Consider the following 55837-nt stretch of genomic DNA (forward strand, 5'->3'; position numbering starts at 1 on the left):
ATGCGCTCCTACCCCGGCGTCACCGCGCGCTTCTTCGACGCCATCGCGGGCTCCGGCACGAACGTCGAGATGATCTCCACCTCGGAGATCCGCATCTCGGTCATCGTCGAGGAGGACCAGGTCGACGAGGCCGTGCGCGCGGCCCACAGTGAGTTCCGGCTCGACGCAGACCAGGTCGAGGCCGTCGTCTACGGAGGTACCGGCCGATGAGCACCCGTCTTCCCACCCTCGCCATCGTCGGCGCCACCGGTGCCGTCGGCACCGTGATGCTCGGCATCCTGTCGGAGCGGGAGAACGTCTGGGGCGAGATCCGCCTGGTCGCCTCCCCGCGCAGCGCGGGCAAGGTCCTCCAGGTCCGCGGCGAGGACGTCGTGGTCCAGGCACTGGCCCCCGAGGTCTTCGACGGCGTCGACGTCGCCATGTTCGACGTCCCCGACGAGGTGTCCAAGGAGTGGGCGCCGATCGCCGCCGCCCGCGGCGCGGTCGCCGTCGACAACTCCGGCGCGTTCCGCATGGACCCCGACGTCCCGCTCGTGGTTCCCGAGGTCAACGCGGACCAGGTCCGCAACCGTCCGCGCGGCATCATCAGCAACCCCAACTGCACCACGCTGTCGATGATCGTGGCCATCGGCGCCCTGCACCGCGCCTTCCAGGTCTCCAGCCTGGTCGTGTCCTCCTACCAGGCCGCCTCCGGCGCGGGCCAGGAGGGCATCGACACCCTGCGCGACCAGATGGCGAAGGCCGGGGCCGACCGCAGCCTCGGTGACGAGGCGGGCGACGTCCGCGCCGCCGTCGGCGAGCTCGGCCCGTTCCCGGCTCCCCTGGCCTACAACGTCGTGCCGTGGGCGGGTTCGCTCAAGGACGGCGGCTGGTCCTCGGAGGAGCTGAAGGTCCGCAACGAGTCCCGCAAGATCCTGGGGCTCCAGGACCTCCGGGTCTCCGCGACCTGTGTGCGCGTCCCCGTGATCACCACCCACTCGCTGGTCGTGCACGCGACCTTCGAGAACGAGGTGACCGCCGACGCAGCCCGCGAGCTGCTCGGCTCCGCCGAGGGCGTCGCGGTCCTGGACGACCCGGCCCGGGGCGAGTTCCCGACCCCGGCCGACGTCGTGGGCACCGACCCCACCTGGGTCGGCCGGATCCGCCAGTCCCTGGACGACCCGAAGTCGCTGGAGCTGTTCCTGTGCGGGGACAACCTGCGCAAGGGCGCCGCTCTGAACACCGCGCAGATCGCCGAGGTCGTCGCCCGGGAGTTCACCTCCTGAGGGACAACGCCTCGGGGCGGTGGCCGCTCCCCTCCACGGAGGGGAGGGGGGCCCCACCCCCGCCGGGGGGGGCCGCCCCCCCCGCCCTTCTGCGTACCGGGACCGGTGCGCGGTTCAGCGCCGCCGGGGGTCCCCCGGCCGGCGCGGCCGGGCCAGTGTCAGTTTGTAGAGGAGTCGACACTGCTCGGCCGAACCGATGAGGTCGGAGGTCTCCACGGGCCGGTTGGCGCTGAAGTGGGTGCGCTCCACCACCAGAACGGGTATCCCGGGGGCCGACCCGAGGAGGGTGGCCTCGGAGTCGCGCAGGGAGCGCACGCCCACCTCCTCGACCACGCGGTCGACCGGGTGGCCCGCGGCGCTGAGCCGGTCCAGCAGGGCGATCTCGGAGGCCGCGTCGAAGGGTGTGCGCAGTGTGCCCGCGGTGAGTGCCGCCGGTTCCCACGACTGGTGGAGGGTGATGGGCAGATCCGATGCCAGCCCGCGCGAGGTCGTGCGGTAGACGGGGTCGCCGTCGCGCAGCCGGAGCCGTGAGCTCAGCGGGGCGGAGCTCGGCTCCTGTTCGGTGCCGATCTCCTCACGGAGGAGTCTGCCCAGGCCGGAACCTGAGGAGGAGTCGGTCCGGCACAGCCGGAAGAGTTCGGGGACGGTGCGCACGAAGTATCCCGAACCGGGCCTCGCCTCGACCAGGCCCTCGGTGACCAGGAGCCGGAGCGCCGTACGGGAGATCTGCTCGCTGACCCTGTAGGAGCGTGCCAACCGGGTCCGGGAGGGGAGCCGGGTGCCCGGAGGCATCTCCCCGCGCAGGATCGGTGCGCGGAGCTGTTCGGCCAGCCACAGGTAGCGCGGTTGCCTCACCACGTCATGAGGCCCGTGACGAGGGGCCTCCCGTGGACGACGTGCCTCTGTACCGGTGCGGGGTGACGGGGGTACGTCCGAGTTGGTGGTGGTCGCGGGTGCCGGTGCCGCCACCGTTGCCGGTGGGGACTCCGGTTCGGAGGAGGGGAGTGAACCTGCAAGATCGCCGAAGCTCGCCCATGCTTCTCAGTAAAGCAGTGGAAAGGCCTGGTGGGGGGCGGTACTCGAAAGTCTTCGGTGCGATCGGGAGGGGACCGCAGAATCGGAACCCGGACTCCGCGGTCGGGAAACGCCCGAAAACCACGAAATGCTCTTGAGTGGACACGACGAAAGACTACTCTGCGTGACAATTGGACTACGTCATGCTTGGGGGAGTCATGATCACGAGCCTTGCCGACAGCAGGGACACCGCCATCACCTGGATGAGCGGTATCACCGGGCTGATCTTCCTGCTCATCGCCCTGGCCCTCGTGGTGCTGGTGATCGCCGCCGTCATCTCGGCGCTGTTCGACGGCGACACCACCGGGGGCGGCAAGCTGCTGTGGATCATCTTCGTCATCTGGTTCCCGCTGTTCGGCGCCATCGCCTGGTTCGTGGTCGGGAAGAAGGGCCACCTCAACCGCTTCCTCGGCATCGACAAGGGGAGGGCCCGCCACACGGTCCCGTCCAGCGTCGGCCAGCACAGCAACGTCCCCAACGGCAGGAACGGGGGGCCGGGCGGCGCCCAGGCCTACCAGGGGGACGTCCAGGCCCACCCGGGTGACGACCGGCCCTACCAGGGCGACGACCGGCCCGGAGCGGGCGACGACCGGCCCGGAGCGGGCGACGACCGGCCCGGAGCGGGCGACGACCGCCCCTACCCCGGTGACGACCGCCCCTACCCCGGCGACGACCGGCTCGGGATGCGTGAGAACCGGTCCGGGGTGGGCTACCGCCGGACCGGTCTGGGTCACGTCTGACCCGGCGACCCCTGGCCTCGACGGAACCCCGGGCGGGAGGACTCCCGCCCGGGGTTCCGCGCGTCGGACTGTCCACAGGCTGTGGACAGAAACCGCCGGCGCGCCCGTCGGCCGGGCCGCGCCGCCGACCCACGCGAAAGCCCCGGCCGGGACGGCCGGGGCTTCCGTGTTCGGGTACTGCCGGGTGCTACAGGATGATCCGCATCGGCTCCTCGAGGATCTCCGCGAGGTCCTTCAGGAAGGCGGCGCCGACGGCGCCGTCCACCGCGCGGTGGTCCACCGACAGCTCCAGGGAGATCCGGTTGCGCACGACGACCTCGCCGTCCACGACCACCGGCTCCTGGCGCATCGCGCCGACCGCGAGGATCGCCGCCTCCGGCGGGTTGATGACCGCCGAGAAGCTGTCCACGCCGAACATGCCCAGGTTGGACACGCTGAACGTGCCGCCGCTCATCTCCTGCGGCTTCAGCTTGCCGTCACGGGCCTTGCCCGCCAGCCCGCGCGTGCGCGTCGAGATCTCCGACAGCGTCGCCTTGTCGGTGTCGTGCAGCACCGGGACCACCAGTCCGGCGTCCACGGCGACGGCCACGCCGACGTTGATCCGGTGGTGCTGGAGCAGCTTGTCGTCCACCCACGAGGAGTTGACGGCCGGGTGCAGCTTCAGCGCGGTCGCGCACGCCTTCACGATCAGGTCGTTGAAGCTGATCTTCGCGCCCGTGGACGCCAGCTGCTCGTTGATCTGGCCCCGGAAGCCCTTGAGGGCCTCGGCGTCGATCGTGCGCCGCAGGTAGAAGTGCGGCACCGTCTGCTTGCTCTCGCTCAGGCGGCGCGCGATCACCTTGCGCACGTTGCTGACCTTGAGCTCCTCGGAGTCACGTCCGTCGTCGAAGGCCGGGGCCGCCTGGGCCGCGGCCGGGGCGGGCCGCTCCTCCTTCGCCGCCGGAGCGGACTCGCGGGCGCCGCCGTCCTTGGCCGCGGCCTCGATGTCGGCGCGCACGATCCGGCCCTTGGGGCCCGACCCCTGGATGCTGTTGATGTCCAGGCCGTACTCCCGGGCCAGCCGGCGGGCCAGGGGGGAGGTGCGCGGTCGCGGACCGTCCTCCCCGCCGCCCGTGGACGGGGCGGGCGCCTCCGCGGGGGCGGACTCCTCGGCGGCCGGGGCGGTCTCCTCCGCCTCGGCGTCGTCCGCGGACTCCTGGGCGGGCTCGGACCCGGCGGAGCCGGAGTCGTCCGGCACCGCGTCCGGGGAGTCCCCGATGATGCCGATGACTGCACCGATCGGCACCGTGTCGCCCTCGGACACGGACTGCTTGACCAGGTAGCCGTCCTCGTAGGCCTCGTACTCCATGACGGCCTTGTCGGTCTCGATCTCGACCAGGACGTCACCGGAGGCGACCTTGTCGCCCACCGCCTTGACCCACGTACTGATGACGCCTTCCTCCATGGTGTCGGAGAGGCGCGGCATCTGGATCTCGCTCATGCTTGGAATCTCCCTCTACCCGACCCGTTTGCCGACGGCGCTCAGGGTCTCCTTGATGGCGGTGCTGATCGACTCGACCGACGGCAGAGCGGCCGTCTCCAGCGGCTTGGCGTAGGGCATCGGGACCTCAGCCATCGCGACCCGGCGGACCGGGGCGTCCAGGTAGTCGAAGGCGCCCTCCTGGATCGACGCGGCGATCTCCGCGCCGATGCCGTAGGTCAGCCAGTCGTCCTCGCAGATCACTGCGGCACCGGTCTTCTTGACCGAGTCGACGAAGGTCTGGCGGTCGAGGGGCCGGAGGCTGCACAGGTCGACCACCTCGACGCTGATGTCCTCCTCCGCCAGCTTCTCGGCGACCTGGGTGGCGACCATCGCCATCCGGGAGTAGCCGATGAGGGTGATGTCGGAGCCCTCGCGGGTGACCTTGGCCCGGCCGATCGTGGCGACGGTGTCGTTCGACGGCTGGGCGTAGTCGTCGGGGACCTCGCCCTTGGAGTTGTACAGGCCCAGGTTCTCCAGGAACAGGACCGGGTCGTCGTCGCGGATGGCCGCCCGCAGCATGGCGGAGGCCTCGGCCGGGGTACTGGGAGCGAGCACCTTCAGGCCGGGGATGAACGAGTAGAACAGCTCGATGTTCTGCGAGTGCGTGGCACCGAGCTGCTGGCCGCCGCCACCGGGGGTGCGGATGACCAGCGGCACGCTGGTCTGGCCGCCGAACATCCCGTAGATCTTGGCGGCGTGGTTGATGATCTGGTCGATGGCGATCAGCGAGAAGTTGATGGTCATCAGCTCGACGACCGGGCGCAGGCCGAGCATGGCCGCTCCGATCGAGGCGCCGACGAACCCCTCCTCGGCGATCGGGGTGTCCTTGACCCTCCGGGGGCCGAACTCCTTGAGGAGGCCCTCGGTGATCTTGTAGGAGCCCTCGAAGACGCCGATCTCCTCGCCCATGACGAGGACGTTCTCGTCGCGGACCATCTCCGCGCGGAGCGTGTCGCGCAGAGCCTGACGGTAAGTGATCACAGACATGTGCTCGTTCCCTCTCTACTCTGCGAACACCGGGTCGGCGGGCATGCGGCGCGACTCGTTGGGGACGGGCGTGGCGTACGTGTAGTCGAAGAGCGTGGACACGTCCGGGTGCGGGCTGTTCTCGGCGAAGTCGGCGGCCTCGGCCACCTCCGCCTTGACGGAGGCGGCGAGCTCGTCGCGCAGCTCGTCGGTGAGGATGCCCGCCTCGGAGAGCCGGGCGCCGAAGAGGGCGATCGGGTCGTTCTCCTCGGACCTGGCCTCGTCCTTCTGCTCGTCGGTGCGGTACTTGGCCGGGTCGACCACGGAGTGGCCCTTCATCCGGTAGCTCCACGCCTCCAGCAGGAACGGCGTCTGCTCCTCGCGGGCGCGCTCGACCAGGCGGGCCGCGGTGTCGCGGACCGCGAGCACGTCACGGCCGTCCACCCGCTCGCCCTCGATGCGGAAGGCGGAGCCGCGCTTGTACAGCTCGGGCTCGGCGGAGGACATGTCGACCGTGGTGCCCATGCCGGTGAAGTTGTTGATCACCACGAACACGACGGGCAGGTTCCACAGCTTGGCGATGTTGAGGGACTCGTGCCAGGCGCCGATGTTGGTGGTGCCGTCGCCCATCTGACACATGACGACCTCGTCGCCGCCCCGGTAGGAGATGGCCAGCGCGGCACCGGTGGCCAGCGGAAGCTGGCCGCCGACGATGCCGTAGCCGCCGAGCATGCGGGTCTCGGTGTCGTACATGTGCATGGAGCCGCCCCAGCCCTTGGACACGCCGTCGGAGCGCCCGTAGAGCTCGGCCATGACCTGCTTGGGGTCCATGCCCTTGCCGATCGCGTACCCGTGGTCACGGTAGTTCGTGAACAGGTAGTCGCGCTGCTGGAGGGCGGTCATCAGGCCGACGACGGTGGCTTCCTCGCCCAGGTTGAGGTGGCAGTAGCCGCCGATCCGGGCCTGGGTGTAGGCCTGCGCGGTGCGCTCCTCGAACCGCCGGATGAACAGCATCTGGCGGTAGTAGTCGAGGAGGACCTCGGGGGTCTCGCCGGCGAGGCCGGCGGAGGTGTCCTTGCGACCGCGCCGCCGGATCCCTGAGGACCGGGCGGTGCCGGTCTTCGGCTTGGCCGTGTCAGCCATGGTGTGCCTTTCTACGTACGAGAAGGCCTGTCGCCCCGGCCTGTGGGCCGGGGTGCCAGGCCCGCCGCGGTCCCGCTGTCGGGCGCGACCTCGGCGTGCGCCGCCGCCGGGCTCATTCGGCTGCGGTGCTCTGTGGCTGTTGCGGGGCGCGTCGCGGGAAGCGTGGCTCGTCCTTCCCGGACGCGAAGCGCGCGTGGGGTCTCGTGTGCAGTTGTCCCCCGGACCCTTGACCGCATTGCTTCCCGGTCCCCACTGCCCTATGCATCCGTGGCTCGGCGTGGCAGTGTCGGTCGCGAGGGTTCGTCCACCGGCCGGATGAACGACTCCGCGCACCCGAGGGGGTCGCGCGCGTACGTGTGACGTGCGTCGCGCACACTCTACGGTCTGATCGATGATCGATCAATACGACTTTACGGCAGATAACCGTGGTTTGGTGCAACGGGGCAGGTCAAGGCCGGAAGGGAGTATCGGCAGACATCGGAGCGACGACGGACCGCAGCACCGCGGTCGCCCGTGAGGGCGGGATTCCGGCCGTCCTCCGCGCCTGCGGCGGCACGCACCGGAGCACGGTGCACCCGCCCGTCACCGCCGAAGGCGCGGTCGCGACGGTGACCGGCCGGGTGCGGGGGAGAGACCGTTCCCGCGTGGGCCCGCACCAGCGGAACGCCGGGCGCGCGGACCGGGAACCGGGGCCGGCGCCCGTGGCGGCACGCGACCCGAACCCGCCCGGATCCGACTCAGCGCACGCTCTCGTGGGACTTCAGCGCGGCCTCGACGTAGTTGAGCACGTGCTCGCTGACCATGTCCCCGACGGAGGGGTCGCCCGCCCGGAAGGCACGGGTGATCTGGTCGTGGTCGGCCGCCTTGGCGTGCAGCTCCATGTTCAGCCAGCGCACCGACAGCGCGGTCCACACCTCGACGCCCAGCGACTCCCAGGTGTGCATCAGCACGCTGTTGTCGGCGGCGCGCACGATCTCCCGGTGGAACTCCACACTGTGCTTGATCTGCTCGGACACGTCCCCCTCGGCGGTCGCCCGCTTGAGCGCCTCCACCTCGCGCTCCAGCGCGGAGGGGTCGGCGGCCAGCCGGGGCGCGGCCAACCGCGCGGCGACCAGCTCCAGGCCGGCGCGGACCGGGTAGATCTCGGCCATGTCCTGGACCCCGAAGTCCCGCACGCGGGCGCCCTTGTTGGGCACGGTCTCGATCAGGCGGAGGGTCTCCAGTTCGCGGAGGGCCTCGCGGACCGGCGCCTGGCTCACCTTCAGCTCGGTGGCGACGCGGCGCTCGACGATCCGCTCGCCGGGCTGCCAGCGTCCGGACAACAGGCCCTCGACCAGTACCTGCCGGATCTGCTCCCTCAGCGGCTCGCGGGCGAGCTTCGAGGGATCATCCGGCAACTGGGGCAGGTCGACCATCCAGGGCCCTTCCGTTCCACGGCCCGCGCACACCGTGTGCCCGGGCCGGTTCGCTCAGCTTCGTACAAGCTCTTTGAAGGGTGCCACACACTGGCGGGTCGGCCGGACAGCAGGCCTCGAAACGCTAACGGATCGCTCACGAACGGGTCGCGCCGCGGTGAACCGCCGGGGAGCGTTGCCGGGGGTCGCGGCAAAGCCCGAGGCAGCGGGGTCACGCTCGACCCGGCACGCCGCCGATCCGGCGGAGGGTCCGGGTAGGCTCATCTGTTGGCAACACTCACCCACTGCCGTACGTGGTGTAGGGCACGTCACGGCAACTACTTCGATACACGCGCCTCGACCTGCGCGGACAATGGCTGGGCAGTGCCCAGCGCAACACAGTCAGCACTGGTGAGCCCCGTGTGCCCCAGGCACCGGACCTGCTCGGCGGCGGTCACGAATCAGTGAACCAGTCCCGTGGTTCGGCCGTCGAACGGGGTGAGCGGGGTAGATCTACCCCGGCGCCTGTCCCAACCCCGAGTCGACCCTGAGGACGTCAGGATCAGTTTTAGCAACCACGGCTAGCCCGTCCCCCACGCTTCCCAGGTGCCACAGGCAAGCCCACGACGTGTGAGACAGCACTGAGCACATGACGCACTCTTCGAGGACCCGACATCCACGGTCCAGGCAGTTGAACCAACCACACGACAGGGAAGAGCGTACGACCCCGGAACCGGGGCCGTACAGCGGTCCCATCCCCGTGGTGCGTACCACCGAGTACGCCCCCGGTCCCCCGGTCGTGCGCGCGGTCCGGTGGCCGAGCGTGAGCGAGATCGCATGGGGAGTGGCCTCCGACCGTGTGGCCATCATGCTCGCCGTGGGCCTGATCACCATGACGATGCTCGCGGCGGGGCCCCTGCATCCGGTGGACAACTTCCTGAACGAGCTGCCCAGGCCCTTCTGGGACGTGCTCCGCGAACCGATGATCCTCTGGCCTGACACGGTCGCCTCCCGTGCGGTGGCGCTGCCCGTCCTGGGCGTCACGGTGTTGCAGCTCGCCTACTGGCACCGGAGCTGGCGCCCGATCGTGCTGGGCGCGGTCGGGGTCGTGGGGATGATGTCGCTGGTGTCGGTGATGAAGCTGGGCACCAACCGGGGCCACGCCAAGCACTTCGACCCGGACTTCTTCATGGGGCCCGGCAACGTGGCCTTCCCGTCGGGTCACGGGGCGAACGCGATCCTGATCTACGGGCTGGTGCTGTTCCTGATCATCAGGTTCGGCGCGGCGCGGCCGCACATCATCCGGCGCCTGGCGTACTGCATCGTGGGCATCGCCCTGTTGCAGTCGACCGTCTCCATCTACCTGCACTTCCACTGGTTCACGGACCTGGTGGCGGGGATGTTCGCCGGGGGCTTCGCGCTGAGGGTGACGATCCGGCTGGACCGGATGATCCCGCACGGCCGCACGGTCGAGTGGTGGCCCTGGTACGGCCGCAAGGAGGGCCCGCTCGCGGCGAAGGAGTGAGTGCCCCGGTGGGCGGTGCGGACACGGAGCCGCGTCGCCACCGGGCTGCCGATCCACGGGGACGGCGCCCGCCGGACACGGGTCCGGCGGGCGCCGTCCGCCGTTTCCCGCCACGGACGGCCCCTCGCGGCGGGCCCTCGACGCATCGGCCGGTCAGGGGCGTTCGGCTTCCTCCACCAGGTCCCTCATCAGGGCCAGGCGCCGCAGGAACATCCGGTTCATCACGAACCTCAGGACGGTCCGGTCGAGGAGGACGCCGAACCGGCTCGCGAACTCCACCCGGTCGGTGTAGGCGGTTCCGGCCCCGTCCGGAGCGACGGTATGGGTGTGCCGGAAGTACCGGAAGAGCCCGCGCAATTGCAGGTCGGTGAAGTGCTCCCCGTCCTCGAAGGAGTCGATGACACCGACCCAGCGCACCGGTACCACCCCGGCGATCCGCCAGCGCAGCACCATCGTCTCGCCCTCGGCGAACCCGTCCGCGGGCCAGTGCAGGACCCTCACCCCGCCGGGCATCGACCGCTCCAGCCCCGACCTGGTCGTGCAGAAGGCGAAGACCCGGTCGGGCGGGGCGTCGAAGTGCGCGCCGTACACGGCGGTGCTCGTGGCCCGGGGGCGCTCCGCAGTGTGCGGTCCGCTCAGGAACCCGCGTTCGTCGGTCCTTCGGTCGGTCATGGCTCTCCCGTGTCGGTTCCGCCCTGGCCCTACCCCGAAAAGGGGGGCCCGAAGAAGGGGGGCGGGCGCGTCCGCGCGGGACGGTCCCGCTGCGGGTCGGCGGGCTCACGGGGGCGACCGGAGGGGAGGGCGGGCGCGAGGGCACGCGCCCACCGGTCGGAGGACGGGGCCACGCCGGGAGGGCGTTTCCGGGGCGGTCGCCGACCGGGGCCCGGCCCGTGTCGGCGAAGGGCGAAGCGACTCCCCGGGCGATGCCGATCCCGCTCTCCCGGGGGAACGGCGGGGATTCCCGTCGGCGCTCCGCGGTCACGCGATTCCGTGCGCCTGCGGCCTCGACCCGGCCGAAGACGTCCCCGCGATCGTGAGTGGCGGCGCCGGACCCGGGAACATCTAGAAGGTCGTGGAGTCCTTCCGGTAGCGGGAGGGACACCGCGCGAGGCCACCGTCCCGATCGGATACGGGACGGTGGCCGCCCTGTGCGCGGCAGCCCCTCCCGGGAGGGCGGAGGCCCGTGGGTCCCCGGAGAGGAGGAGGCCCCGGTCCAGGGGAGCGCCTCGTGGTGTCGTCGCTGTTCGGAGGCTGTGCGGCTCCGGTCCCGCGGGGGTTTCACGTGAAACATCGCGGGAGTCCCGCAGGCCTCCGGGGGCGACCGTCACATGGACTGCCGGGCGTACTCGTGCAGCGAGTCGCGGACGAACGCGGCGCCCTCCGGGCTCCCGTAGGTGGTGGAGAAGGCCGGGTCCTCGACGTACATGGTGCCGAGGCAGCGCACGAGTTCGACGGAACGGTCGCGGTCGCCCTCGGCCACCGGGGTCCCGGGGATCGCCCGGAGCCACTCCACGTGGCGGGCGGCCAGCGCCTGCGCGCGGTCCGAGGTGGTCGAGGCGCCGTCCTTCCAGGCCTCGGCCCACGCACCGACGAGGTCGTCGGTGTCCCGCTTCCACGCGATCTGCTGCCGTACCGTCTTCCCGTGCCACCAGTCGTTGCTCTCCTGGAAGACGCGCTCCCCCCAGCGTTCGACGACCTCGTCCCGATAGGGGTCGTTGAAGCCGTCCAACATCATCCCCATGGTGGGGTCGGAACCCGAGCGCCGGGCGTCCAGGGTGTGCTGGACGGCCTTGATCCGCTGGTCGAGGCGGCTGCGTTCGGCTTCGAGGAGGCCGATGTGGTCGCCGAGGGCCCTCACCTCCTCTTCCCCCTGCCGGTCCAGGACGTCCGCGATCACGGGCAGGCCCAGACCGAGGTCCCGCAGCAGGAGGATGCGCTGGAGACGGGCCACCGCGTCCATGTCGTAGTAGCGGTAGCCGTTGTCACCGACCCGGGAGGGGTGCAGGAGGCCGATGTCGTCGTAGTGGCGCAGGGTCCGGCTCGTCACGCCGGCGCGGGCCGCGACCTGCTGGATGGTCCACTCCACGCGTCCCCCTCCCCGGGCGTCGTGACGCCCTACCCCTCGGCGATGAAGTCGCCTCTCGTGACAGTGTCCCTGATCCACTGCTTGGCGTCGTCCGCCTCCTCCTCGCGGTAGGCCGTGAGGATCACCCGGTTGCCGTCCGGGTCGTCGACGGTCAGGTCGGAGGTGAACCAGGGGGTGTCCGAGGGGCCGTCGACGGCGGCGCCCCGGGGCAGGTCGGCCCGGAGGGCCTCCGCCAGTGCGGTGAGGTCCTGCCCGCCCGCGGAGAAGCTGGCGGTGGCGCTGCCGCGCTCCGGCTTGCCGGGGGTGAGCAGGATGTCCTGGTACTTCATCCTCCGCAGGTGGATCACGGAGGGGGGCCTGTCCGGGGCCCCGAGGACGGCCAGGGAGATGAAGCCGACGGAGTTGTAGAACGCCTCGGCGGCGGCGATGTCGGAGACCTGGAAGGTCACGAACATGGGCATGGGGTAGATGGTCCGGTCGATGACGGACGCGGTGTTCTCGCTCATGACGCCGACCCTAGAAGTTGACGTAGCGAGAAGGTCAAGCCCGCCGCAGGTCCTCGCGGGCCGCCCCGGCCCGGCGCCCGCGGCCTCCGCCCCGAACGGGTGCGGGGCCCGCCCCGGAGGGGTCGGGCCCGCGCGGTGTTCAGGTGTGGAGGGCCGCTCCGACCTGCTCCTGGGGCGCCGGCGCCGACACCGGAACCGGCACCTGGTGGTCCAGGCAGGCGGTCATCGCCCGGTGCCAGCGGTTACCCCTCAACCGCGGTTCCAGTACGGTCACCGTCGCCCCGTACTTGCTGAAACCGACCTCCCGGAAACCGTGCTGGTGCAGGCGGCGCTCGGTGGAGGTGAGCCCGCCGCGCGTCTTGACCTCCAGCAGCACCGTGTCCGGGCGCATTCCGACGGACCAGCCGTTCCGGTACCCGACCAGGTCCGTGTCCACGGTCACCCGCTCCTCGCCGGAGAACGACACGACGGTGGTGCGCCGGTAGTCGGTCACCGCGCTCGCCGTGAGCACGTCCGGAGGGTCCATCCCGTACCCGCGCAGGGTGTCGTCCAGGAATCTGCGGGTGACGGGGGTGAGCCGGTCGGGCGGGCCCTCGTACTCGATCCGCGTCTTGTCGGTGATGCCCCGGGCGCCCTTCAGCTTCACCTCGAACATGCGCGTCCCGGTGTCCACGTAGGTGCGTACGCGGGCCTTGAACCGCACCCGGCGCCCTCCCCGGTGGGCGTGGAAGGTCCGCAGGTCGGGGGTGTCCAGGTAGGTGGACGAGTACTGGAACACCTGGCGCCCGCCGATCGTCAGCACCCCGAACCGCTCCTCCGCCCCGGCGAACAGCGAGTCCACGAAGGTGACGGGCACCAGGTACTTGCGGCAGGTGCGGGTGACCAGGGCGGCGCGCGCGTTGATCTCGTCCAGCGTCATCGGGCGCAGCGAGGCAAGCCCCTCCGAGAGTGCCGGGGCGGAGGCGTCGGTGGTCATCGGCCACCGAGCCAGGCCGGGAGGGGGACGGTGGTCCGCTCGGGAGCGGAGGGGGCCGCGGCGGTCTTCGGCGCGAGGTAGCGGACGTCCACGATCATCATGTCCCGCACGTAGTCGACCTCGGTCACGTCCACCCGCTTCACGCGGCCCCGCAGTCGCGCCTCCAGGTCCTGCCGCAGCGCCACGGGGTCCTCGTGCACCACGTCCAGGGTCATCACCCGGCGCAGGTGCCGGGCGAGCAGACGCGGGTGGTCCGCCGCCCACAGCCCGGTGAGCAGGAGCACGTTGAGGCCCAGGAGCATCCAGGGCGTCTGGACCGCGACCGCGTTCACCAGGCCGAGGGTGATCGCCGTGAAGTAGTAGCCGATCTCCCCCTGGCTGATGAGGTCGGACCGCAGCCGCAGGATCGACAGCACGCCGAACAGCCCGAAGCCGACGGCGAGCCCCACCTCCTGGTTGGTCAGCATGGACACCACGGCGAAGATGCCCGTGTTGAGGGCCACGTAGGCCAACAGCAGGTCCCGCCGCCCGTGCCGGCGGAAGTAGAGGGCGTACGACAGGACGGTGATCGCGGTCAGGTCGACCGCCAGTGCGAACCAGAACATGGTGATCATCCTCTGGACGGGGGGTGAGGTGTCCATGAGGGACACATGAGGGAATCCTCATCCGGTCACCCGCAGGACACGGGTTCGGGGTCGTTCCGCACGAAAAGGGGGCGGAGGCGTCATCGACGCCCCCGCCCCGCACGCTCCCGGTGTCACCGGTCCGTCCCTGCCGCCCGTCCGCCCGGTCCGGGCGGCGCGGTTCGGCCGGGCGCCGCACCGCTCACCCGGTCAACCGGTAGCCCATGCCGCGCACGGTGATGATCCGCTCCGCTCCGACCTTCCGTCGCAGGGCCCGCACGAAGACGTCCACCACGTTCGACCCCGGGTCGTAGTCGTAGCCCCACACGTGCGACAGCATCTGCTGCCGGGTCAGCACCTGCCCCGGGTGCCGCATCAGCAGTTCCATCAGCCCGAACTCCCGGGCGGTGAGGTCCACCGCGTCGCCGTCCACCGCCACCCGGCGGGTGCGCAGGTCCAGGGCCAGCCCGCCCGCCCGCAGCACCGTCAGGTCGGCGGGGCGTTCGTTGCGCATCCGCAGCCGCACCCGGGCCAGCAGCTCCTCGAACCGGAAGGGCTTGGTGACGTAGTCGTCCGCCCCGATCTCCAGACCGGTCACCGTGTCACGCACGCCGTCGCGCGCGGTCAGGATCACCACGGGGATGTCCACGCCCAGCGACCGCACGCGTCTCAGCACGTCGAACCCGTCGGTGTCCGGAAGCCCCAGGTCCAGCAGCATCAGGTCGAAACCGCCGGTCACCGCGTAGTCCACGGCCTCCGCCCCGGTGCCGACCACGGTGGTGGTGAACCCGCTGGCGTCCAGGCCCTTGCGGACGAACGAGGCGATGCGCTCCTCGTCCTCGACGATGAGGATGCGGCTCACACGTGCTCCTTACCTGCGGTGGTGGGGATGACCAGGGTGAAAGTGGACCCGGCGCCCGGCGCGGATCTCAGGTCCACGCGGCCGTGGTGGGTTTCTGCGATGGCTCTGACGATGGCCAGGCCCAGCCCCGCGCCCCGGTCGCCCCGGGCGGCGCCGCCGCCGCGGGAGAAGCGCTCGAAGATGCGGCCGTGCTCCTCGGCCGGGATGCCGGGCCCCTCGTCGGTGACCCAGAACAGCACGTCGGAGCCGCTGAGTGTGGAGCCGACCCGCAGGGTGGAGCCGGGGGCGGTGTGGCGGACGGCGTTGGCGGCCAGCTGCACCACGGCCTGGGTGACACGCTGCGGGTCGAGTCGGGAGACCCCCTCGGCCACGGACTCCAGCCGCCAGTCCCGGTCGCCGAGCCTGCGCACCTTGGCATCGATGTCGCTGGTCAGCTCGGCCAGGGACACCTCCTCGGGGCGCAGGAAGTCGGGCTGCTGGGACTTGGCGAGCAGCAGCAGGTCCTCGACGATCCGGGCCATGCGGTCGAGTTCGTCGGTGACCAGGCGCACGACCTCGCGCCGCTCCTCGGGGTCGTCCCCCATCAGCTCCAGGTGGCCGCGCACGATGGTGATGGGGGTGCGCAGTTCGTGCCCGGCGTCGTCGACGAACCGCCGCTGCGAGGTGAAGGCGCCCTCCAGGCGGTCCAGCATGCTGTTGAACTGCTCGGCGAGGGCGGCGATGTCGTCCCGCCCGGACACGTCGATGCGCCGGGTGAGGTCCTCCTCGGTGATGTACGCGGCGGTCTGCCGGATCAGCCGCACGGGTGCGAGGATGCGGCCCGCCACCCACCAGGCCGCGGTGCTCGCGACGAGCAGGCCGATCAGGCTGACCAGGGCGATCGTCTGCATGGTGGAGGTGACGGTGTCCTCGTCCGCCTCGGTGAAGTAGCCGATGACGAACCACCCGGAGGCGCCCTCCCCGCCGGGGGCCAGGACGCGGATCTTCTCCCACTGGACGGGGCCGGCGGGTGTGTCCGCGGTGCCCCGGGCGTTGGGGTCCTCCAGGATCGCGGTGACCGCCTCGGGGTCGGCGGACAGGTCGAACGGGGGCTCCTGGCCCTGGCGGATGCGTCCGGCCGGGGTCTCGGCGCCGCCGGGCGCGCCGCCCGCGCCCCCGCCCGCGGTCGTGGTCCCCTCCACCCAGCCGAACAGGATCTCGGCCTCGTCGGGGTACTGGCGTTCCAGGTGGACCCGGACGAGGGTGGACACGTCCGTGAACGGCTCCCCGGTGCCGGGGTCCACACCGATCGCCGCGAACTCCTGGAACTCGCCGATCTCCTGGGTGAGGGCGCCGTCGACGCGTTCGGCGTTCCTGGTGGTGAGCGCGCTCCAGGTGACCACGTTGACCAGGATCAGGACGGCCGCCATGAGCAGCGCGACCCAGGCCATGATGAGCAGCCGTGCGGGAATCCTCCGCCGCTGCCGGACCTCGGGCTGCGGGCCCTCGAAGACCATGGTCGGGTACACGGAGGTGTCCTCGGACCCGTTCCAGGCGCCCCTGCCCGGCACGCCGGTCAGGTCCTCCGTCGGTGAGTCGGCGCCGAAGTGACCCTCAGTCGTCATCGTCGTCGCCCCAGTCGTCGTCGTCACAGTCGTCGTCATCATCATCCCCGCAGACGGCGGAGGGTGTCGGGTCCGGTTCACCGCTCGGCGTCGCGGAGGGCGACTCACGGGGCGGCTCCGTCCCGGGGTGGTCGGGGTCCTCCGCGTCGGGGGTCCCGTCGCCGTCGTGGTCGGTGACCGGAGGCGGAGGGGCGACGATGCCCTCGTCCCCCTGTTCCACGGGTTCGGCGCCGGGGGACTCCCCGACGACCACCTCGTGCGGGGGGCCGGCGTCCGACCCGCCGCCGGGTAGGGCCCACACCAGGACAGCGCTCGCGACCAGGACGGCCGCGACGGCTGCGACCAGTAGTGGCACCAACGGTGATCTCATAGTCCGAGAGCATCCCTGGCTTGGGCGAATTCGAGATGAAACGGACATGAGGATCCCTTCATCCTGGCAGGTGGCGCGAGGGGGTTCCGCCTGTCCGGCCGAGGTCGCGGCCGTCCCGCGACGGGCCCGACCGCCCCATTGACCTCAACTTGAGTTGAGGTCCTAGGGTTTCCCCGTTCGGATGGAGACCGCCGCGACGGGGACACGGAGCGCGGCGGTCCGGAGAGAGGACGACATCCATGGGCTCCACGACCGGGGACACGGGAACCCGCACAGCGGTCACCGTGATCGGACTGGGGGAGATGGGTACCGCGCTCGCGGGCGCGTTCGTGGAGGCGGGGCATCCCACCACCGTGTGGAACCGCAGCAGGGAGAAGGCCGCGCCACTGGTGGAGAAGGGGGCGAGACCCGCGGCCGACGTCCGCGAGGCGGTCGCCGCCGGCCCGCTCGTGGTCGTCAGCGTGAAGGGCAACCACACGGCGCGGGAGGTACTGGGAGCGGCCGGTGACGCCCTCGCCGGGCGTTCGGTGGTCAACCTGACGGACGGGACGTCGGCCGAGGCCAGGGAGACGGCGGCCTGGGTGCGCGAGCGGGGCGCCGGCTACCTCCACGGGCAGATCATGACGATCGCCCCGGCCGTGGGGTCCCCGGACGCCGTCGTCTTCTACGGAGGGGACGAGGCCGTGTACGACCGCCACCGGGAGGAACTCCGGCTGGTCGGCGGGCGGGGGAGCCGCATCGCGGACGACGCCGGACTGCCGACCCTGTACGGGATGGCGGTCCACGGCACCATGTGGGGTGTGCTCAACGGGTTCCTGCACGCGGCCGCGCTGCTCACGGACGCGGGCGTCGACGTGACGCGCTTCCTGGAGCAGGCCGGGCCGTCCGTCTCCGCTGTGACGTCGATCCTGCCGTCGATCGCCGACGAGGTCGACCGGGGTGCGTACGCGCTGGAGTTCGGTGCGCTCCAGCACCACCTGCCGTCGGTCGAGGACCTCGTCCGGGAGAGCCGGGACCGGGGCATCGACGCCTCGTTCCCCGGCTACACCCTGGACCTCGTGGCCAGGGCGGTCGCCGACGGTCACGCGGACGACAGCTACTCGCGCCTGGTGGAGCACTTCCGGGGCCGCTGAGAACCGTGGCCGGGACGCGCCGCACGCGTCCCGGCGCGTCCCGGTGCTCCCCGCCCATGCCGACCAGGGGTGCGGCGGCATGCCCCGCCCGGTTCCCCGGGCGGGGCCCGCGTGTTCCCGGGGGGCGGTCCGTCGGCCCCCGCCGGGACCGCCCGGTCAGCCCGCGCCGAGGGACTCGGTCGGGTGCTGGGCCGCGGCGCGCAGCGCGGGCACCAGCCCCGCGACGGCGCCGATGACCACCGTCGCCGCCATCGCGCCGGCCCCGGCCCACCAGGGCACCACGACCGGCCACCCCCGCAGCAGCGCGTAGGCCAGGGTCGCCAGCGATCCCAGGCCCGCCCCGGCCACGCCGCCGAGCGCGGACAGCACCATCGCCTCCACCAGGAACTGCGACCGGATCGCGCCCCTGGTCGCGCCGAGGGCCCTGCGCAGGCCGATCTCCCCGCGGCGCTCCAGGACCGAGATGACCATGGTGTTGGCCACCCCCACGCCGCCGACCAGCAACGCGACCCCGCCCAGTCCCAGCAGCAGGCCGTTGAAGGTCTGGTCGGCGGCCTGCCCCGCCTCCAGGGCGTCCGAGGGGCGCGACACCTCCACCTCGTTCGGGCGCTCCGGGTTGGCGTTGCGGCCGATGAGCTCCCGCGCCTGCGCCACCCGGTCCGGGGCCACCCGCACGTAGACGGTGGACGGGTCCCCCTCGGCGCCCAGCAGGTCCGCCGCCACCCCGTGGCCGACCAGTGCCGAGTTGTCGAGCTCGGGGGCCAGTTCCGCCGGCTCCAGCACCCCGACCACGGAGAAGTACGTGCCGCCGATGAGCACCAGCGTGTCCGGGGTGATCCGGGTGACGCCGAGCCGTGCGGCCGCGGAGCTGCCCAGCACGACGACCGGATGGTCCGAAGTGGCGGGGTTCAGCCACGTGCCCTGCGCCACGTCGACCCGGATGGTCTCCAGCAGCCCCAGGTCGGCGCCGTACACGCCGATCCCGCCCGACTCGCCTTCGGGGACGAGGTCGCTGCGGTACACGTTGACCCCGTCCACGAACTCCACCTGCGACGTGTGCTCCACCTCGGGCATGCGGCCGATCCGGCCGGGCGCCTCCTCCGGGAGGGTCGCGTCCCCGCCGAACAGGGTGCTGCCCGGCGAGACCGTCACCAGGTTGGTGCCCAGGCGGGTGAGCCGGGCCTCCAACTCGGCCTGGCCGGAGACGGAGATCCCCACCACCGCGACCATCGCGGCGATCCCGATCGCGATGCCCAGCGCGGACAGCACCACGCGGGTCGGACGGGCGCGCAGCCCGCTGCCCCCGGTGCGCAGGCGGTCCGCCGGCGACAGCCTCGCGGGTCGGGGCAGCGCACGCCGTCGCCGCCACCGTGCGGCCAGGCGGTTCACCGCGCCACCTCCCTTCCGGCGGTCGCTCCCGTGGCGGGATCCGCGCCCGGACCCGTACGGGCAGGGGTGTGCGGACCCGGGCCCGTCGGCGCGCCGGAATCGGCGACGACGCGACCGTCCCGCACCTCCACCCGCCGGGGCAGCCCCTCGGCCAGCTCACGGTCGTGGGTGATCACGATGACCGTCACACCTTCCCGGTGCAGTTCCCTGAGCACCTCCAGCACCGCGACCCCCGACGCCGTGTCCAGGGCCCCGGTCGGCTCGTCGGCCAGGAGGAGCGCCGGGGCGCCGACGACGGCGCGGGCGATCGCGACCCGCTGCTTCTGCCCGCCGGACAGCTCGTGCGGGCGGTGACCGGCCCGGTCGGCCAGGCCGACCCGCTCCAGCGCCTCGGCCGCCCGTGCTCTGCGCACCCGCAGCGGGACCCCCGAGTAGAGGAGCCCCTCCGCCACGTTGTCCACGGCCCTCACGTTGGGCGCCAGATGGAACTGCTGGAACACGAACCCGATGGAGCGTGCGCGCAGGGCGGACAGCTGGTCGTCCCCCAGCGCCCCGACGTCGTGCCCGAACACGCGGACCGCCCCCTCGGTGGGGGCGTCCAGGGTGCCGACCAGGTTGAGCATGGTCGACTTCCCGGACCCCGACGGCCCGACGATCGCCACCATCTCCCCGCGCTCCACGCGCAGGTCCACCCCGTCCAGGGCGCGGACGCCGCCCGGGTAGCGGCGGCCGACGCCGTCGAACTCGACCGCCGGGGCCTGGGCGTCCTCCCCCGTGCCCGCGGACTCGCCCACGCTCCCGTCCGGACCGCCCCTCCGGCGCGTGCGCTGCCGGGCATCGCCGCGCGCGGTCCCACGGCCGCTCATTCGGGCACCACGACCTCGGTGCCCTCGTCGATCCCGTCCCCGGAGACCTCCACCAGCCCGTCCGTGAACCACCCCGTCTCCACCGGCACCTCGCGCACGGTGCCGTCGCCGTCCACCACGGACAGCCCGTACCCTCCGCCGGAGAGCGCGAGGAGCGCGCCCACGGGGGCGGTGAGGACGTCCTCGCGGGACTCGCCGCGCACCTCCACGGTGACCGGGGCCCGGTCCAGGAAGTCCACGTTGTCCCCGGTCAGCTCCACCACCACCTCCACCGTGGGGTCGGACTCCGTGCCCGTGCCCCCGTCGTCCTCGCCGGCCTCCGCGACGGTTCCCACCGAGACGACCTCGCCCGTGGACGACTCCCCGCCGGGGAACCGCACGGTCACCTCGTCCTCCTCGGTCACCAGGCCGCGGTCACCGACCTCCAGGTCGATCCGGACGACCTGGCGTGTGGAACTCGTGCCGAGCAGCACCGTCCCGGGCGCTGCGCTTCCTCCGACCGCCGCCTCGTGGCCGGTCACGCGCACGGGCCCGGACACGTACCAGATCCTGGCCGGGTCCACCGTCCCGGTGACCTCCATTCCCGCGGTGTCCCTCTGCCAGCGCCTGACCGCCTCGGCCGTGAGCAGCGTGTACTCGCCGTCCACGGTGAAACCTCCGTACCCCAGCTCGGCGAGGGCCTGCTCGAACCGGCGCACGTCCTCCCCCCGGCTCCCGGGTTCCAGGAGACGGTACGCGGGCTTGTCACCGCGCAGCAGCACGGTCGGCACCCCGTCGATCTCCCAGGCCCTGTCACCGGCGGAGAGTTCGGCGCCCACCTCGGGCAGCCAGGTGACCACGCCCTCGGACCGGGCGAAGAACGAGCCGCTTCCCGCGTAGCCGAGGGTGCCGTCCAGCTCCTCCTCGCGTTCGAGCGTCGTGCGCTCGACAGGGGCCGTGGCCTCCGGCCGCGGTTCCTCCCCGCCCGCGGGCGGCGACGGCTCACCCCAGACGACCACCGCCGCCGCCACGCACAGGGACAGGAAGGAGACCAGGGCGGGGACCAGCCATCCGAGCCGCCGCCACCAGCGGCGACGCGTCGGAGCCTCCACGAGTTCGTCCCCGGGGGCGAGCGCCGTGTCCGCGCTCACGAACCGTCCCCGTCCCGGGCCGTCTCCTCCGCGTCGAGCGCACCGGTCTCGGCCGCGCAGCGCGTCATGACCTCCATGTCCTCGTCCTCGTGTTCGGTCGTGATGGCGAGCCCCTGACCGGGCTCGGGGTCGGGGACGTCGAGCCCGTTCTCCCGCATGCACTCGGTCATCCTCAGGGCGTACTCGAAGGCCTCCTCCTCGGACGGGGCGTTCTCGTCGACGGGCAGGAGGCCCTCGCACTCCTCCAGCGCGGCCGCCATCTCCTCGTCCTCGGGATCAACGGCGGGCAGCGCGGTCATGCCGCCGCCCTCCGGGTCGGGCATGTCCACACCGTTGTCGCGCATGCAGGCGGCGTAGTCGAGCATCGCCTCCTCCATGCTCGGCTCACCGGACGCCCCGGCGCCGGCTCCGCCGCCCTCGTCCCCGCCTCCTCCGAGGACTCCGCAGCCGGTCACCAGCAGGCCGGTCAGTACCGCTCCCAGGGCGGGAAGGGTCAGTGCGCGCATGTCGTCCACTCCTCGTCGGGGGCGCCGGGCTCATCCGGCGCCGCACTTCGTGTGTTGCGGACACATGCCACAGGGTTCGCGGTTAGTCGCCGGTTAGGCCGGAAACGCGTGCCTCTGCGTACGTCCGGGGGGTAACCCCGCCTTAACCGTCCGGGTGATACTGCTGTTCATCGCTGTGCCTGCCGGTCGACCGAGGAGGGAGGGACCCATGCGGGTCCTGGTGGTGGAGGACGAACCGTCGTTGGCGGAGACCGTGGCGGAGGGGCTGCGCGGTGAGGGCATGGCCGTCGACGTCTGCCATGACGGGGACACGGGGCTGGAGATGGCGACCGTGCACGACTACGACGTGATCGTGCTCGACCGCGACCTCCCCGTGCTGCACGGCGACCAGGTGTGCCGGAGGTTGGCCGAGGACGCGGACGTCGAGGCGCGTGTGCTCATGCTCACGGCCGCCGCCGGGCTGGACGACCGCGTCGAGGGGCTCGAACTCGGCGCCGACGACTACCTCGCCAAGCCTTTCGCGTACGTGGAACTGCGGGCCCGTGTCCGTGCGCTGGGGCGCCGGTCCAGGCCGGCGGCGCGTCCCCGGCTGAGCCGGGCCGGGCTCGTGGTGGACACCAACCGGCGGACCGCGTTCCGGGACGGCCGGGAGCTGGCGCTCTCGCCCAAGGAGCTGGGCGTGCTGGAGGAACTGCTGCGCGCCGACGGGGCGCCGGTCACCGCCACCCACCTCATCGAGAAGGTGTGGGACGCGCACCTCGACCCCTTCAGCGGGGTGCTGAAGGTGGTGGTGCACGGGCTGCGCCGCAAGCTCGGCGCACCACCGGTCATCGAGACCGTTCCCGGCCACGGCTACCGGGTCTGACGTGGCGACCGGGAAGGGGCGCCGACGGAACGCGCTGCCCCGCCTCCCCCTGCCCACGGGTCTCACGCTGCGCACCAGGCTCACCCTCGTCTACACGGGGGTCTTCCTCCTCGGCGGCGCGGCGCTGCTGGTGGTCAACTACGGCCTCGTCGGTGCCAGCCTCGAACAACGGAGCGCGGACTTCGCGACGACGGTGGGGGGTGTCGTGTCCCTCAGAGTCGACGAATCCTCCCCGGTGGACATGCAGCCGGCGCAGCCGACGGTGCCGTCGCAGGGCGGTCCGGCGATGCCCGCGTCCGGGACGGCGCTCCTGGACGTGGTGGACGACTACCGGGACGCCGTGCTCTCGGACATGCTGCTGAACTCCGTGCTCGTCCTGGCGGGCATCACCGCGCTCGCCGCCCTGGCCGGGTGGCTGATCGCGGGACGGCCGATGCGGCGCCTGCACCGGGTCACCGAGACCGCGCGGACCCTCTCCGAACGCGACCTGCACAGCAGGCTGGCGCTGACCGGGCCCGACGACGAGTTCCGCGAGCTCGGCGACACCTTCGACGGCATGCTCGCCCGCCTGGAGGGGGCGTTCGAGAGCCAGCGGAGGTTCGTCGCCAACGCGTCGCACGAGCTGCGCACACCGCTGGCCGTCCAGCGTGCCGCGCTGGAGGTCCCCCTGGCCCAGGACCGGGTGCCCGAGGACCTGCGTCCCGCGTTCACCCGCGTCCTCGACTCGGTCGGCCGCAGCGAGGAGCTGATCACCGGCCTGCTCCTGCTGGCCCGTTCGGACCGGGGCCTGACCCGCACCGAGCCGGTGGACCTGGCGGAGGCGGCCCGCGACGCCGTCGGCCTCCTGGGGGAGGCGGCTGACACGGAGGGGGTCGAACTGCATGTGGACGCCGAGCCCGCCGAGGTCGCGGGCGACCCGGTCCTCCTGGCGCACCTGGCCCGCAACCTGGTGGACAACGCCGTCCGGTACAACGCCCCCGGCGGGTGGGTGCGGGTGCGGGTGCGCACGGCGGCCGGCCGCACGGTGCTGCGGGTGACGAACACCGGACCGGAGGTGGGTGACGCGGACGTGCTGTTCGAGCCGTTCCACCGGGGGGACTCGGCGAGGCTGCACAGGGAGCGCTCCGGCAGCGGACTGGGGCTGTCCATCGTCCGGTCGATCGCCTCGGCGCACGGGGCGACGGCGACGGCGCTGCCGCGCCCCGGCGGCGGCCTCGTGGTCACGGTCGGCTTCTCGCCGGGGTAGACGGGGCCGGGGCCGCCCGGCCGGGCGGCGCGGCTCCGTGCGGCCCGCGTCGGGCGGCGCGTTCCCGTGTGACGAAATGACGCAACGAAATCGCGAGGCGCGACGGGAACCGTTTCGTCACCGGGGCGCCGTCGCGACACGCCGGAGAGCGGGACCAACGGAACTCCCCGCCGACCACGGCGGGCGGCCCGGGGGAGCGGACCGGCCGAGGAGCGCGGCGCCGGAGCGGGGCACGTGCCCGGACGCCCGCACGGGCCCCCGGCACGGCGGCCCCCTCCGGGGCGCACCGCGGGGAGGGGCGCCTCAGGACGCCGGTGCGGACTCCCGCTCGGGCGTCCCGTTCTGCGGGACGGTGAGCAGCCTGATCCCGTAGGCCGCGAGCACGGCGCCCACCACGGCCACCGCTCCCCCGATCCACCCTCCCGCGTACGTCTCGCCCATGAACGCCACTCCCACGACGGTCGCGGCGAGCGGGTTGGTGAAGGTGGTGATGCCCAGCGGGGCCCCCAGGTCCATGCCCTGGTAGGCGGCCTGCGCCAGGAACAGCCCCAGCACGGCGATCACCGGTGTGGCCAGGGAGGAGGAGTGCAGGAGACCGACGGCGCCGACCTCGCCGATGACGGCGACGGCGGTCTTGACCGTGGCGGAGGAGACCCCGAACGCCACCCCGGCGGCGCCCGCCAGGAGGTAGCTGCGCCACGCCCTGGACGGGACGCGTCCCGCCAGCCACGCGGTGGCCAGCAGCAGGGCCGTGGTGCCCAGGCCCACCACCGCGGAACCCGTGTCGTCCAGGACCCCGCCCTGCCCGCCGGTCACCGTCACCGAGAGCAGTGCGACCAGCGCGACCACGGTGAACGCCGCCCCGCGCCACTCCTCGCGGGTGACCCGCCGTCCGCCCAGCCGGGCCGACCACGGGATGCCGAAGACCAGGACCAGCACGCCGAGCGGCTGCACCACGCTCAGCGGCGCGTGGCTCACCGCCGCCACCTGGAAACCCGCGCGTCCCCCGTTGAACGCCAGCGACACCCACCACAGCGGGTGCCGCAGCAGCGCTGTCAGCTGCCGACCGCCGGTGAGCGGCTCCGACACCCGCACCGCGAGCCTTCGCTGGGCCACCGCGGCGGCCGTGTAGGCCGCGCACGAGAGCACCGCGAACATGATTCCCAAGCCCATCCCGAACACCATGACTGCCATGATCGCGCCCTCCGGGAACGGTCGCGCCACGGGGGAGCGGTCGGACGGCGGACACCGCTCCGCACGACCACCCCGGATCCGGGGAGCGGGCCCGGCGGTGGACGCCCTACCCGCCGGTGGCGACGGCTCCCCGGTACAGGGCCGAGACCACGCCCTCGATGTCCGGTTCGCGCAGCGTCAGGTCGACGACCTCGTGGTGCGCGGCGACCCGGGAGATCACCGCTGCCGGGTTGCCGGACAGCTCCAACCACTGCCGGGGGCCGTCCGCGCGCACGCACGTGCCCCCCTCCACCTCGATGGGCGGTGCGGGGGCGGCGAGGTCGACGACCAGGACGCGGGGCGTGGGCACGCTCGCGCGCAGCCCGTCCAGGCCCCCGTCGTACGCGAGCCGCCCCCTGTCGATGACGATGACCCGCTCGCACAGCCGCTCGACGTCGCCGAGGTCGTGGGTGGTCAACAGGATCGTCGTGCCCGCCTCGGCGTTCAACCGCAGCAGGAACTCGCGGATGGTCGACTTGCTGACCACGTCCAGCCCGATGGTCGGCTCGTCCAGGACCAGCAGGCTCGGTCCGTGCAGCAGCGCGGCGGTGAGGTCGCCGCGCATCCGCTGGCCCAGGCTGAGCTGGCGGACGGGAGTGGCCAGGAACGGGCCCAGCTCCAGCAGTTCGGTGAGCTCGGCCAGCCGGCGGGCGTGGTCGGCGGCCGGGACCCGGTACATGTGGCGGACCAGCTCCAGGCTGTCCTTCAGCGGCAGGTCCCACCACAGGGTGGTGCGCTGCCCGAACACCACGCCGATCCGCGAGGCCAGGCGGGTGCGTTCGCGGGACGGCTCCAGGCCGTTCACCCGCAGGTGTCCTGCGGTGGGGGTGAGGATGCCGGTCAGCATCTTCATGGTGCTGCTCTTCCCGGCGCCGTTGGGCCCCAGGTAGCCGACGATCTCGCCGGGCCGGACGGTGAAGGTCACGTCGCTGACGGCGCTGACGGTGCGGCGCCTCCGCCGCAGGAACCGGCCCTCGGAGAGGACGAAGTCGCGGCCCAGGCCGACGGCCTCGATGACGGGTTCGGCGGCGTGGCCGGGGTGCGGATCGGACGGTGTCATCTTCAGCTCCCGGTGGATCGGTAGCGGCGGAGGCCGAACCGCCAGAAGGCGGCGGCGACCGCGCACAGGGCGACGGCGACGAAGGGCGTGGCGAAGCGCAGGAACCCCGGCAGGCCGGTGGGGTCCGGCCGGTCGAGGAGGTACAGGGCGGGCTGCCAGGTGACGAAGGCGAGCGGCAGCACGAAGGTCGCGGCGCGCACGACGCCCGCGGAGTAGATGGCCATCGGGTACTCGGTCAGGGCCTGGCCGCCGTAGGTGATCGAGTTGGCGGCCTCGCGTGCGTCGGCCACGAAGAACTGGAGGCAGGCCCCGATGATCCAGATCGCGCAGCAGATCGCGGTCCCCGACACCAGCAGCACCGGCAGCATCAGCACCTTGCCGGCGGTCCAGTCGATGTCGCACACCACCAGCGCCATCACGGTCACCACCGACCCCGGAACGATCCGGCCCAGCCGGCGGGGGGCGAAGCGGTCCGTCGCGATCTGGACCAGCGGCGGGACAGGGCGCACCAGCATGACGTCGAGAGAACCCGTCCGGATGTGCCGTCCCAGGCTCTCCACCATGCCCATCACCATGTCGGCGCAGGCGAAGGCGGTCGTGGCCATCCCGGCTATGAGCAGCCCCTCGGCCATGCCGAACCCGGAGATCTCCCCGGCATGGCCGAACACGACGAAGACGGCGCCCATCTCGGCGAACGCGCCCAGGGCGGTCGAGAGGGTCATCAGGGCCAGCGACGCCGGGTACTGCGCGAGGGCGCGGCACCAGGTCCACGCGAGCAGCACGTAGGTCCGGACCGGCCAGACCACGGACTCGCGGGTGCGGGAGAGGAGGTCAGCCACCCTGGACCACCACCCTCCGCGTGGCGAGGGACGTGAGCCGGGCGCCGAGGGCGAGGAGGGCGACCGCCCACGCCGCCTGGAGCGCCAGGCCTCCGAGGGGCGTGCCCCCGGGCAGGGAGTCCTTGCCCAGGAAGACCTCGGCCGGGATCTGGGCGATGGACGCCCAGGGCAGCACGCGCAGTACGTCGGCGACCGCCGGGGGGAACAGGGGGAGCGGGATCAGCATCCCGGCGGCCACGGGGCCGAGCAGTCCCGCCACCGCCCAGATCCCGGTGGAGTCCATGAGCCAGAACCCGGCCAGCTCGTACAGGTAGCGCAGCGCGAACGACACGAGCGCGGCCAGGACGAAGGAGAGCAGGGCGACGGCCCAGCGGGTCAGGTCGGCGGGGACGACCAGGTCGAAAAGGACCAGGCCGACGGCGAAGGTGGGCACCCCCCGGAAGACCAGGTTGAACGTGGCCCGCCCCATGTCGTCGGCCATCCACCAGCCCATCAACGAGACGGGGCGGAGCATGTCGGTCGCGACCGCCCCGCTGCGCACGCGCTCGCCGAGCTCCAGCGGCGGCCCCATGATGGCGACCATGCCGATGAGGGCCTGGCCGACGAACACCTGGGTGACGGCGTCCCCCGCGTCGTAGCCGTTGATCTCGGGCCGGACCGAGAAGAGGGCGAGCATGACGGTCGCGCTGATCGCGCCGAAGACGGAGTTGGTGAGGATCCCGGCGACCGTGGCCGCGCGGTAGGTGGAGTAGCGGTGCAGGCCGAGGGCGTACACCGCGAAGTAGACACGCAAGGGCGCGGACTCCCGGTGGGTCGAGACGTGCAGGTGGTAACCGGTCTCGACACCGGGGCGGAACCGCCGGGGAGACGCGGGGTCCGGCACGTCCCTGACACCTCTGGGGCTCAGGTCCGGGTCGCCGCGAGGGACCGACGCTAGCACAGCCCCCGGCGGCGCACAGTCGGGTCCGGTCGGGAGGCCGGTCCCGCGGCCGACGACGTTGCGACCGCCGCCGTAACGTCGCGCGCCTAGATTCGCTGGTCGTGAGCACCGAACAGCAGACGGGCCCGTCGCGGACCACCGCGGCGACGCCCCTCGAACACCGAACCATCCGGCCGCGCATCCTCTACTTCGGCACGCCCGTGGCGCTGGTCTCCACGACCAACGACGACGGCACCCCCAACCTCGCACCGATCTCCTCGGTCTGGGCCCTGGGCCACCTGCTGGTGCTGGGGCTGGGGGCCACCGGGCAGACCGCGCGCAACCTGGCGGCGCGCCCGGAGTTCACGGTCTGCTTCCCCGCGGCCGGGGACTGGGAGCACGTCGAACGGCTCGCCCCGCTGACCGGCCGCGACCCGGTGCCCCCGGGCAAACCGCCGGGCTGCCGTTTCGAGGCCGACAAGTTCGGTGCCGCCGGCCTGACCCCGCAGGAGTCACAGGTGGTCGCCCCGCCCCGCGTGGCCGAGTGCCCGCTCCAGCTGGAGGCCCGCGTGGCGCGGGCGGACGCCGACGCCTCCGGCGACCTCACCGTGGTCCAGGCCGACGTGCTGCGGGTGCACGCGGACACCCGCATGGTGGTCCCGGGTACCGAGCACGTCGACCCGTCGCTCTGGAACCCGCTGATCTACAACTTCCGCCACTACTTCGGGCTCGGCCGTCGGCACGGGCACTCCTACCGCGCCGAGACGCCGGGCTCCTGACCGGGGGTGTTCCGGACGGGGGCGGGGCGCCGGCGCCTCCCCGGTCACCGGCCGCCGCGCCGCCCCCGCCGCCCAGCCCGGCCGGCCCCTCTCCCCTGAAGGGGGCCGGTCAGGCGAGTTCGCGCCCCCCGGGGCGGCCCGACACGGACATGCGGACCACGGTCGGGAGGCGTTCGAGTTCGAGGGAGTCCCGCAGGGAGGTGACGGCCCCGTCCCGGCAGCCGCGCCACGCGTCCACGGGGTCCGCGCCCTCGGTCAGCTCCAGGTCCAGCCACAGGCGGGGCTCCCGTGAGGACTCGGTGAACCGCGCCCGTGCGCTCCGCACGCGTGGGTCCCCGCAGACCTGGGCGACCACGGCGTCCGCGGCGGCGGAGGCCGGGACCCCGGTCCGTCCCGCCACCGTGCCCTCCCCCAACCTCAGGTGCCGGGTGCGGTTCGAGCGCCCCTGCACGAGCAGCCAGCGCACCGCCAGCACCGTCACGGCGAGGGCGACGGCGGCGGCGACGTGCGGAGTCCACGGCCAGGACAGGGCCGGGTCGAGGGGACCGGCCCCGGAGCCCCCGATCGGCGCGGCGGCGACGCCGTCGCCGAGCAGGCCCGTTCCGGCGGCGAGGCCCGCGGCACCGCACAGCAGCAGCGGAAGCCCGGTGAGGGCCAGCCCGACCCTGTTTCCGCGCGCGGTCCTCCGTGCCCTCCTGTGCGGGAAACCGCGGATCGTGGACCCGGTCGGCTTCGGCGGGGCCGTGTCCGGACCCGCGGGTGCGATCGCGGCGAACCCCCGGCGGGGGGCGTTCTCCTCCGTGCTCATGCCTCCTCCTCCCTCACCCGGGTGACGACCCGCGGGAAACGGAGCGGCAGGAGGGCCTCCAACCTCTGGCGCACCACCGCGTCCACCCTCTCGCCGAGCCAGCCAGCGCCGCGTATGTGCGTCCGGACCTCGATGCGGACACCGCGGCGCCCGCCCCGGACCCGGACCGAGCCGACGCCGTCGACCCCGCGGGCCTCGACGGCGAGGACCTCGCGCAGGCCCTTCCGGGACAGGCCCACCACCGTGTCCCGGTCGTCGGTCCGCAGGGCCAGGTGACCTCCGGCGCCCGGCAGGAGCGCGGTCAGCACGAGGGTCAGGCCGAGGGCGGCCACGACGGCCGAGGCGACCATGGTCTCGGGCGCCTCCCACGGTGTGGCGGACACGCGTGAGAGGTTTCCGTCGATGCCGGGGAGCGGTGAGGGGAGCCCGCCCAGGTCCGCGGTGATCACCACGACGGCCAGGCCGCCGACGACGGCCACCGCGACCGCCGCGACGACGGCGGGCAGGGACCGCTGCGGCCGGAAGACCCGCACCGCGGTGCGGCGCGCGGAGCGGGCCCCGGCCGGTGGGACGACAGGGAGCGTCCCCCGCGACTGAGACGCCTCCTGGAGCGAAGTCATGTCAGCGTCCTCCGTGTGAGTGGTCGTGAGTGGTCAGCGCACCCGCGGAGCGGGCACGAGTGCGACGATCTCGATGTCGGCGCTGTGGACGGTGAGGCCCGTGAGCGCTTCCACCGTCGCGGTGACGTGCGCGCGGACCTCCTCCGCCGTCCTGGCGAGGGCCGCCGGGTAGGCGACGGCGATCTCCAGCCGGAGCGCGACCCGGGAGCCTCCGCGCCGCACCTCGGCACGCGCCGCTCCGCGTCCCACCAGCCCTCCGAACCGGTCCGCGACGGGGCGGGTGGAGGGGTGTTCCGCCGCGGCCGCGCACGCCACGCGCTCCACCACCCGGTCGGCGACGGACGTGGAACCCCGCTTCTCCGGTGGGGCCGGGGACGGCGCCGAGTGCGGGCCGGCGGCCGGGGGCGCACCCCGGGCCGGTGTGTGGGACGGAGTCATCGGCGGTCACTGCGCTCGCGCCGTGTGAACAGTGCGGAGAGGTCGACCTCTCCTTCGTAGGCCCGTCCGGCCAGGAACCCGGCCGGCCCGAGGACGAGGACGAGGAGGAAGGCCCCGAAGCCGCCGAAGGCGGCGGCGAGTCCGAGGACCGTCCCGAAGGCGAGTCCGACGATCGACCACATCTGTCACGCTCCTCGGCTCGTGCGCGCCGGTCGCCCGGCCGCGAACCGGCCGGGCGTCATCGGACCCTCGGCTCGGCGGCGGTCTGCTCCTCGCCCTCGTCGGGCAGGTGGATGTCGTCGACTGTCACGTTGACCTCGGTGACCTCCAGGCCCGTCATCCGCTCCACGGCGGAGATGACGTTGCGCCGGACCGCGCCCGCGAGGTCGGGGATGGAGACCCCGTACTCGACGACCAGGTTGATGTCGACGGCCGCCTGGCGCTCGCCCACCTCGACGGCCACGCCGCGCGCGGCGGTGTTCGTGGAGGTCGAGCCGGGGATGCGCTCGCGGACGGCGTCGAAGGCGCGGGCGGCCCCTCCGCCCATCTGGTGCACGCCCCGGACCTCGCGGGCGGCCATGCCGGAGATCTTGGCGACCACGTGGTCCGCGATCGACGTGCGCCCGTTGTCGGCGCCAGCCTCCCGGACCCGGTCGGTGCGGGCGGGGACCGAGGCGTCCCGCAGGCCGGTGGGGGCGGGTTCGCCGCCGGACACCGTCCCGTCTGCGGGGATCCCGTTGTTCTGAGCGCTCTTCGCGGCCATGGGCCGTTCTCCTTCGTCGGTGGGACGCGTCGTGCGTCGTCGCGTCTTCACAGGGGAGGACACGGGGGGCGGGCTGAGACTCACGGCCCTTTCGGTGTGTCCTGCGTCACTCTCGTGGCGGGGCGGGAAATCGAGTGCTCTTCGTGTTCGATTGGAAACCTAGGGTAGTTTCGCTGTGCGTGTGTACTGGGAGGGGTGGCCGCACCGCCGATGCACAGGGAAACCGCACTGCCGGAGAGCGTGCTCGTGGAGCGCGCCCAGGACGGGGACGACAGGGCGTTCGAGGCCCTCGTCCGCCGGCACCAGGACGCCGTCTACCGCATCGCCCTCCGGGTGGTGGGCGACCCCGGCGATGCCCGTGACGCCGCCCAGGAGGCTCTGGTCACGGCCTGGCGCAAGCTCCCCGAGCTCGCCGATCCCCAGAGCTTCCCCGCATGGCTCCACCGCATCGTGGGCCGGCGCGCGCTCAACGTCCTGCGGGCCAGGAGGCCGGAGTCGCCCGTCGGGGAGGAGGAGCGGTTCGCCGCCTCCGACCCCGGGCCGGTGGGGGAGGCCATCGCGGGTGATCTGCGGGAGGCGCTGTCCAACGCGCTCTCGGGGCTCCCGCCCCCGCAGAGGATCTGCTGGGTTCTGCGCGAAATGGAAGGATTGGGTTATGAAGAGATAGCAGCGATCGTCGACACGACCCCGACCGCCGTGCGTGGACGTATTCACCGCGCGCGTACCCATCTCGTGGAGGCGCTTGAGCCATGGCGGTAGACCCGTCCGACGACCACGACCGGCTTCCCTGCGGGAACCCGGTGGACGCACTCCTGCGACACCTGACGTCCGGGGATCTCACAGCGCACGAGTCCGGCTGCGAGTACTGCCAGGAGCAGGCGGAGGAGCTGCGTCCCCTCGTCTCGGCAGTCCGGCAGACCGGTGACCAGGACGTCACCGCTCCCCCCGGGCTGCTCGCGGACGTCATGCGCGCCGTGCGCTCGGAGAGGCGCCCCGGCGGGACCGTCGTCCTGGCGGGCCCCGGCCCCGGAGGCACCGAGATCCGGGTGGCCGCCGTGGCCGCCATGCTGCGCGCCTCCGTCGAGTCCGTCCCCGGGGTGGTCGTCGGACGCTGCCGTGTCGAGCAGACACCGGAGGGACTCGTCGTCCTGGCCGCGGCGCGGGTGGCCCTCGGCCTGCCGATCGTCGAGGCCGCCGAGGAGGCCAGGCGCGCCATGCGCTCCCTGGTGGAGGACCGGCTGGGGTTGCGCGCGGCCCGTGTGGACATCGACGTCGTCGGCCTGGACGACCTCGGGAGGGGTTGAGCCGGCCGCCCCCGCGCCGACGCGGGGCCCGCGCCGAACGAGCCGCGGGGTCGTGTCCCCCGGTGTCGGAACCGGTGAGGCGGTCCGCCGACCGGCCGTCCGGCTGTGGGATCTGGCCGTCCGGTGGTCCGCTCCGGCCGGATGGGGGATGTCCGACCGTGCTCCCGCGCAGCAGCCTTGGACGGAAGGCACGCCGAGGAGAGGACGCACGAGATGGACACCACCGTGGTGCCGCCACCGCGAGCGGAACGCGAACTCGCCCCCGACCTGGCACGGGGGTTCATGCTGCTGCTCATCGCCATGGCCTACGCCGGGGTGTACACGGGGGCGGGGTTCGGCACGGACGCGGCCGACGCGGGCCCGCTTGACCGGGGCGCGGCCTTCGCGACCACGCTGCTGCTGGACAACCGGGCGTTCCCGATGTTCGCGATCCTGTTCGGCTACGGGATGGCCTGGACGGTCTCCCGCCAGTCCGCGCGGGGCACCTCCGACGCGGAGATCCGCCGCCTGCTCCGCAGGCGCGGACTGTTCCTCCTGCTGTTCGGCTTCGTCCACGCACTGCTCGTGTTCCCCGGCGAGATCCTGACCTCCTACGGCGTCGCGGCCCTGGCCACCGGATGGCTGCTGCTGCGCTCCACCCGGGCGGTCACGCGCGCGGCCGTCGTGTTCGCCGCGATCTACGCGGTGACCGTCCCCCTGGCGATGCTCGCCATGAGCCTGAGCACCGACCTCGCGGGCGGAGAGACGTACGCCGCCCCGGGTTACCTCACCGCCGAGGACTGGGTCGCGCGCCTGGGCGGACTCCCGTTCGGTCCGGTGTTCATCGCGATCGCCTACCCGCTGTTCCTGCTGGTGGTGCTCGGATACCGGGCGGGCCGCGCCGGGCTGCTGGACGCCCCGGCGTCGCACAGGACGCTCCTGACCCGGGTCGCCGCGGTCGGAGTGGCGGTGTCCGTCGCGGGCGCCCTGCCCTCCGCCCTGACGGCGGTCGGAGCCCTGGAGCCGGGAACGGTCGGGGGCGGACTGCTGATGGCGGCGCAGGTGCTCACCGGTGTGTTCGGCGGAGCCGGGTACGCGGCGCTGTTCACCCTGGTCGCGCTCCGGCTGGACCGTACCCGCGGGCCGCTGACGCGCGCCGTCGCGGCGGTGGGCGAGCGCTCCCTGACCTTCTACATCCTCAACTCGGTGCTGGTGGCGGTGGTGCTCCAGCCGGACCTGGTCGGCGCGGGCGCGTGGGTGGGCGGTTCCGGCGCGCTGGTCGTCGCGACCCTGGCCTGGCTCGTCAGTCTCGGTCTGGCCGCGTGGCTCGCCCGGTCGGGGCGTCCCGGCCCTCTGGACGCCCTGATGCGTCGGCTCGTTCACGGCGGTCGGCGCCGCGGCGAGCGGCACGCGGACTGAGGCCGCAGGCCAGGCCCACCTCGTAGGACGTCGTGGCACCGTGCGGTTCCGGCAGCTCCCCGGCCGCCGCAGGGGCCCAGGCTGCGTGTGCTCGGGGAACGACGGCCGCGGGGCGGGAGCCGTCGGGGGCCGGGGGCGAACCCGCGTCCCTGCCGGGGGCGAGCGACGCCACGATCAGAGTGAGTCCGACGGCGCCGATCAGCGTCACCGCGAGCATCATCTCCGCGGTCCGCCAGATCGCGTGGACCCCTTCGGGGCCGGTCCCCTCGGCTCCGTAACCGACGCCGCCCCCGAGCGACGTCAGGCCATGGAGGGGGAAGCCCGCGAGGCCGCTGACGATCTCGACGGCGGCGAGGACCGTCACGGCCCCGGTGACGATTCCGACGGTCATCAGGGAATCGGGGAGGGAGGAGCCGGTCCGGGCCCCCGCCCTCCGCCGCGCTCCGGGAAACGGGTTTCGGGCTCCGGCCACGGTGCCGGTCGGCTCGATGTCGGTCACGTCTCGCACCTCGTTGGATCGTCGCTGCGAGGGGCGCCCCTCGCTTGCCCTCCACCGGGTGGAACGGTATTGACCGGCCGGATCATCGCAGGTGGGGCGCGGTTTTGCTCACATTTGTACCGCAGTCCACGTGTGGTGCCGACCGCGGGCGACTCCACTCCGTGACAGAGGTCACTCTGAGTCGTTACCTGCTCGTCACGGAGTGACGATCGGGCGCAACGTCCGCCTGGCACCTTCGGATCCATGGACGTCTCCGATGGTGACCACGGGACCAACGACCACCGCCACGGCTTCCTCGGCCGCGAGGCACTCGACATGGGCGCACTGCTCCTCGCCGCGGGAGCGGCGCACGTGGTGGTGCTCGCCCTCGGACACAGCGACGGCGGTGTCCGCGCCCTGATCGGCGTGGGGGCGCTCCTCCTCGCGGTCTCCGCACTGCACCGCTGGCACCGGCACCGGAGCGCGCACGCGCCACGGGGGAGCGGACCGCGGGCGGACGCGCACGCGCCACGGAACGGGCCGGGAGACGGATCCGGGTCCGGTGCGGCGCGCGCCGACGGTTCCGAGCCGGTCCTCCGTTCCGGGGCGGAGGCGGTGGCCCCCGTCGCGCACGCCCCGGCCGGCGACCGCTTGTGGGGGGTCAGAGTGACCGTCGCCGACGTGCCCGGCGGGCTGGCGGCGCTGACCGCCCGGTTCGCGGCTCTGGGGGTCGACATCCGGCTCATGCAGGTGCACCCCGCCGGAACCGACGCCGTGGACGAGTTCTTCGTCAGCGCCCCGGGGCACGTGGGCGAGCACGCGCTGCACGCCGCAGTGCGCGAGGCGGGCGGGCGCGACGCGCTGGTACGACCCGCCGACGTCCACGAGCTGAGCGACACCACCAGCCGCACCCTCGCCCTGGTCAGTGCGCTGATCACCGGGGCGACCACCCTGGAGCGCTCCCTGTTGTCGCTCACCGCCGCCCGGGAGGTGGAGTACGCCGACGGCCCGCCCGGCGGGGTGGCGCGCGAGGACCTGTCGGACACCTCGATGACCCTGCCCGCGCCCGACGGCGGGGTCCTCACCGTCCGCAGGACGGGTGTGCCGTTCACCGCCGTGGAGTTCGCCCGCTGCCGGGCCCTGGTCCAGGTGGCCTCCTCCCTGCACGCCCGGACGCGTCAGGGCTGAGCCCTCCGCGGGCCCGGACCCCTCCGGGGGCGGGACGCCGGGGTCGGGCACAGGGTTCGGACGACGCGGACGCCCGCCACGTGCGACGACGGACACGCTTGGTCCACAGGTGCGTGGAATCGGGGAGAGCCGACGTTTTCGTGGGTATGAGGTGACGTATGGCAACTCCCCCCTCACTCCTCACGCTTCCCCCGCCCACCGAGACACGGCAGGTCCGCGCGATCGTCGCGGTCCTGGCCGCGGCGTGCGCCCTCCTCCTGGGCTCCGCCGTGCTCGCACCCCCGGCGTCCGCGTCGTCCGCCGCTGCCGCCTCCGGAACGGAGCTGCGCCAGGGCAGCACCGGGCCGGAGGTGACCGCACTCCAGGAGAGGCTCACCGAGCTGGGCTACTGGATCGACGGTGTGGACGGCCAGTTCGGCTTCCACACCGACCAGGCGGTCGTCGCCCTCCAGAAGGCCGCCGGGCTCGACCGCGACGGCGTGGTCGGCCCCGCCACCCGCACCGCGCTGGACGAGGGCGTCGTCCCCGCGGCCACGACGACCTCCGGCGACCTGTTGGAGATCGACCTCGACAGGCAACTGCTCCTGGTGGTGTCCGACGGCGAGGTCGAACGCGTCGTCAACACCTCCACGGGCTCCGGACAGCCCTACGAGGGCTCGGACGGCAGCGAGCGGATCGCCACCACCCCGACCGGCACCTACACCGTCTTCCGCGACGTGGACGCCTGGGACCCCGGCCCCTACGGCGCCCTCTACCGGCCCAAGTACTTCAACGGCGGCATCGCCGTCCACGGGTACCCGAGCGTCCCGGCGCAGCCCGCCTCCAAGGGATGCGCCCGGGTGAGCCTGGCCGCGATGGACTGGCTCTGGGAGAGCGGGAACATCGACGTGCACACCTCCGTCCTCGTCCGCTGAACCCCGCCCGGCGCCGGGGTCGGGCACGCCCCGGCGCCGCCCGCCGACGGGACGGCACGGTGACCGCGTCCCGTAGGGCGGGGCCGACCGGAAGCCCGGTCGCCCCGTACCGGGGTGCTGCCGTCCCGCGTACGGCCTGTCGGCGCCGGACCGGGCGCGCCCGACCGCACCCGGCCGGTCGGCCGGCGTCCACCCGTGGCACCGCGGATGGCGGAGGCCGCGGCGGGGAAGGTGACGGGCAGCCGGGCGGAGGGCCCGCCCGGCGGTGAGAGAGGACCCCGTGCCCTTCCTGATCGCCACGGAGCCGGGCGACCCCGGACGACCGGACGAGGACTTCGCCGCCGCCACCGCGACCAGCGCCGTCCTGCTGGACGGGGCGACCGCCCCCGACGACGCCGACAACGGCTGCTCACACGGGGTCGCGTGGTACACCCGGCGGCTCGGCGCGCTCCTGCTGGCCGGGGCCGACGCGGGGGCGCCCCTCCGCGACGCCCTGGCCCGAGCGATAGCCGAGGCCTCCTCCCTGCACGCGGACACCTGCGACCTGGGCAACCGGGAGACACCGTCGGCGACGGTGGTGGTGGTGCGGGCGGGCGTCGGGGGGATGGAGTACCTGGTGCTGTCCGACTCCCTCCTGGTGGTGGAGGACGAGGGCGGAGGGGCGCGCGTGGTCGCCGACACCCGTTTCGACGGCCTGAGGGCCGAGCTGGCGCGCCGGGGTGCGGCATGGGACGCGATCCGCGCCCGCCGCAACGTCCCCGGAGGTTTCTGGACGGCGGGCGCGGACGTCCGGGCGGCCGATGAGGCACTCACCGGAACCCTTCCCGCGCGTTCTCTCGCGGCGATGACCGACGGCGCGAGCCGGGTGGCCGAGGTCTTCGGCGACCTGGATTGGGGACAGATTCTCACCCTGGTTTCGGACAAGGGTCCGCGCGCCCTGGTGGAGCGGGTCCGCGCGCTGGAGGCGGCCGACCCTCACCGGTCAGCGTTTCCGAGGGTCAAGGGCAGCGACGATGCCACGGTTCTGGCGTGGGTCCCGGAGAGCTAGTTTCGGACAGGTCTAAAATACTGATTCGGATCATCTGCTTTTCTGAAGGCCAAGATCATCGGTCTGGATTTCCCAGGTCGCGCCGCTTCTTCCATTTCCTGTCAATGCGGACGTTTCCCTAGGGGCGTCAGATGACATTTGATGCGTTGTGCACAAAAATTCCACAGTGGGTCGCATCGCGGTGTCCACGTCACAGGCCGAGGAGACCCACGCCTCTCCGGAACCCGGGCGACAGGCGCTTTCGCGTGTCGTGTTCATCCGGTAGATTTCCTGGTAACCGAACAGTCGGCGTTCCCTCCACAAGATCTCGGGACCGGCCTTCGGTGTTCTCTCAGACCCCCTGTTCGCGTATACGCCCACAGGCGTACCACGCACGGAAGAACTACATGACGCCGATTTCGACCGGTGAAAAGGAGACGATGTGAGTCCCACAAACATCCTTGAGCCCACCGGTCCCAACAGCGCCCTCGGCAGCACCACATGGCTGGACAGGGTCCTGTCCACCCCCAGCGCCACCGTCGAACGCCGCCTCCCCGTACGGGCGCACGTCGGCTACGAACAGCGCCCCAATCCGCTGGACGCCGAGACCCCCGCCGAGTTCCTGCTGACCATGCGCCGCTACCTCGTCTGGGCGGGCGACTGGTCCTACCTGGAGCTGGAGTACCTCTGCGGCGGTGCGGTCAAGAGATCCACCTTCCAACAGGCTCTCGAAGGCACCGAGCTGCCCAGATACGTGTTCCTCATGGCCTTCGTCACCGCCTGCGCGGGCACCGACGACGGTGAGCGCCAGCGCTGGTCCACCGCCTGGCAGCGGCTCCGCTCCGCCGGGTACTGACCCCCCAGGATCCGCCCCTCCGGATACGGCCGCCCCGGCTACTGTGGGCGCGTGTCCGAAACGTCCACGCCACTCGCGGCTGCCCACTGGCCCGGCGACTTCCGCCCCTACCAGCGCACCGCCCTGGACACCGTCGGCGCCCGCTGGGCGGAAGGGCGCCGACGCACCTGGATCGTTCTCCCGCCCGGTTCCGGCAAGACCCTCGTCGGACTCGAGGCCGCCCGCCGCCTCGGCCGCCGCACCGTCGTCCTCGTGCCCAACACCGCCATCCAGGGCCAGTGGACCGCCCACTGGGAGGCCTTCGACCGACCCGACGGATGCTCCGCCGGGCACGGTCGGGACCTCGCGGACGACGTCAACGTCCTCACCTACCAGTCCCTCGCCGTCTTCGACCCCGACGCGGAGACCGACGAGGAGGGGCGCACGACCGCCTCGCCCCGTGACCGCCTCCACGCCAACGGCCGGGCACTGGTCGACGCCCTGCACGGGGCAGGGCCGCTCACGGTGCTGCTCGACGAGTGCCACCACCTCCTCCAGGTCTGGGGGCGCCTGCTCGCGGAGATCCTCGACGAACTCCCCGACGCGCACGTCATCGGTCTGACCGGCACCCCCGCAGCGAGCCTCACCGGCACGGAGAAGGCACTGGTGGACCGCCTCTTCGGTGCACCCGTCACCGGAGCGTCCATCCCCGCCCTGGTCCGCGACGGTTACCTCGCGCCGTTCGCCGAACTCGCCTACGTCACCCGGCCCACCGACACCGAGCGCGGATACCTCGCCGAACAGGGCACCCGGTTCGCGGAGATCTGTACCGAACTGCTCACCCCGGGGTTCGCCGACACCGACTTCCTGCCCTGGGTGGACGCCCGTTTCGTGGACCGCTCCACCGACGACGGCGGCCGGCTCCCGTGGTCCCGGCTCGCCTCCGGCGAACCCGCCCTCACCGACGCCGTGCTGCGCCTGCACCACGCGGGACTCTGCGCCCTCCCCGACGGGGCCCGCCTCCTGGAGGAACACCGGCACCCGCCGCGCGCCGAGGACTGGACGGCGCTCATCGGCGACTACGCGCGGCACTGCCTCACCGGCTCCGGGCGCGACCGCGCCGCCCGCGAACGCCTCCGCTCAGCCCTCCCCTCCGTCGGCTACCACCTGACCCGGCACGGCGTCCGCACCGGCACCTCGCCCGTGGACCGGGTCCTGGCCCGCAGCGACGCCAAATCGCACGCCACCGTGGAGATCGTCGCCGCGGAGAGGGACGCGGTCGGCTCCCGGCTGCGCGCCCTCGTCCTGTGCGACCACGAGAGGGCCGGTGCCCGCGCACCCGTCTCCCTGCGCGGGGTCCTGGCCGACGACGCCGGCTCCGCATGGCTCCAGCTGTCCGTCCTCGCCGCCGACCCGCGCACCGCCGGGCTCGACCCGGTCCTGGTCACCGGGCGCACCGTCGCCATGGCGCCGCTGACCGCGGCGGCGTTCCTGGACTTCGCCCGCGCCGAGACCCCGGACACCGACCTGTCGGCCAGGGAGGCCGACGGCCTGCACGTGGTCGAAGGGGCCTGGTCCCCGCGCACCTGGGTCGGCGTGGTGACGCGTTTCTTCGAGTCGGGCGGATCACAGGTCCTGGTCGGCACCCGCGCGCTGCTCGGGGAGGGGTGGGACGCGCGGGGAGTGAACACCGTCGTGGACCTGACGACGGCGACCACGCCCACCGCCGTGGTGCAGAGCCGGGGGCGCGCACTGCGGCTGGACCCCTCCTGGCCGGAGAAGACCGCGCACACCTGGACGGTCGTGTGCGTCAGCCACGAGCACCCGCGCGGGGCCGCCGACTGGTCCCGGTTCGTGCGCAAACACCAGGGCTACCTGGGGGCCGCCGCCGACGGGGCCGTGATGAGCGGGGTCGCGCACGTCGACCCGGCCTTCTCCCCCTACGAACCCCCGGACGACCCCGGTGCGGTCAACACCCGGATGATCGCCCGTGCGGCCCGGCGCGACGAGACCCGGGAGCGATGGCGGATCGGTGAGCCCTACGAGGACGTCCTCCTGCCGACCCTGCGGGTCAGGGACCGGAGGGCGCCCGCCGTGCGGGGGGAGGACGTCGCCCTGCCCCCGCCGCCCGGCGCGCTGGCGGCCCCGGCCGGGGCGGTGCGCGCGGGGGAGGCTCCTGCGGGGGCCGGCGCCGCGGCCGTCACCGGGATGGTCCTGGCGGTGCTGTGCCTGCTCCTCGCCGTGGCCCTCCCGTGGCTGCTCGCCGCCGCCGCGCTGCTCGGCGCCGCCTCCTTCGCCGCGGTCCGCCACCGGCGGATCTCCGAGGCCGCGTCCCTCCTGCGGCGGGCGGCAGAACCGGTGGACACGACCCGGTACGCGTGCGCCGTGGCCGACACCCTGCACGCCACCGGCCGGGCGGCCGTCGGGGCGAAGGGGGTGCGTGCGCACGTGGACACCGACGGGGTGTACCGGTTCACGCTGACCGGCGCGGGGCCCGAGGCGGCCGAGGCGTTCGCCACCGCCCTGGACGAGGTGCTCGGTCCGCTGGTCGGAAGCCCGCTCCACCTGGTGCCCCGCTACGTGCTCCCCGTTCCCTCCGACACCGGGGTGGAACGCGCGCACGCCCGCGCCCAGCTGTCCGGCGACCCCGTCCCCAACACGGCGGTGTACCACGTGGTCCCGTCCCTGTTCGGCCGCAGCAGGAAGGGGGCGGAGGCCTTCGGCCGGGCCTGGAACACGTGGGTCTGCGCGGGATCGGTCGTCTCCACCCGGAGCGGTCCCGGCCGTGAGGTCCTCGCCGCCCACTTCGGCGGCGCGCCCACCGGGGTCTCCACCGGGCGGCGCATGGCCTGGGAGTAGCGGCCGGGGCCGGTCCGGACGGGCCGTCCCCGGGCCACCCGCTCCGGAGGGGATGGCCCGGGGCAGCGGCCACCCCGCAGGGGCCGACGCCCGCCGGGGGAGCAGCAGCATCAGCGCCGCGGCGTCGACCAGGAGAAACGCGACTCCGTCGGTGATGCCTTCATCCTCCCGACACCGTCCGTTCGGCCACTTCTCGCTCTCTCCTGGTTGGCTTCGGCGCGGGCGTGTCCGCGCCCTTCCCCCGAACCACCAGGAAGCACCATGCTCAAGACCATGGCGGCCACCGCGGCTCTCGCCGTCGCCCTGACCGGGGCGGCCGACCCCGTGCACGCGGGGGACCGCACCTCCGCCCGGGAAGGGGACGACGGCGTCGAACTGTCCGCGGTCGGCACCTACCACACGGACTCCTTCGACTCGGCTGCCGCGGAGATCGTCGCCCACGACCCGCGCACCCAGCGCCTGTTCGTGGTCAACGCCGAGGCCGCCACGGTGGAGGTGCTCGACATCTCGGACCCCGCCGCACCCGCCAAGCTCTTCGACCTGCGCGCACCCGGCATCGAGGCCGCGGACGGCTCCGTGGTCGAGGAGGGGGCGGTCGCCAACTCGGTGGCGGTCCACGACGGCGTCGTCGCCGTGGCCGTCGAGGCCGCCGACCGCACGGACGACGGCTGGGTGGTCTTCTTCGACACCGGGGGCAGGGCGCTGAACGCGGTCCGGGTCGGCGCACTCCCGGACATGGCGACCTTCACCCCCGACGGCCGCCTCCTCCTGGTCGCCAACGAGGGAGAGCCCGACGACGAGCACACCGTCGACCCGGAGGGGTCGGTGAGCGTGGTCCGGGTGAACCGCAGGCCCGCCGCCCTCACCCAGGACGACGTCCGCACCGCCGACTTCCGCGCCTGGGACGGGGACCGCGAACTCCACCCCGGCGTGCGGGTGTTCGGTCCGGACCTGTCCACCGGCGAGGCGGGCACCCCGGGCCGGGTGGCGCGCAACCTCGAACCCGAGTACATCGTCGCGGACACCTCGTACAGCGCCCACGTGGTCCTCCAGGAGGCCAACGCCTTCGCCGTCCTGGACCTGCGCACCGCCGAGTTCACCGACATCGTGCCCTTCGGCGCGAAGGACCACCTGGAGCCCGGCAACGAGCTGGACGCGTCCGACCGGGACGGCGGCGTCCGTATCGAGAACTGGCCGGTGTACGGCATGTACCAGCCCGACGGCTTCGACAGCTACCGGTGGCGCGGCCGGACCCTGCTGGTCACCGCCAACGAGGGCGACACCCGGGACCGGTCGGGCTACTCCGAGGAGACGAGGCTGGCCGACCTGGTCGAGGAGACCCCGCTGTGCGAGGACTCCCCGCGCCTGCGCGACTTCGTGGCCGACAACGACCTGGGCGTCACCTCCCTGCAGGGGCTCGCCGACGACGCTGCCCTGGGCCGGCTGACGGTCACCTCCGTCGAGGGGCTGCGCGCGGACGGCGCCTGCTACGAGGACGTGTACGCGTTCGGCGGCCGGTCCTTCTCGATCTGGACGGCGGACGGCGAGCAGCTCTTCGATTCCGGTTCCGACTTCGAGCGGATCACCGCCGAGGCCGACCCCGACCACTTCAACTCCAACCACACCGAGAACAGCTTCGAGACCCGCAGCGACGACAAGGGTCCCGAGCCCGAGGGCGTCGTGCTGGGCGAGGTGTCCGGGCGCACCTACGCGTTCGTCGGCCTGGAGCGCGTGGGCGGGGTGATGGTGTACGACGTCACCGACCCGCACGCCCCCTTCCACGTGCAGTACCTCAACAACCGGGACTTCTCCGCCGAGCCCGGAACCCGTGGGGCGGGCGACCTCGGCGCGGAGGGCCTGACCTTCATCGAGGGCGACGACTCGCCCGTCCAGGGGGTGCCCCTCCTGGCCGTGGCCAACGAGGTGTCCGGTTCGACCACCCTCTACCGGGTCGACCCGGTCTGAGGTCCCCGGGGGCCGGGGACGTTCCCGGCCCCCGGGGCGGTCGGGCCGTCTCCGCTCGGGGAGCCCGTCCCCGGGTCCCGCGCCCCGACGGCGCCTGTCGGCCTCCAGGCGACGGCTACGCGGTGAACTCCAGGCAGAAGGGGTGCCCGGCCGGATCCGCGTAGACGCGGAAGAGGTCGCCGGGATCCTCCTCCACACGCGCCAGCGGTGTGGCGCCGAGGGCGAGGACCCGCTCCTCCGCGGCCTCGATGTCGTCCACCGTGATGTCGAAGTGCATCTGCTGGGGGTGGTCCGGGTCCGGCCACGCGGGAGGACGGTGGTCCTGGACGCGCTGGAAGGCGAGCCGGGGTTGTCCCTCCCCGCCGCCGATGACCACCCACTGGTCGTCCCCGCCGGAGAGGGGAAGACCCAGGAGTTCGGAGTAGAACCCGGCGAGCGCGTCCGGGTCCGGACAGTCGATGGCGATGGTGCGCAGGTGTCCGATCATGGCCGCAGGATGCCACAGGTCCCCGGTGGCGGCCAGGGAATTCGGGCCCGTGCGCCGGAGGCCGCACCGCCCCGCGCCGCCACCGCCCGTTCCCGGGGCCGGGCGGCTCGGGGAGCTCCGCCGTACCGTCGCACGGCGCATCACCGGGGAGCCGTCCGCGGCGGGGATCCGGGGTCCCTCGCAGTGGAGAACGCATAGAGTGAGACCTGCGTCACTCCATGAGTTGGCGTTATCCGCGTCAGAATCCCGTTCCGACTCCGTCATGCAGGCGAGGCGCCGACCGGGAGCACCGGTCGTGTTCGGCGCCGGACCACCACACGGAGAAGGAACAGGAAGGCCACCATGGCTCGCAAGGACCGCGACCCCATCCCCGACGACCTGACACCCGAGGAGAGGCGGGCCGTCGAGCGCCAGGGCGAGCAGCTCGCCTGGGAGCGGAGCCAGGGCAGCGTTCCCGGTTTCGGCGAACACGGCGGTGGCTCGTCCAGGGGTGACGAGTAGGCCGTGTCCTGCGGGACCCGCGCGGTCCCGGAGGGGACCGTGCCGCCGTCGCGAGAACGGGGCGGGGTAGGAGTGTGGGGGGCCGCGGGGGCGGATGCGGCGGCGCACCGTCCCCGCCGGAGTCGCCGGCGCGCAGATCGCGCGGGGGCGGGACACTCCGCCGCACATCGGATGTGAGCCTTTGCACTCAGTGCTTCGTTGCACCAAGTGCACGCAGGTGTCTAGCGTGAGAACGTGAACGACCAGCACCCACAGCCATCACACGACCGGCGTGCGGCACTGAAGTCACGCCACCGCCGGGCCATCGTCGACGCCGCCGCCGAGCTGATGACCGAGAGCGGGGGAACCGGCTTCACCGTCGACCAGCTCGCCGAACGGGCCGACGTCTCCCGTCGGACCGTGTTCAACCACTTCAGGTCCCTGGACGACATCGTTCTCGAGGTGTTCGGCCAGATGCTGGAGGCGATCGTCGACAGCATCGAGGCCAACCTCACCGAGACGTCCGTCGACGGCCCGGGAACCATGTTCGCCGAGCTCGCCGCGGCGATCCGCAGCACCGACCTGCTCACGCCGATCACCCGGCTCAAGCACCTCCTCGGACAGGAGGGGCACGAGTTGGCCCCGAGCAGGGCGGCACTGTTCGAGCGGGCGATCAGCGACGTGAGCGTCCGCCTGGCGGCGACCATGACGCGCCGGCACCCCAGCGCCGACCCGCTCGTGGTCGACCTCATGTGCGGAGCGCTCATCAGCGGCGGCGCGGTCACGGTCCAGCACTGGGAGCAGACCACCGGAGGGGTCGACACCGAGGCCTCCCGCCAGGTGTGGGCCGAACTGCTGGAACGCCTGATCTCCGTCAACCGCGACGGCTACGGCTCGGTCGGCCCCGCCTCCTCCTGAGCGCACGACGCGCTTCCACCACCCATCTCCGTTTGGCAGAACAACACCCATGGCTGAATTTCTCTACAGACTCGGGCGCGCGTGCGCACACCGGGCCACCACCGCGATCGCGATCTGGCTGGCACTGCTCGTGGCCGCCGGCACCGCGTTCTTCCTCTTCTCGGGGGACCTGGAGGACAGCTTCTCCATCCCTGGGACGCCCACCGACGAGGTGGAGCAGCTCCTGTCGCAGGAGTTCTCCGGGATGGGCGGCGGTGCGGGCACCGTCGTCTACCAGACCGAGGACGGCTCGGCCTTCACCCAGGAGCAGCAGGACGCGATCGCCGAACGCGTCGAGGAGGCCGCGGAGGCCCCCCGCGTCGAGACGGCGATGAACCCCTTCGCCACCGAGGACCAGCGCGCCGACCAGCAGCAGGAGCTGGAGGAGGGCCGCGACGAGCTCGAGACCGGGCTGGCGGACCTCGAAGCCGGCCAGAACGAGCTCGACGAGGGCCGCGCCCAGGCCGAGGCCGCCGGACAGCTCGAGCAGGCCGAGGCCGGGCTCGACGCCGAACAGGTCGTCATCGACCAGAACCGCGAGGAGATCGAGGCGGGTCTGGAGGAGCTCGAACAGGGTGAGGCCCTGCTCGAGATGGCCTCCGGGATCCGCACGGTCTCCGAGGACGGCTCCACCGCCCTGGTCAACATCGCCTTCACCGACAGCCAGACGGAGATCTCCCAGGAGGTCCGCGACGCCGTCATGGCCGTCTTCGAGAGCGACCCCGTTCCCGGCACCACCGTCGACTTCGGCAACGACATGGCCATGGCCATGCCCAGCCTGGTCAGCACCGCCGAGATCATCGGCGTGATCGTGGCCGGCGTGGTCCTGGTGATCATGCTGGGCACCCTCGTGGGCGCCGGACTGCCGCTCCTGACGGCGCTGGTCGGCGTCGGTGTCGCCACCCTGATCGCGATGTCGCTGTCCGGGGTGCTGGAGATGGCGTCGGTGACGCCGATCCTCGGCCTGATGCTCGGTCTGGCCGTCGGCATCGACTACGCGCTGTTCATCATCAACCGCCACCGCCGCCAGCTCAAGCAGGGCTTCGAGGTCAGGGAGTCCATCGGCCTGGCCAACGGGACCGCGGGCAACGCCGTGGTCTTCGCGGGAACGACCGTACTCGTCGCGCTGCTGGGCCTGAACCTGACCGGGATCGGGTTCCTGGGCCTCATGGGCAGCGTGGGCGCCATCTCCATCGCCGTCGCCGTCTTCATCGCGATCACGCTCGTTCCGGCACTGCTGTCACTGCTCGGCACGCGGATCCTGTCGCGCCGTGAGCGCGGCCGTCTCACCGAGAAGGCCGACGCAGACGGGAAGGACGGGGACGGAGGCGCCTCCGAGCAGATCCGGCCGATGGCGACAGGCCGGGCGCTGCTCCAGGCCGCCGTCGCCGTGATCGCCCTGGGCGTCGTCGCCCTGCCCGCCCTGGACCTGCGGCTGGGCATGCCCGACGGGTCCTCGGAGCCCACCGACTCCACCCAGTACCGCGCCTACTCCGCCGTGGAGGAGAACTTCGGCGCGGGGCAGAACGGCACACTCCTGGTCGTGGCCGGCCTCACCGGCGGGCCGACCGAGGAGGCCGCCGAGGCGAACGCCCTGAACGAGCAGGGGCTGATCGCGGAGGAGCTCTACTCCCACGACGACGTGGCGGCGGTGGCCCCCATCGCGGTCTCCGACGACCACACCCTGGCCATCTTCCAGGTCGTGCCGGTGGAGGGCCCGGCCAGCGAGTCCACCGAGCAGCTCGTGCACACCTTCCGCGACCTGGAGCCGATCGACGGCACCGGTCATCTGGGGGTCGCGGGCATGGCCAGCGGCAACATCGACATCTCCGAGACACTGAGCGACTCCCTGCCGACCTACCTCACCGTGGTCGTGGGCCTGTCCCTCGTGATCCTGCTGCTGGTGTTCCGCTCGATCTTCGTGCCGGTCGTCGCCACGCTCGGGTTCGTCCTGTCCTACTTCGCCGCGCTGGGCGGCGTGGTCGCCGTCTACCAGTGGGGGTGGCTGGGCGGCCTCTTCGGGATCGAGAACACCGGGCCGGTGCTGAACTTCCTGCCCACGCTCCTGGCAGGAATCCTGTTCGGCCTGGCGATGGACTACATGCTCTTCATCGGTACGGGCATGCGCGAGGCCTACGTGCACGGGGACCCCGCCCGGATCGCCGTGGTGCGCGGGTTCCATGCCGGTCGTGCGGTGGTCACCGCCGCGGCGATCATCATGATCTCGGTGTTCGGAGGGTTCGTCTTCTCCCACAGCGTCATGATCAGCTCGATCGGTTTCGCGCTCGCCTTCGGTGTGCTCATCGACGCCTTCGTCGTGCGCATGGCGCTGATCCCGGCGCTCATGCACCTGGCGGGGAACGCGGCCTGGTGGCTGCCCAAGTGGCTCGACCGGATCCTGCCCGACATCGACGTGGAGGGCGCAGCCCTGGAGAACCGCCGGCCGCGTGAGCGGGCGGTCGCCACGGGCGAGGACACCGGCGCCGCCGCGGACACGCCCTCCTCCGAGGAGGACGCGGACGAGGTGGCCTCCCGGCAACGCTGAGGCACGCGCTTCGTCAGGGCCCGGGGGTACCGCCCCCGGGCCCTCATCGTGTCCAGGGTCGGGACCGCCGGGGTCGACGGCCGAGCGCGGCCCGGGCGCGTTGAAGGAGACGTGCGGCACCCGGGCTCTAAGCTGGGAAGACTGTGCGTTCAACCGGAACACTGGGGGCTCGATGGGGTTCACGGACACCAGGATCGACCACTACGTGGACAAGGCGGTCGCGGCCGAGGAGAGGGGAGACCTGGAGAGTGCCCGGTTCTTCGCCTCCCTCGCGAACGCGAAGGCCCTGGCCGACATCTCGCATGCCCTGCACGGCCTGAACCTGGAGCCGATCGGACGGTTCACCGACGGCCAGACCAACGACTAGTACCGACGGCGAAGGCCCCGACCGGTGTGCTCGGGGCCTTCGCCGTCGTCGCGGGCACGCAGGCCGAGCGGCGGCGAGCCCGGTCACGCGCACCTGAGGTGCGACGCGGCTCCGGCTCTTCGGCGGCCCCGCACACAGGAGAGCGCCCGGCCCGTGGTCAAGCAGGTCGGGCGCGGGGTTGTGGGGGCACAAGAAAGTGCCCTCGACCGCTTTCGCAGGTCAAGGGCGCTTTCTCCACTGTCTCATGGTGGTGCACTCGGGAGGACTCGAACCCCCAACCTTCTGATCCGTAGTCAGATGCTCTATCCGTTGAGCTACGAGTGCAGGCTGTTCAGTTGTGTGTCGCCCGGTTGACCGTGTCTCCCTGGCGACGTCTCCGACTCTATCACGGTGCTGGAGTGGCTTCGTGCCATCTGTTCATGTGACGCGGGCCATGGGAGACATCGACCGGGTAGGGCCCGGAACACGTTCCGGGGGCCGCATGTCATGTCCGGGACCCGGACACGGACTCCTGTAGCCGCTGCCCCGCCGAGAGTGCCCTGTCGACCAGTTCGTCCCGCACCTGCCGGGCCGCCCGCGCGTCCAGGCCCTCCCGCTGGAGGACGTCCATCTCCCCGCCGTCGACCGAGGTCCGGGCCAGGAGACCGGTGATGCGGCGCTCCCGCTCCCCGATGTGTTGGACCTGTTCCCACTCCCAGTGCGCGATGCTGGCCGCCTCGACCTCGCGGCCGTAGGCCCCGATGCTCTCGGACCGCGCCGTCAACGCTTCGAAGGCGGCCTCCTGGGCGTCGAACTGCGCGCGCAGGGCGTTGGTGACCCGCTCGGACGTCGCCCGCTTCAACTGCTTCCAGTAGTCGCTGCGCAGTGCCTCGTACTCCCGCGCGGCTTGGGCGATCTCCCATTCCTGGGAGCGAAGCACCCCGAGGGACTGGCGGCCGTCGAAGGAGTCGCCCAGCAGTCCGTCCGCCTCCACCACCCGGTCGATCGTCCACTGCACGCGTTGGAGCACGGGGGTCGCCCGCTCCCCGAAGTCCTGGGGAACGAGGTAGCGGTGGGCGTTGGCCAGGGCCAGCCGGTCACCGCGCGGCCAGCGCCATCCGACCCACAGCGCGGCGGCCGCGCCCGCGGCGAACACGATCAAAGAGAGGACGGAGGACAAGATGACGAAGAGGGGGATCGGAAGCCAGGACAGGACGAGGGCCCAGTGGCGCCACGGCAGGTCCGCCAGCCACGGCGGCGGGCGCAGGTCCCCGGGGACCCTGCGGAACGCGATGGTCCCGCCGACGCCCAGGGCGCCCCCCGCCAGTACGAGCATGGCGAGGTGAACGTCCAGGGAGACCGGGGCGAACAGGAGCACCATCAGCGCCAGGCACAGTTCGGCGACCAGGACTCCGCCGATGAACCACAGGGCGTGGCCGACGGTCAGCCGCTGAGGGGCCACCCCCGCCCCGCGCAACAGGGAGGGGGCGCGCTCCAACCGGCGGACGACGCCGGGCGAGAGCGCGGGATCGAACACGGTGCGCAGGACGGACGCGGCGGGACCCTCGCCGGACTCCCCGCCGGATCCCCTGCCCCGTCCCTTGCCAGCCCTGCCGGAACCCTTGCCGGACCTTCCGGTGTTCGATCGCTCGAACACCTCGGCCGACTTCCTGGCGGACTTCTTCTTGGTGTTCACCCTGTGGGGGCTCTTCTCGTCTGGGCGTGCGCAGCGTCTGGGCCCGCACAGCGTGTGGGTATGCAAGCAGATTATGCCGCCGCCGCACCGGGGTCCACAGGCGTCACGCGCCCCGGCGGGGGGCCCCCCTGGGCCGCCCGCCGGTCGTCTCCCGGTCCGGGGTCGCGCGCACCCGCGCGGCCCCGGACCGGTGGGTCAGGAGGAGACCGCCTCCTCGACGGAGGTGGCCCACAGGGACACGGCGGTGTCGACCTGGTCGCCGTTGACGACCAGCGGCGGGATCATCCGCACCACGTTGCCCGCGGGACCGCAGGTCAGCAGGAGGAGGCCGTTCCGCGCCGCCGCCTGCTGGGCGCTCAGCGCCGTGGCGGCGTCGGGGGAACCGTCGGGAGCGGTGAACTCGTTGGCGAGCATCAGCCCCCGGCCGCGCACGTCGCCGATCACCGGGTTGGCCTCGGCCACCTTCTCCAGCCCCTGGCGCAGCCGCTCGCCCATCCGCGCGGAGTTCTCCACCAGGCCCTCCTCCTGGATCACGTCCAGGGTGGCCAGGGCGGCGGCGCAGGACACCGCGTTGCCGCCGTAGGTGCCGCCCTGGGAGCCGGGCCACGCCCGGTCCATGATCGAGGCCGGCGCCGCGATGGCCGACAGCGGGAACCCGCTGGCCAGCCCCTTGGCGGTGATGACGATGTCGGGCCGGATGCCCGAGGGCTCGTGCCCCCAGAACGTTCCGGTGCGCCCGAACCCGGTCTGCACCTCGTCGGCGACCAGCAGGAACCCGTGCCGGTCGGCGCGCTCGCGCAGCCCCTGGAGGAACGCGTCCGGCACGGGCACGTAGCCGCCCTCGCCGAGCACGGGCTCGATGAACACCGCCGCCGTGTCCTGCGGGGAGGTCACCGTGGCGAACAGGTAGTCCAGCTCGCGCAGGGCGTAGGAGACCGCGTCGGCCTCCGACAGGCCCAGGCGGTAGGCGTACGGGAACGGGGAGACCACCACGCCGGGCACGAGCGGGCCGATGCCGGCGCGGATCTTGACCCCGGAGGTGGTGAGGGAGGCGGCGCCCATGGTGCGCCCGTGGAACGACCCCTGGAACACGATCGCGTTCTGTCGCCCGGTCGCCTGACGGGCCAGCCGCAGCGCCGCCTCCACGGCCTCGCTGCCGGAGTTCACGTAGAACAGCCGGTCCACGCCCTCGGGCAGTACCTCGCCGAGCCGCTCGGTGAGTCGCAGCAGGGGGCGGTGCATCACGGTGGTGTACTGGCCGTGGATGAGGGTCGCCACCTGTTCCTGCGCGGCGGCCACGACCCGGGGGTGGCAGTGCCCGGTGCTGGTCACACCGATGCCCGCGGTGAAGTCGAGAAAGCGGCGGTCGTCCTCGTCGTAGATGTAGACACCCTCGCCTCGTGCTGCGACGACAGGTGTCGCCTGCTTGAGGACCGGGGAGAGCTCCGCCATGCGTGGCCTCGATTCCGTGATTCGGATTCCGTAGGATTGTTGACAATCGACACCGCTATGGAAACATCCGTGCAGTGGCGGTGTCCAGTGGGCGCACGTCGGGCAGTTCTGACCACAGGCCCACCGGAACGGGTGGGCCCGTCGACCGGGGAGTAGTGAACATGTCGGACCAGGAATCACGGGTCGTCGCGCAGGTGGACAAGAGGCTCTTCGTCGGAGGAGCGTGGCGTGACGCGGACGCCGGGGCCACCTTCGAGGTGGAGGACCCCTCGACCCGCAAGGCGCTCTGCGAGGTCGCGGACGCGGGGAAGGAGGACGCCCTCGCCGCGCTCGACGCGGCCCACCGCGTCCAGCCCTCGTGGGCGCGGACCGCGCCGAGGGAGCGCAGCGAGATCCTGTACAGGAGCTACCAGCTCCTCATGGAGCGCCAGGAGGACCTCGCCGTCCTGATGACCCTGGAGATGGGCAAGCCGCTGGCCGAGGCCAAGGGGGAGATCGCCTACGCCGCGGAGTTCTTCCGCTGGTTCGCCGAGGAGGCCGTCCGCATCGAGGGCGGGTTCTCCACGTCGCCGGACGGCAAGGCGCGCTTCCTCATCATGCGGCAGCCGGTCGGCCCGTGCATGCTCATCACGCCCTGGAACTTCCCCATGGCGATGGGCACGCGCAAGATCGGACCCGCCATCGCCGCCGGGTGCACGATGATCCTCAAGCCCGCCCACCAGACACCCCTGTCCGCCCTCGCCCTCGCGGGCATCCTGGCCGAGGCCGGGCTGCCGGAGGGCGTCCTCAGCGTCCTCCCCACCACGGACCCGGGAGCGGTCACCGAGCCGCTGCTGAGCGACGGCCGCATCCGCAAGCTCTCCTTCACCGGTTCGACCGCCGTGGGCAGGAGGCTCCTGGAGCAGAGCGCGGGACAGGTCCTGCGGACGTCCATGGAGCTGGGCGGGAACGCGCCCTTCCTGGTGTTCGACGACGCCGACCTGGACGCGGCCGTCGAGGGGGCGATGCTCGCCAAGATGCGCAACATCGGCGAGGCCTGCACCGCCGCCAACCGGATCTACGCCCAGTCGGGGATCGCCGGGGAGTTCTCCGAGCGCCTCAGCGCCCGTATGGGCGCGCTGCGCATGGGGCGCGGGCTGGACGACGGTGTGACCGTGGGTCCGCTCATCGACGACAAGGCCCGCGACAAGGTGCAGCGCCTGGTGGACGACGCCGTCGGCCGCGGCGCGCGCGTGCTGGTCGGCGGCGGTCCCGGAGACGGTCCCGGCCACTTCTACCAGCCGACCGTGCTCGCGGACGTCCCCTTCGCCAGCGAGCTGTCCACCACCGAGATCTTCGGTCCGGTGGCCCCGGTCCTCACCTTCGAGACCGAGGAGGAGGCGGTCCGGGCCGCCAACGACACCGAGTTCGGTCTGGTCAGCTACCTCTACACCCGTGACCTCAACCGGGCGCTGCGGGTGAGCGAGGCGCTGGAGGCGGGCATGGTCGGCCTCAACCAGGGCGTGGTCTCCAACCCGGCCGCACCGTTCGGCGGGGTCAAGCACTCCGGCCTGGGCCGCGAGGGCGGCCGGGTCGGCATCGACGAGTTCCTGGACACGAAGTACGTCGGTATCGGCGGTCTGTGACCGGCCGGGGCCCCGTGCGCCCGTGCAAGGGCACGGGGCTCCACTCCGCCGCGGGTGACGAGCCCGTTCTCCGGGCACTCGCCGCTCTCCGGCCCCCGGGCGCCGAGGCGGTGGCGCCGACAGGGCGCGGACGGGTGTCCGCTGGGTGCCGGAGGTGACCGGACCGCCGCCCTCCGGACACACGCGAACGGCCGCAGACCGGTCGGCGCAGTTCCTAGGCGCCGGCCCCCGGGGCGGCCTCGGGCGGGATCTCCTGCGTCCGGATGCCGTCATGGATGCGCTGGACAGTGTCCACCATGTGCGACCTGATCAGCGTGAGCAGCCGCTCCTCGGCGCCGTCGGCGATGGCGTCGAGGATGCGCTGGTGCTCCTCCAGGAGCTCGCCCGGCTCGGGGTAGACGTGCTGCATCACCGTCAGGCACATGCGGGTCTCCACCAGCAGGGTCTGCGACATGCGCTCCAGGCGGCTGTTGCCCGCGCAGCTCACCAGGGTCTGGTGGAACGCCTGGTCCGCGTCGCTCATCGCGTTCCGGTCGCCGCCCGCGGCGGCCCGGGCGAGCCGTTCCACGGCCGGGGTGAGGCGGGCGACCGCCTCACCCCGGTTGCCCCGCATGATCAGCTCGCACGCGGTCCGCTCGACCGCCAGCCTGGCCACGTAGACATCCCGGACGTCGGCCTGGGTGAGCTCCCGCACGAACAGGCCCCTGTGCCGTTCGCTGCGCAGCAGCCCCTCCTGGACGAGCCGCTGCATCGCCTCGCGCAGAGGGCCGCGGCTCACACCCAGCTGCCCGGCCAGCTCCGCCTCGCCGAGCTGGTCGCCCGGGGCGAGCGAGCCGTACATGATCGCGGACCGCAGCTGGTCGGCGATCAGCTCGGCGGTGGAGCGACGGGGTACGGGGCTGAGTTGGCCAGGGGCGGGCATGGGCCGCCTTCCTCTCACATTCGGGACACGGGGGACGTTGTCGGGCGACGACGTCGAGGCTAACGGTCCGGCAGGACGCTCCTGACCGCTGCCGCACCCGACCTGAACAGGGTGCCGGGCCCGCTCGGCCGCACGGTCGCGGCCCCGGCGAGCCGGAGCCCCTCCCACACGCTCACCTGGTTGGCGGTGAGCACGGTCTTGCCGAGCAGCGCCTCCATGGGCTCGATGAGGTGGGCGCTGTGGAGGGCGGTGTCCGGCACCAGGACGGCCTCGGCGCGTGCGTGGTCGTTGGAGATCACGAAGTCCAGGGCGTCGTCCGGGTCCAGGTGGCCGACCTCCGCCGCGGTCGCGATGCCGTGGCTCGCCAGGGAGAGCACCGTCACCCCGGCGTCCGTGAGGAACTCCACGAACCGCTGGGCGACGTCGTCGGGATAGGTGGCGGCGATCGCCACCCTGGAGATCCGCAGCTGGCTCAGGGCGTGCACGAACGCGAAGGAGGTGCTCGACGACGGCGCCCCGGCGGCCTGGCGGACGCCCTCGACCTGCTTGCGGGCGCCCTCCCAGCCGTACACGAAGCTTCCGCTGGTGCACGCCCACACCGCCGCGTCCACCTCCATCGCGGCGAGTTCCTGGGCGCCCTTGGCGAGCACGTCGTCGCTGCCGACGTCCAGCAGGGCGTCCACGCGGTGCGCGTCCTCGCGCATGAGGGTGTGCACCAGCGGCAGTTCGACGTCCCCTCCGAGGAGGTCCTCGAAGGCCTTGTAGTCGTCCTCGGCGCTGAATCCTGGATAGAGGAATCCGACGCGGGTCATGGGCTCTCCTTACTGTCTCCGGGCCGGGTCACGCGGCGCTCGGCGCGGCCACGTCGATCAGGCGCTGCCCGTGGGCCACGGCCTGCCGGTTCGCGGCCTTCATCACCGCCCACATGGTCACCTGGTTGGCGGCGATCACCGGTTTGCCGAGCTCGCGTTCGAGCGGCGCGATGATGTCGTAGGTGAGCACGTTGGTGCAGCTGATGAAGACCGCCTGGGCGTCGGGGCGGTCCACGGCGTGCACCGCCTGGGACACCTCCCCGTAGGTGACCCTCCAGATGTGGCTGAGCAGCCCCAGGCCCACGCTGGAGGTCACTCCGATCTCGTGCTCGGCGAGGTAGGCCAGGAGCCGGTCGGTCACGCTGTCCACGTACGGCGTCACGACCGCGATCCGGTCGACGTCGAGCGCGTCGAGGGCCTGGATGAGGGCTCCGGAGGTGGTGACGGCGGCGGGTGCGCCGGCGTCCACCATCGTCTGGTGGAGGCGCCGCTGCCCCTCCGCTCCGTGGACGAAGCTCCCGGAGGCGCAGGCGTAACCGATGGCCAGCGGTTCGGGGGCGAGCAGGGCCCGGACGGCCGGGTCGACGTGTTCTTCGCGGGACAGGGCGGCGGCCTGGTCGACCGTCACCGGTACGTGGACGTACGGCAGCCGTGTGACGTGCAGTGAGACGTCGTCCGGCGTCCACCGCCACAGTTCGCGGTCGAGCGCGAAGTCGTAGGGCGCGATGACGCCGACCCCCGACTGCCATGGCGTCTGCGTGGTCGCGGCCAGTTCGACGACTCCGTGCTCTGCGCCGGTGCCGTTCGTGTGGTTCCCCTCGGTACGCATCGGTCACTCACCTCCCGGAGATGTGTTGTGGTGTCTTCTCGGATGTGCGGGATGTGCCGGTGTGCGGGGGCCGGGAGGCCCCTTCGGGCCGCTCAGCGTTCCAGTCGCTCGTACAGGAGGCGTTCGCCGACGCTTCCGGATCGCCAGACGTCGTTGCAGGCCTCGGCCATGGCGGGCAGGTTCTCGACGACGGTGGCGAACACGTTGCCGGGCACCCAGCCGACGTCGCCGTTGAGCAGCAGGTTGTTGCGCCCGTAGAACAGCGCGAGGTCGATGACGCCCGGCAGGTCGTGGATCCCCTTGTCCTCCTTGAAGGCGCGGTCGAGCATGCCGCCGTCGAAGGAGAAGTAGACGATGTCGCCGGGGATCGGCGTGACGGTGGGGTTCTCCTGGCCCGGCTCGACCTCGGCGAACCTCGGCACCATCGTGTAGACCTCGTTGCGCGCGTACTTGGCGTGCTGGACGGCG

54 protein-coding genes, 1 tRNA gene and 1 pseudogene (2 of these 56 only partly in view) are annotated in these 55837 nt (G+C 72.6%); 22 read left to right on the plus strand and 34 right to left on the minus strand.

Annotated elements, in window-relative coordinates; all coding sequences use genetic code 11:
* On the plus strand, positions 1 to 210 hold the 3' portion of the coding sequence (locus Q8791_RS21680; RefSeq protein WP_330093595.1) for an aspartate kinase. 1062 nt of this gene lie to the left of the window's left edge; 210 of the gene's 1272 nt are visible here — the last part of the coding sequence; the start codon falls outside the window, past its left edge; it ends in the stop codon at positions 208 to 210.
* Positions 207 to 1265, plus strand: coding sequence for an aspartate-semialdehyde dehydrogenase (locus Q8791_RS21685; protein ID WP_330093596.1), 1059 nt, complete (start codon positions 207 to 209; stop codon positions 1263 to 1265). The genes Q8791_RS21680 and Q8791_RS21685 overlap by 4 nt, the downstream gene beginning before the upstream one ends.
* 114 nt (positions 1266 to 1379) lie before the next feature.
* On the opposite strand, the gene Q8791_RS21690 is transcribed toward Q8791_RS21685, so the two are convergent.
* On the minus strand, positions 1380 to 2123 hold the full coding sequence (locus tag Q8791_RS21690; protein ID WP_330093597.1) for a GntR family transcriptional regulator: 744 nt from the start codon (positions 2121 to 2123) through the stop codon (positions 1380 to 1382).
* A 374-nt stretch (positions 2124 to 2497) separates the two neighbouring features.
* Here Q8791_RS21690 and Q8791_RS21695 point away from each other — a divergent pair.
* A pseudogene (locus Q8791_RS21695) lies at positions 2498 to 2830 on the plus strand (PLD nuclease N-terminal domain-containing protein); the annotation flags it as partial.
* A 436-nt stretch (positions 2831 to 3266) separates the two neighbouring features.
* On the opposite strand, the gene Q8791_RS21700 reads toward Q8791_RS21695, so the two are convergent.
* The 4 genes from Q8791_RS21700 to Q8791_RS21715 form a co-directional block, all read right to left on the minus strand.
* Positions 3267 to 4559: a dihydrolipoamide acetyltransferase family protein gene (locus tag Q8791_RS21700; protein ID WP_330093598.1), complete on the minus strand. Its 1293-nt coding sequence runs from the start codon at positions 4557 to 4559 to the stop codon at positions 3267 to 3269.
* 15 nt (positions 4560 to 4574) lie between these two features.
* On the minus strand, positions 4575 to 5588 hold the full coding sequence (locus Q8791_RS21705) for an alpha-ketoacid dehydrogenase subunit beta (protein WP_330093599.1): 1014 nt from the start codon (positions 5586 to 5588) through the stop codon (positions 4575 to 4577).
* Positions 5589 to 5603: 15 nt separating this feature from the next.
* The gene (pdhA, locus tag Q8791_RS21710) at positions 5604 to 6710 is read right to left on the minus strand and encodes a pyruvate dehydrogenase (acetyl-transferring) E1 component subunit alpha (protein ID WP_330093600.1); all 1107 of its coding nucleotides are present in this window, start codon (positions 6708 to 6710) and stop codon (positions 5604 to 5606) included.
* A 737-nt stretch (positions 6711 to 7447) separates the two neighbouring features.
* Positions 7448 to 8125, minus strand: coding sequence for a GntR family transcriptional regulator (locus tag Q8791_RS21715; RefSeq protein ID WP_330093601.1), 678 nt, complete (start codon positions 8123 to 8125; stop codon positions 7448 to 7450).
* 739 nt (positions 8126 to 8864) lie between these two features.
* Here Q8791_RS21715 and Q8791_RS21720 point away from each other — a divergent pair.
* Entirely contained in the window at positions 8865 to 9629 is a 765-nt protein-coding gene (locus Q8791_RS21720; RefSeq protein ID WP_330093602.1) for a phosphatase PAP2 family protein, read from the plus strand.
* 153 nt (positions 9630 to 9782) lie between these two features.
* Here Q8791_RS21720 and Q8791_RS21725 read toward each other — a convergent pair whose 3' ends face one another.
* From Q8791_RS21725 to Q8791_RS21760, 8 genes are all read right to left on the minus strand, one after another.
* Positions 9783 to 10301: an SRPBCC family protein gene (locus Q8791_RS21725; RefSeq protein WP_330093603.1), complete on the minus strand. Its 519-nt coding sequence runs from the start codon at positions 10299 to 10301 to the stop codon at positions 9783 to 9785.
* A 652-nt stretch (positions 10302 to 10953) separates the two neighbouring features.
* Positions 10954 to 11715, minus strand: coding sequence for a MerR family transcriptional regulator (locus Q8791_RS21730; RefSeq protein WP_330093604.1), 762 nt, complete (start codon positions 11713 to 11715; stop codon positions 10954 to 10956).
* A gap of 29 nt (positions 11716 to 11744) precedes the next feature.
* On the minus strand, positions 11745 to 12221 hold the full coding sequence (locus Q8791_RS21735; protein ID WP_330093605.1) for a VOC family protein: 477 nt from the start codon (positions 12219 to 12221) through the stop codon (positions 11745 to 11747).
* 139 nt (positions 12222 to 12360) lie between these two features.
* Positions 12361 to 13197, minus strand: coding sequence for a polyphosphate polymerase domain-containing protein (locus tag Q8791_RS21740; protein ID WP_330093606.1), 837 nt, complete (start codon positions 13195 to 13197; stop codon positions 12361 to 12363).
* On the minus strand, positions 13194 to 13802 hold the full coding sequence (locus tag Q8791_RS21745) for a DUF4956 domain-containing protein (protein WP_330093653.1): 609 nt from the start codon (positions 13800 to 13802) through the stop codon (positions 13194 to 13196). The genes Q8791_RS21740 and Q8791_RS21745 overlap by 4 nt, the downstream gene beginning before the upstream one ends.
* A 220-nt stretch (positions 13803 to 14022) precedes the next feature.
* Entirely contained in the window at positions 14023 to 14682 is a 660-nt protein-coding gene (locus Q8791_RS21750) for a response regulator transcription factor (protein WP_330093607.1), read from the minus strand.
* Positions 14679 to 16286, minus strand: coding sequence for a sensor histidine kinase (locus Q8791_RS21755; protein ID WP_330093608.1), 1608 nt, complete (start codon positions 16284 to 16286; stop codon positions 14679 to 14681). The genes Q8791_RS21750 and Q8791_RS21755 overlap by 4 nt, the downstream gene beginning before the upstream one ends.
* Positions 16276 to 16656, minus strand: a complete 381-nt coding sequence (locus Q8791_RS21760; RefSeq protein ID WP_330093609.1) for a hypothetical protein — start codon at positions 16654 to 16656, stop codon at positions 16276 to 16278. Before Q8791_RS21760 ends, Q8791_RS21755 begins: the two co-directional genes overlap by 11 nt.
* Before the next feature lie 239 nt (positions 16657 to 16895).
* Between Q8791_RS21760 and Q8791_RS21765 the strand changes: the two genes are divergently transcribed.
* Positions 16896 to 17789, plus strand: coding sequence for an NAD(P)-dependent oxidoreductase (locus Q8791_RS21765; RefSeq protein ID WP_330093610.1), 894 nt, complete (start codon positions 16896 to 16898; stop codon positions 17787 to 17789).
* A 156-nt stretch (positions 17790 to 17945) separates the two neighbouring features.
* Here the strand turns inward: Q8791_RS21765 and Q8791_RS21770 are convergent, their stop codons facing one another.
* From Q8791_RS21770 to Q8791_RS21785, 4 genes are read right to left on the minus strand one after another with little or no spacing between them, the layout of a single operon-like run.
* A complete protein-coding gene (locus tag Q8791_RS21770; protein WP_330093611.1) occupies positions 17946 to 19178 on the minus strand; it encodes an ABC transporter permease in 1233 nt (410 codons plus the stop codon).
* The gene (locus Q8791_RS21775) at positions 19175 to 20044 is read right to left on the minus strand and encodes an ABC transporter ATP-binding protein (protein WP_330093612.1); all 870 of its coding nucleotides are present in this window, start codon (positions 20042 to 20044) and stop codon (positions 19175 to 19177) included. The genes Q8791_RS21770 and Q8791_RS21775 overlap by 4 nt, the downstream gene beginning before the upstream one ends.
* Complete coding sequence (locus tag Q8791_RS21780) at positions 20041 to 21174, minus strand: peptidoglycan-binding protein (protein WP_330093613.1); 1134 nt, start codon at positions 21172 to 21174, stop codon at positions 20041 to 20043. Before Q8791_RS21780 ends, Q8791_RS21775 begins: the two co-directional genes overlap by 4 nt.
* Positions 21171 to 21680 (minus strand): hypothetical protein, encoded by a 510-nt coding sequence (locus tag Q8791_RS21785; protein ID WP_330093614.1) that lies wholly within the window; start codon positions 21678 to 21680, stop codon positions 21171 to 21173. Before Q8791_RS21785 ends, Q8791_RS21780 begins: the two co-directional genes overlap by 4 nt.
* A gap of 208 nt (positions 21681 to 21888) precedes the next feature.
* On the opposite strand from Q8791_RS21785, the gene Q8791_RS21790 reads away from it, so the two are divergent.
* A complete protein-coding gene (locus Q8791_RS21790; RefSeq protein WP_330093615.1) occupies positions 21889 to 22545 on the plus strand; it encodes a response regulator transcription factor in 657 nt (218 codons plus the stop codon).
* 1 nt (position 22546) lies between these two features.
* On the plus strand, positions 22547 to 23791 hold the full coding sequence (locus Q8791_RS21795) for a sensor histidine kinase (RefSeq protein WP_330093616.1): 1245 nt from the start codon (positions 22547 to 22549) through the stop codon (positions 23789 to 23791).
* Between the two features lie 303 nt (positions 23792 to 24094).
* On the opposite strand, the gene Q8791_RS21800 is transcribed toward Q8791_RS21795, so the two are convergent.
* The 4 genes from Q8791_RS21800 to Q8791_RS21815 all read right to left on the minus strand — a co-directional run bounded on the left by Q8791_RS21800 (position 24095) and on the right by Q8791_RS21815 (position 27716).
* The gene (locus tag Q8791_RS21800) at positions 24095 to 24964 is read right to left on the minus strand and encodes a DMT family transporter (protein WP_407942038.1); all 870 of its coding nucleotides are present in this window, start codon (positions 24962 to 24964) and stop codon (positions 24095 to 24097) included.
* A 127-nt stretch (positions 24965 to 25091) separates the two neighbouring features.
* Positions 25092 to 26084, minus strand: a complete 993-nt coding sequence (locus Q8791_RS21805; protein ID WP_330093617.1) for an ABC transporter ATP-binding protein — start codon at positions 26082 to 26084, stop codon at positions 25092 to 25094.
* Positions 26085 to 26086: 2 nt separating this feature from the next.
* Positions 26087 to 26923, minus strand: a complete 837-nt coding sequence (locus Q8791_RS21810; RefSeq protein WP_330093618.1) for an ABC transporter permease — start codon at positions 26921 to 26923, stop codon at positions 26087 to 26089.
* A complete protein-coding gene (locus tag Q8791_RS21815) occupies positions 26916 to 27716 on the minus strand; it encodes an ABC transporter permease (RefSeq protein WP_330093655.1) in 801 nt (266 codons plus the stop codon). The genes Q8791_RS21810 and Q8791_RS21815 overlap by 8 nt, the downstream gene beginning before the upstream one ends.
* Before the next feature lie 248 nt (positions 27717 to 27964).
* Here Q8791_RS21815 and Q8791_RS21820 point away from each other — a divergent pair, with 248 nt between their 5' ends.
* Complete coding sequence (locus tag Q8791_RS21820) at positions 27965 to 28621, plus strand: flavin reductase family protein (RefSeq protein WP_407942037.1); 657 nt, start codon at positions 27965 to 27967, stop codon at positions 28619 to 28621.
* Between the two features lie 109 nt (positions 28622 to 28730).
* Here Q8791_RS21820 and Q8791_RS21825 read toward each other — a convergent pair whose 3' ends face one another.
* Genes Q8791_RS21825 through Q8791_RS21845 form a run of 5 tightly spaced genes read right to left on the minus strand, consistent with a single transcriptional unit; the run spans position 28731 to position 31250 of the window.
* Positions 28731 to 29429: a hypothetical protein gene (locus tag Q8791_RS21825; RefSeq protein WP_330093619.1), complete on the minus strand. Its 699-nt coding sequence runs from the start codon at positions 29427 to 29429 to the stop codon at positions 28731 to 28733.
* A complete protein-coding gene (locus Q8791_RS21830; RefSeq protein WP_330093620.1) occupies positions 29426 to 30049 on the minus strand; it encodes a DUF6286 domain-containing protein in 624 nt (207 codons plus the stop codon). Before Q8791_RS21830 ends, Q8791_RS21825 begins: the two co-directional genes overlap by 4 nt.
* A gap of 33 nt (positions 30050 to 30082) precedes the next feature.
* Positions 30083 to 30487, minus strand: coding sequence for an Asp23/Gls24 family envelope stress response protein (locus Q8791_RS21835; RefSeq protein WP_330093621.1), 405 nt, complete (start codon positions 30485 to 30487; stop codon positions 30083 to 30085).
* A complete protein-coding gene (locus tag Q8791_RS21840; RefSeq protein WP_330093622.1) occupies positions 30484 to 30669 on the minus strand; it encodes a hypothetical protein in 186 nt (61 codons plus the stop codon). The genes Q8791_RS21835 and Q8791_RS21840 overlap by 4 nt, the downstream gene beginning before the upstream one ends.
* 56 nt (positions 30670 to 30725) lie before the next feature.
* The gene (locus Q8791_RS21845) at positions 30726 to 31250 is read right to left on the minus strand and encodes an Asp23/Gls24 family envelope stress response protein (RefSeq protein ID WP_330093623.1); all 525 of its coding nucleotides are present in this window, start codon (positions 31248 to 31250) and stop codon (positions 30726 to 30728) included.
* A 210-nt stretch (positions 31251 to 31460) separates the two neighbouring features.
* On the opposite strand from Q8791_RS21845, the gene Q8791_RS21850 reads away from it, so the two are divergent.
* The 9 genes from Q8791_RS21850 to Q8791_RS21890 all read left to right on the plus strand — a co-directional run bounded on the left by Q8791_RS21850 (position 31461) and on the right by Q8791_RS21890 (position 43218).
* Positions 31461 to 32009 carry an RNA polymerase sigma factor gene (locus Q8791_RS21850; RefSeq protein ID WP_330093624.1) on the plus strand — a complete coding sequence of 183 codons (549 nt, stop codon included), beginning with the start codon at positions 31461 to 31463 and terminating at the stop codon, positions 32007 to 32009.
* Entirely contained in the window at positions 32000 to 32554 is a 555-nt protein-coding gene (locus tag Q8791_RS21855) for an anti-sigma factor (RefSeq protein WP_330093625.1), read from the plus strand. The genes Q8791_RS21850 and Q8791_RS21855 overlap by 10 nt, the downstream gene beginning before the upstream one ends.
* A 213-nt stretch (positions 32555 to 32767) precedes the next feature.
* Positions 32768 to 33952, plus strand: coding sequence for a DUF418 domain-containing protein (locus Q8791_RS21860; RefSeq protein ID WP_330093626.1), 1185 nt, complete (start codon positions 32768 to 32770; stop codon positions 33950 to 33952).
* A gap of 742 nt (positions 33953 to 34694) precedes the next feature.
* Complete coding sequence (locus Q8791_RS21865; protein ID WP_330093627.1) at positions 34695 to 35618, plus strand: ACT domain-containing protein; 924 nt, start codon at positions 34695 to 34697, stop codon at positions 35616 to 35618.
* Positions 35619 to 35776: 158 nt separating this feature from the next.
* On the plus strand, positions 35777 to 36532 hold the full coding sequence (locus Q8791_RS21870) for a L,D-transpeptidase family protein (protein WP_330093628.1): 756 nt from the start codon (positions 35777 to 35779) through the stop codon (positions 36530 to 36532).
* A gap of 280 nt (positions 36533 to 36812) precedes the next feature.
* Positions 36813 to 37580, plus strand: a complete 768-nt coding sequence (locus tag Q8791_RS21875; protein WP_330093629.1) for a hypothetical protein — start codon at positions 36813 to 36815, stop codon at positions 37578 to 37580.
* Between the two features lie 421 nt (positions 37581 to 38001).
* On the plus strand, positions 38002 to 38415 hold the full coding sequence (locus Q8791_RS21880; RefSeq protein ID WP_330093630.1) for a hypothetical protein: 414 nt from the start codon (positions 38002 to 38004) through the stop codon (positions 38413 to 38415).
* A 51-nt stretch (positions 38416 to 38466) separates the two neighbouring features.
* Positions 38467 to 41253, plus strand: coding sequence for a DEAD/DEAH box helicase family protein (locus Q8791_RS21885; RefSeq protein WP_330093631.1), 2787 nt, complete (start codon positions 38467 to 38469; stop codon positions 41251 to 41253).
* Positions 41254 to 41514: 261 nt separating this feature from the next.
* Positions 41515 to 43218, plus strand: coding sequence for a choice-of-anchor I family protein (locus Q8791_RS21890; RefSeq protein WP_330093632.1), 1704 nt, complete (start codon positions 41515 to 41517; stop codon positions 43216 to 43218).
* A 115-nt stretch (positions 43219 to 43333) separates the two neighbouring features.
* Here the strand turns inward: Q8791_RS21890 and Q8791_RS21895 are convergent, their stop codons facing one another.
* The gene (locus Q8791_RS21895) at positions 43334 to 43705 is read right to left on the minus strand and encodes a VOC family protein (protein WP_330093633.1); all 372 of its coding nucleotides are present in this window, start codon (positions 43703 to 43705) and stop codon (positions 43334 to 43336) included.
* Positions 43706 to 44047: 342 nt separating this feature from the next.
* Here Q8791_RS21895 and Q8791_RS21900 point away from each other — a divergent pair, with 342 nt between their 5' ends.
* The 4 genes from Q8791_RS21900 to Q8791_RS21915 all read left to right on the plus strand — a co-directional run bounded on the left by Q8791_RS21900 (position 44048) and on the right by Q8791_RS21915 (position 48054).
* Positions 44048 to 44206 (plus strand): hypothetical protein, encoded by a 159-nt coding sequence (locus tag Q8791_RS21900; RefSeq protein ID WP_330093634.1) that lies wholly within the window; start codon positions 44048 to 44050, stop codon positions 44204 to 44206.
* A 234-nt stretch (positions 44207 to 44440) separates the two neighbouring features.
* Complete coding sequence (locus tag Q8791_RS21905) at positions 44441 to 45103, plus strand: TetR/AcrR family transcriptional regulator (RefSeq protein WP_330093635.1); 663 nt, start codon at positions 44441 to 44443, stop codon at positions 45101 to 45103.
* 49 nt (positions 45104 to 45152) lie between these two features.
* Positions 45153 to 47687, plus strand: a complete 2535-nt coding sequence (locus Q8791_RS21910; RefSeq protein WP_330093636.1) for an MMPL family transporter — start codon at positions 45153 to 45155, stop codon at positions 47685 to 47687.
* A 172-nt stretch (positions 47688 to 47859) separates the two neighbouring features.
* Entirely contained in the window at positions 47860 to 48054 is a 195-nt protein-coding gene (locus Q8791_RS21915; protein WP_330093637.1) for a hypothetical protein, read from the plus strand.
* A gap of 248 nt (positions 48055 to 48302) precedes the next feature.
* On the opposite strand, the gene Q8791_RS21920 is transcribed toward Q8791_RS21915, so the two are convergent.
* From Q8791_RS21920 to Q8791_RS21930, 3 genes are all read right to left on the minus strand, one after another.
* A tRNA-Arg gene (locus tag Q8791_RS21920) sits at positions 48303 to 48378 on the minus strand.
* A 160-nt stretch (positions 48379 to 48538) separates the two neighbouring features.
* Entirely contained in the window at positions 48539 to 49729 is a 1191-nt protein-coding gene (locus tag Q8791_RS21925; RefSeq protein ID WP_330093638.1) for a hypothetical protein, read from the minus strand.
* A 195-nt stretch (positions 49730 to 49924) separates the two neighbouring features.
* Complete coding sequence (locus Q8791_RS21930; RefSeq protein ID WP_330093639.1) at positions 49925 to 51181, minus strand: aspartate aminotransferase family protein; 1257 nt, start codon at positions 51179 to 51181, stop codon at positions 49925 to 49927.
* Between the two features lie 161 nt (positions 51182 to 51342).
* Here Q8791_RS21930 and Q8791_RS21935 point away from each other — a divergent pair, with 161 nt between their 5' ends.
* Positions 51343 to 52806 carry an NAD-dependent succinate-semialdehyde dehydrogenase gene (locus Q8791_RS21935; protein WP_330093640.1) on the plus strand — a complete coding sequence of 488 codons (1464 nt, stop codon included), beginning with the start codon at positions 51343 to 51345 and terminating at the stop codon, positions 52804 to 52806.
* A gap of 214 nt (positions 52807 to 53020) precedes the next feature.
* On the opposite strand, the gene Q8791_RS21940 is transcribed toward Q8791_RS21935, so the two are convergent.
* The 4 genes from Q8791_RS21940 to Q8791_RS21955 form a co-directional block, all read right to left on the minus strand.
* Complete coding sequence (locus tag Q8791_RS21940; protein WP_330093641.1) at positions 53021 to 53728, minus strand: GntR family transcriptional regulator; 708 nt, start codon at positions 53726 to 53728, stop codon at positions 53021 to 53023.
* A gap of 59 nt (positions 53729 to 53787) precedes the next feature.
* Positions 53788 to 54540 carry a maleate cis-trans isomerase family protein gene (locus tag Q8791_RS21945; RefSeq protein ID WP_330093642.1) on the minus strand — a complete coding sequence of 251 codons (753 nt, stop codon included), beginning with the start codon at positions 54538 to 54540 and terminating at the stop codon, positions 53788 to 53790.
* Positions 54541 to 54568: 28 nt separating this feature from the next.
* Positions 54569 to 55369, minus strand: coding sequence for a maleate cis-trans isomerase family protein (locus tag Q8791_RS21950; RefSeq protein WP_330093643.1), 801 nt, complete (start codon positions 55367 to 55369; stop codon positions 54569 to 54571).
* A 92-nt stretch (positions 55370 to 55461) separates the two neighbouring features.
* Positions 55462 to 55837, minus strand: the 3' portion of a protein-coding gene (locus tag Q8791_RS21955; RefSeq protein WP_330093656.1) for a DUF3830 family protein. It continues 107 nt past the right edge of the window; the window shows 376 of its 483 coding nt (coding positions 108–483); its start codon lies off the right edge, out of view; its stop codon occupies positions 55462 to 55464.

This window comes from Nocardiopsis codii (assembly GCF_036327455.1).
GTDB classification, from domain to species: Bacteria; Actinomycetota; Actinomycetes; order Streptosporangiales; family Streptosporangiaceae; genus Nocardiopsis; species Nocardiopsis codii.

What these genes read in the sequence shown, in the direction of transcription:
- Q8791_RS21915 (WP_330093637.1), top strand. Translation starts at nt 47,860, where the DNA reads ATGGGGTTCACGGACACCAGGATCGACCACTACGTGGACAAGGCGGTC.
- Q8791_RS21845 (WP_330093623.1), bottom strand. Translation starts at nt 31,250, where the DNA reads ATGGCCGCGAAGAGCGCTCAGAACAACGGGATCCCCGCAGACGGGACG.
- Q8791_RS21725 (WP_330093603.1), bottom strand. Translation starts at nt 10,301, where the DNA reads ATGACCGACCGAAGGACCGACGAACGCGGGTTCCTGAGCGGACCGCAC.
- Q8791_RS21830 (WP_330093620.1), bottom strand. Translation starts at nt 30,049, where the DNA reads ATGACTTCGCTCCAGGAGGCGTCTCAGTCGCGGGGGACGCTCCCTGTC.
- Q8791_RS21700 (WP_330093598.1), bottom strand. Translation starts at nt 4,559, where the DNA reads ATGAGCGAGATCCAGATGCCGCGCCTCTCCGACACCATGGAGGAAGGC.
- Q8791_RS21785 (WP_330093614.1), bottom strand. Translation starts at nt 21,680, where the DNA reads ATGCGCGCACTGACCCTTCCCGCCCTGGGAGCGGTACTGACCGGCCTG.
- Q8791_RS21870 (WP_330093628.1), top strand. Translation starts at nt 35,777, where the DNA reads ATGGCAACTCCCCCCTCACTCCTCACGCTTCCCCCGCCCACCGAGACA.
- Q8791_RS21890 (WP_330093632.1), top strand. Translation starts at nt 41,515, where the DNA reads ATGCTCAAGACCATGGCGGCCACCGCGGCTCTCGCCGTCGCCCTGACC.
- Q8791_RS21685 (WP_330093596.1), top strand. Translation starts at nt 207, where the DNA reads ATGAGCACCCGTCTTCCCACCCTCGCCATCGTCGGCGCCACCGGTGCC.
- Q8791_RS21860 (WP_330093626.1), top strand. Translation starts at nt 32,768, where the DNA reads ATGGACACCACCGTGGTGCCGCCACCGCGAGCGGAACGCGAACTCGCC.
- Q8791_RS21835 (WP_330093621.1), bottom strand. Translation starts at nt 30,487, where the DNA reads ATGACTCCGTCCCACACACCGGCCCGGGGTGCGCCCCCGGCCGCCGGC.
- Q8791_RS21825 (WP_330093619.1), bottom strand. Translation starts at nt 29,429, where the DNA reads ATGAGCACGGAGGAGAACGCCCCCCGCCGGGGGTTCGCCGCGATCGCA.
- Q8791_RS21840 (WP_330093622.1), bottom strand. Translation starts at nt 30,669, where the DNA reads ATGTGGTCGATCGTCGGACTCGCCTTCGGGACGGTCCTCGGACTCGCC.
- Q8791_RS21935 (WP_330093640.1), top strand. Translation starts at nt 51,343, where the DNA reads ATGTCGGACCAGGAATCACGGGTCGTCGCGCAGGTGGACAAGAGGCTC.
- Q8791_RS21705 (WP_330093599.1), bottom strand. Translation starts at nt 5,588, where the DNA reads ATGTCTGTGATCACTTACCGTCAGGCTCTGCGCGACACGCTCCGCGCG.
- Q8791_RS21755 (WP_330093608.1), bottom strand. Translation starts at nt 16,286, where the DNA reads ATGACGACTGAGGGTCACTTCGGCGCCGACTCACCGACGGAGGACCTG.
- Q8791_RS21790 (WP_330093615.1), top strand. Translation starts at nt 21,889, where the DNA reads ATGCGGGTCCTGGTGGTGGAGGACGAACCGTCGTTGGCGGAGACCGTG.
- Q8791_RS21855 (WP_330093625.1), top strand. Translation starts at nt 32,000, where the DNA reads ATGGCGGTAGACCCGTCCGACGACCACGACCGGCTTCCCTGCGGGAAC.
- Q8791_RS21765 (WP_330093610.1), top strand. Translation starts at nt 16,896, where the DNA reads ATGGGCTCCACGACCGGGGACACGGGAACCCGCACAGCGGTCACCGTG.
- pdhA (WP_330093600.1), bottom strand. Translation starts at nt 6,710, where the DNA reads ATGGCTGACACGGCCAAGCCGAAGACCGGCACCGCCCGGTCCTCAGGG.
- Q8791_RS21945 (WP_330093642.1), bottom strand. Translation starts at nt 54,540, where the DNA reads ATGACCCGCGTCGGATTCCTCTATCCAGGATTCAGCGCCGAGGACGAC.
- Q8791_RS21775 (WP_330093612.1), bottom strand. Translation starts at nt 20,044, where the DNA reads ATGAGCGGCCGTGGGACCGCGCGCGGCGATGCCCGGCAGCGCACGCGC.
- Q8791_RS21805 (WP_330093617.1), bottom strand. Translation starts at nt 26,084, where the DNA reads ATGACACCGTCCGATCCGCACCCCGGCCACGCCGCCGAACCCGTCATC.
- Q8791_RS21745 (WP_330093653.1), bottom strand. Translation starts at nt 13,802, where the DNA reads ATGTTCTGGTTCGCACTGGCGGTCGACCTGACCGCGATCACCGTCCTG.
- Q8791_RS21930 (WP_330093639.1), bottom strand. Translation starts at nt 51,181, where the DNA reads ATGGCGGAGCTCTCCCCGGTCCTCAAGCAGGCGACACCTGTCGTCGCA.
- Q8791_RS21950 (WP_330093643.1), bottom strand. Translation starts at nt 55,369, where the DNA reads ATGCGTACCGAGGGGAACCACACGAACGGCACCGGCGCAGAGCACGGA.
- Q8791_RS21865 (WP_330093627.1), top strand. Translation starts at nt 34,695, where the DNA reads ATGGACGTCTCCGATGGTGACCACGGGACCAACGACCACCGCCACGGC.
- Q8791_RS21940 (WP_330093641.1), bottom strand. Translation starts at nt 53,728, where the DNA reads ATGCCCGCCCCTGGCCAACTCAGCCCCGTACCCCGTCGCTCCACCGCC.
- Q8791_RS21900 (WP_330093634.1), top strand. Translation starts at nt 44,048, where the DNA reads ATGGCTCGCAAGGACCGCGACCCCATCCCCGACGACCTGACACCCGAG.
- Q8791_RS21735 (WP_330093605.1), bottom strand. Translation starts at nt 12,221, where the DNA reads ATGAGCGAGAACACCGCGTCCGTCATCGACCGGACCATCTACCCCATG.
- Q8791_RS21910 (WP_330093636.1), top strand. Translation starts at nt 45,153, where the DNA reads ATGGCTGAATTTCTCTACAGACTCGGGCGCGCGTGCGCACACCGGGCC.
- Q8791_RS21740 (WP_330093606.1), bottom strand. Translation starts at nt 13,197, where the DNA reads ATGACCACCGACGCCTCCGCCCCGGCACTCTCGGAGGGGCTTGCCTCG.
- Q8791_RS21715 (WP_330093601.1), bottom strand. Translation starts at nt 8,125, where the DNA reads ATGGTCGACCTGCCCCAGTTGCCGGATGATCCCTCGAAGCTCGCCCGC.
- Q8791_RS21895 (WP_330093633.1), bottom strand. Translation starts at nt 43,705, where the DNA reads ATGATCGGACACCTGCGCACCATCGCCATCGACTGTCCGGACCCGGAC.
- Q8791_RS21760 (WP_330093609.1), bottom strand. Translation starts at nt 16,656, where the DNA reads ATGAGATCACCGTTGGTGCCACTACTGGTCGCAGCCGTCGCGGCCGTC.
- Q8791_RS21850 (WP_330093624.1), top strand. Translation starts at nt 31,461, where the DNA reads ATGCACAGGGAAACCGCACTGCCGGAGAGCGTGCTCGTGGAGCGCGCC.
- Q8791_RS21800 (WP_407942038.1), bottom strand. Translation starts at nt 24,964, where the DNA reads ATGGGCTTGGGAATCATGTTCGCGGTGCTCTCGTGCGCGGCCTACACG.